This is a genomic window from Macrococcus sp. PK (genome assembly GCF_022501545.1).
In the GTDB taxonomy this organism is placed as follows: Bacteria; Bacillota; Bacilli; order Staphylococcales; family Staphylococcaceae; genus Macrococcoides; species Macrococcoides epidermidis.
Genome location: NZ_JAEPRF010000003.1, coordinates 57,672 through 108,931, shown reverse-complemented (window position 1 = coordinate 108,931; position 51,260 = coordinate 57,672). Strand labels below are relative to the sequence as shown.

Sequence of the window (51,260 nt, the reverse complement as noted above, 5' to 3'; positions counted from 1 at the left end):
TCACATATTACAAAAAGTGTTGTCTTACATTATTACTCTTTGTAATGATGTGAAGAGCCTTAATTTCTTGCATATGTACGATAATATTTGAATTTATTATATAATGATTCATCACAATTGTCTAGTATTTATAGTCACTTTAATACAATATGAGTAAAATAAGAATTTATTTTACGTGTATTGAGGCATATATTAGGAGAATTGAAATAGTCTTATTGTACCAGGTGGTGCTGTAAATATTCGATAAATTGAATGAAACCATGTTTCTCAACAGTCATATCGTATGCATTATCAGTGCGGTGAGAAGAATCATGATTTTCTAATAAAGCTTTTAAGTGAATCGTAATATCGATAGTCGTTTCATGAATATTCTTGATATCGATATATAATGATGGTTCTACAAAATGATATTTACCTGTGTTCAATGATTGAAGGTGACTGAGTATAATCAGATCTTCTTCATATAATATATGTTTAAATAGTAAGTTACGATGCCCATTAATAAAAGCAATTTCAAATTTCACTACTTTTGGATCATGTTCAATACTGTATACTTTATAGATCATTGATGTACTATTGTTGATATCCATTAAAGGAAGCGTGTTATTCATCATGATCACCTCGATACAATTATAGCAAAATATGTAATATAAATGAAAATGATAAATAGTAATCACGACGTTAAATGAAATTTCCTAAATACAAAGAAGATATATTTAAAATAACCTGATCATCACTACAGCACATACTAACAATCCTAAGCCTAACATTTGAACACGTGTAATTGGGACTTTTTTGGCACCAATTAAACCGAACATATCAATGATAATGCTGCATAAAATTTGCCCGAATAAACAAATGACGACTACTAATCCAGTACCTATTATAGGGACGAGATATGCCATAAGTAAGACAAAGAAAGCACCGATAATCCCACCGCACCAGATCCATATAGGCTTATCTTTGCCAAATGCCAAATTAAAATTGCTTAAATTCTTATTCACAAAAGTTACAACAATAAATAACATCAAAGTTCCTACTAAAAATGAAATAAACGCAGCGTGAACAGCTGAGTGGAGTAAGCTGCCTAAATGCCCATTAATTGCAGATTGACTGGCCATAAGCATCCCTCCAATAACGCCTAACAACTGAAAAGGTAATTTATTGCTGCTGCTACCTTGAATATGGATGGCCTGTCGTTTCTTTCTCAGGTAATCTGGTAATACGATTACACACAATACACCGAGTAATAAAATAACAATTCCGATGAATCGCAAAATGGTGAAACTTTTCTCGGGTGAATAAAATAATCCAAAATGATCAATAAGCATACTCATAATAATTTGCCCCATAATTGGAAGTACCACTGTTTGCACGCCACCTAGTTTCGGAAAAAGTAAAATGTTTGTCGTAAGACCGATAAGACCGAAAATACCACCTAGCCAGATCCATAACGGATTGTTGAAGAAAATTGATGGTGCGATTAAAACACTATGTTTAGTCGCGAGTGTCATGATGAATAAAAAAATTGTTCCCACTAAAAAAGAAATAAATGATGCTACAAATGGTGATAAAACATATGTGCGTAACCTAGAATTAACTGCAGTTTGCACAGGAATCATCAGCCCAATAACAAAGGCAAGCAATATATATAACATAACAACACTCCTAAAATATAATAAAATAATCATACACGATTTGAGAGTGAATTTCATAAAATAGATACAAATATTTTGACAATGTAGAATATAAGGTTGTTAAATATTATTTTTATTTTTATGTTAAAATTATTTTAAACGATAAAAACTGTAGGTGAGGAAATGGGAAATGAATTACTGAAAATATTAATTGATGAAAAAGCAAATCAAATCATTCAGCTGACACGGGATAAAGCGATGACAACGAAAGAGATTGCAAAAGCTTTAGATGTTAAGACATCAAATCTGTATTATCCTATTAAGAAACTGATGGAAGTTGAAGCGTTAAAAATAGTTGAAGAAAGACAAATCAAGAATATGACTGAATATTATTATTCAAGTGAACACTTAAATAAATCACCAATTAATTTTGATTTTCCAGCAATAAAAGAAAACTTCGATACTATACTAGCGTTTTACACATTAGAAGTTCAAAAAGTATTCGATGCACTCAAACGAGATGCTGATGAGTATGGTAAATTGACTGATGAAGAATTAAAGAAGATTGAGACACCTAACAGTGCTCAAATGTCTAATTTAGAAGTGCAATTACCATATGAACAATGGATGGAATTAATGAACGAAATGAGAGCTTTAAGTCAAAAGTATGAAGAAAAGTATAAAGATTTAGATCATAAAAATGTGTATCAAATTCAACTGTCATCATATAAAGATGAAACTGAGTAGAGTAGCATAAGCTGCTCTATTTTTTTGTTTAGTAAAATAGTCTGATAATTTTCATTGACTTATTTATTTTTATCAGTAAAATATATTTTAACGATAAAAAATAATAGGGGTGATGATATGTCGGACAAAAATTATCTTTTAACGGGAAGGCTCATTTCAGCGTTAGGTGATTCAATTTATTCAGTGGCAATTATGTGGTATATCTTTGATGTGACAAAAGATGCTTTTATTACGAGTGTCACTTCAGCAATTATCTTTACACCAGGTATTCTTTCTGCTTTTGCTGGCCCGGTAATTGATCACTTCAATCGCAAGAAGATGATGCTAATCGCACAAATCATGCAACTATTTATTATGATCTTTATTGCAGTGATGTTCTATTTGAATCTTATGCCTATAAGTGTATTATTATTTAGTCTGTTTATCTTAGGATTAATAGAAGTAGTAGAAGGTAATGCGGAAAGTGCATTGTCTCCTTTGGTGATGGAAGAAGATGAACTTATTGGATATAACAGTTTTGTAAGTACAGGTTCAACGATAATAGGTGTCATTGCAAAATTAATAACAGTTTGGCTAGTCATGAAAGCTGGTATAGAAAGTGTTTATTTTCTAAATGCAGCGACCTTCTTCCTAGCTGTGCTATTCTTCTCCAAGATAAAATACAGCCATATTGATAACGGCGTATTTAATACTGAAATTTACAGAACTTCTATAACTGATGGATGGAAATATTTCGTGGGTAATAAGTTGTTTTTATTTACCTTACCTGCTATGATCGCAAACTTTACAGGTAGTATGACCAATGCGATATTGCCGGCATTTACTTATAGTAGAGGTGGAGATTATGCATATGGCTATTATTTAACGGCGAGTGTTGTCTTCGCTTTGATAGGTTCTTTGATTACTCCTAAATTTAAAGATGTAGATATTAACAAGATATTAATGATTTCTCCATTGATATCTGGTGTATGTATGGTACTTACAGCTATCGTTCCAAATTATTATGCTTCAATTTTCTTTTATGGTTTAATGACGTTACCAATTATGGTGCTAAATATCAGTATGTTTACTTATATTCAGAAGATGGTTGATAACAAAGTGTTAGCACGTGTAGGCACTATAATGAATGCACTATGTATGGTAGCGATGCCTGTTGGATCATTGCTTGGAGGCGTTGTGGCAAAACAATTTGGTGTAGATGTGCCAATTTATATTTCAGGCATTGGATTTATGAGTTTGACAGTAGTGTTTCTGCTGTTACAGCGTAAAGGTGGAAAGATTGATATACAAAAAACCGTCTAAGTTATACTCAGACGGTCTTTGCTTTTGGTGACTCATACCATTCTTTTAGGAATGCGTATAATACTTGAGAGAATCGTTCTAACTCTGTTGCACTAATTCTTTCGTCCACACTATGTGCTTCAGATAATTGTCCTGGCCCATAAAGGATCGTCGGTATACCGAAGTCTGCTAACCATCCACCATCTGTAACAGTTGAGCTCATTTCGTGTTTTAGAGGTGTATTGAATACTGATTGATGAGATGTCGCTAGCAGTTCGAATCCTGGATGGTTTATAGGTACTGTAAAACTTGGGAAGATTTCACCTTTATCTTCAATCATTGAAGTGCCGCCCCACTCAAAAGAAAGCGGATTTTCTCTTAACCATATATCAGCATCGGCTACTTTATTTAAATAATCTTCTATTTCTTTCGTAATATCATGATAATTTTCTTCAGGTAAATAATGAACCGTAATCCAGAGTTTACATTCATCTGCAATAAAGGCTGGATGTCTGCCACCTTCAATGACAGCTGGATTAATCGTATTTGCACCTGCAGGCATTCCAGGACTTGATTTCATTACTGCCCAGTGCTGTTCAAGTTCTCTTAAAGCGGTGATCACTTTCATCATTTTTTCGATTGCACTGGCCCCAAACAAACCACCGCCTGCATGGATGGTATTCATTCTGGCGCCATCGTGGATGGTATTATTGCTTTTAACAGTAATCCATCCTGTAATAACGCCACCTTGACCTTGTGCTACACAGTCACTTGTGTCTAATACCAGTGCTAAATCAGCTTTAGGAGAATGTTCGCAGGCAGTTTTTGTCCCGGCTTCTCCAACTTCTTCACCGACGACTGAATGAACAATAATATCTCCTTTAGGCTGAATGTTTTCGTGTGATAGTCTTTCCAATACATAAAATAATGCACTCATGCCACCTTTCATATCACTGACACCTCGCCCATATAACCAGTCATCAACTTGAGTGAGCTGAAATGGCGGATATGTCCATTCATCTTCGCTTACTTCAGCAACATCTACATGTCCGTTTAATATTAATTTTGGAGCATTTGCATCCGTACCTTTTAGTGTCGCTACGATTACAGAATCATTTTTATACAGTGGAATTCTTTCGATTTGAAAGTTAAGATTTTTTAGTAGCTGTTCAATTTCATTTTGTAATGGGTCTGTATTCCTTGCCGGAGGACTTTCAGTATTATAACTGATTAATAAATCGAGTATGTCGTAAAGTCGGTTGTTCAAATCAATCACTCCTTCATCATGTTGATTTAAGTATAACAACGAATAGGATGAATTTGGAAATGAAAAGGGGATGTCCGAAGACATCCCTTATTTCCATCGTTCTAATTTCTTCAATTGCATCGGATAGAAAGCTTTCATCATAAATTTAGCAACTGGATTCCCTTTGCCATTTGAAATACCTTGCTTACCGCGTTCAAGCATTTCTTCCATCGTAATATTAGGATCAATATACTTACCGTCTTTGTAACAATAATTACAATACTTAGAGCTTAAGCTCCCATCAACTTCTGTACCACGAACATCTTCACCGTGCAGATTAAGTGGCATACCACAACTTTGACAAAATTTCTCCATATGAACGCTCCTTATACATGTTGATCAAATAATAATGTATTACCGTCTAAATCTTTTACCATAAAATATCCTGGGCCAGATTCGTTCTCAGCTGTTAACGGTGTGATGCAATCATAACCTGCTGCCTCTAATTTAGCTGCGATTTCACGTACATCTGTACCAGCAATTTCCTGACCTTTCTCATTCCATTTCGGATTAAACGTCATCATAAACTCTTCAAACATTCCTTGAAATAATCCGATACGTGCTGCACCATTACTTAACACAACCCAGTTTTGCGTAATGTCGCCACTGACTTGTTCAAAGCCTAATGTTTGATAAAATTTAAGTGATGCATGAATATCCTTTACCGGTAAACTTACTGAAAAATTGCCTAATTCCATCAATCTTCACTCCTTATCCAAAATAGTATGCTGCTAACGTCATGATCATAATACAAATCAGTTTGTAACTTTCATTAATTGCGATTAATTTAAAGGATTTCATTTCAAAGAAATAGTTTTTAAGAGCTGAAAAGATAGAAATAATTGCAATCGTAAATCCAGCACAGAAAATATTTAAATCTGTGTGCGACAATATGAAAAAGATGAGTAGTGATACAAGAATTTCTACTACAAAACCTGTAATCATTTGAGGTGTACCACTACCTGCTGCTTTGATTTGTTCATCTGAAATACCGACTTCTCGTTGCCATAACTTACCGAATAATACGGTATACCAAAGTGCGCCTACCATAAAGGCTAATGCTCCGGCAATAATTGCTGCTAATATACTCATTAATTGTTCTCCTTCATTGCTTCTACTTTTACGCGCTGCATAAAATCATCAACAACTTTTTGATTTTGTTTTTTTGGCATTAATTTAAGCATCGCTTTTCCAGCAAAGTTGACTCCTTTATTCGAACCGCTGTAAATGAAGCGCGTTTCGTGCTCTGAAATCTTTTCTAATACATAATCTGCTTCAATATCAAACATCTTAGCAAGTTGAAATCCAGATTTGTTGTGTTTGCGGGTCGGTGTATCTTCATGTTCTAAATCCGTCACGATGTACTTCATTACCTTGTTGCCTTCTTTGTACGATTGTTCATACGTAGAACCCACAACACCCGGTTTCTTTTCTAATACTTTCATTTCAACAATTTGAGGCATAATGCGTTGAATGTTTTCTAAATCAAATAATGACCATACTTTTTCGATATTTACAGGTATTATCATTTCTTCTTCCCAAGTAATCATATGTACCTCCATTTCATGTGTTCAATTTAATCTTATACGATATTGTTCTAATTAGCGAAAGAAAAGTAGCGCATTACATGGGTTAGAATGGTTAAGATAGTTAATTGTGATAAAATAATAAGAAATGAATTAAGAGGTGATAGCTTGGTTGTACTTGTTTCCGGTGGTGGATCAAAAGAAAGCAATGTTGTTGTGAATCAGTATTTTGCTGATTTAATTAATAATGGAGCGGTTCTATACATCCCAAATGCGGGTGATGAATCAATTAGGAGTTACCAAGACAGCTATGCCTATGTTAAAGATATGTTTAATAGTATAGGAATTCGTAAAGTTGATTTGTGTACAAATTTGAATAACATCTCCCTAGAAATGCTTAATCAATATGAAGCAATTTATATCAGTGGTGGTTCTATTTCAAAGTTAGTTGGTGAAATCAGATCTGCAGGCATAGTAGAATTAATTGCTTGGTATGAGAAAGAAAAAGTAATTTATGGACAAAGTGGCGGTGGTATATCACTTGGAAAAGACGTTTCGTATTTTGAAGAGGCGCGTGATACGAAACCTTTGGGTTTAATTGATTGTGCAATTACTTGTCACTATAAAGATGAATATTATGATCATGTTTTAAATGGAACTAGAATGAATACATATTGTATTCGAGATAATGAAGCCGTGTTATTTGATGGTGATAATGTTGAGTATATTAATGGAGAAGTTCTTTACATAGATAGAAATAATAATTAACATCACATTTTATATATTCTATGTATCCTGGTATACTTAAAGTGTATTTTGAGTTGTGCAAAATTTAAATAAAAGGGGATGGCAATATGATTAAAGCAGTGCCGTATTTCATTTTCCACAATACTTTAGAGGTGCTAGATTTTTACGAACAACATTTAGGCGCAAAGATTATTAGCAAAACTTTAGGTGATGACGAAATGTTCAAAGACATGCCAGACGAATTCAAAATGCCTGATGACGTTGCAAAGCAATTCGTAATGAATGCCGAGTTTGAGATTTTCGCCGAACGTTTTATGGTGAGTGATACTTGGGGTCAAAAAGAAGTGAGTAATGAAGGGACTTCAGTTTGCTTCACATTTGATGGCAACAATGAAGAAGAGATTAAAGCTGCAACTGAATTTTACAACAAAGCTATTGCAGCGGGTTGTAAAGAAGAAATGCCTTTAGGACAAACAGAATGGTCTAAACTTTATGGTCATTTTAAGGATCCATTTGGTGTGACTTGGATGATTAATGCATTATAGTTACAAGTTTTCCTTCTCCGAATGGGGGGGGATTTTTTTTATCGGCCAATATTGTAGTGAATTTGAATATATGAGCAAAAATTGGCCGATAAATTGAGTTTATCGGCCAAATTTTGTTGGAAAGCAACCGAATCTTAAAATATTGGCCGACAAAATACCGGCAATGAAATCATAAAAATGGGCGAAATTCGAAAATGATTGCCGGTAAATCGAAAATACCGGCAAATAACATGAGTAAACTCATCCTTTCCCTTTATGACAAATGTCATATTAATCTCATGACGTATGTGAATTATCTTCTTAACTACATTTCTGTTTAATAAAGGTAAGGAGGGTGATTCCCATGATTACAATTACAAACTTAAATAAAGATATTGGTAAGAAACATATTCTAAAAGATATAAACTTAACGATTAACAAAGGTGATGCAGTAGCGCTTGTAGGTCCTAATGGTGCTGGGAAATCAACATTGATTGATTGTATGTTAGGTAATAAAAAAATGACTTCAGGTAATATTGAGGGTCAGGCTTTGATATTGGATCATTATAAGTCGAGTGTTTTATATCAACATACTTATTTTACTCCGAACATGAAAGTGAAACAGATTATTGAGTTTTTCCAAAACTTATATCCAAACGCTTTAACGATTGGAGAAATCAAAACAATCACCCAATTTGACGATACGGTGCTAAACACTGAAGCGGATAAAGTTTCTGGCGGTCAAAAACGTATTTTAGATGTTGCGTTGACTTTGATGGGGCGTCCTGAATTTATCATTCTAGATGAACCTACTGTTGGTATGGATACTTCTACACGTAAACGTTTTTATGAATTAATTAAAGAACTGAAGGTAGAAGGTAAGACAATTTTTTTTACTTCACATTATATAGAGGAAGTTGAAAGTTTATCTGACCGTATTGTCGTACTGCATCAAGGAGAAATAGTACGTGATTCAACACCTCGTGCACTGCGTGAGGAATCAACGCAGAAACAAATTGTATTACCTAGGAAATATGAAGCGGAAACAATGGATTTAAAGGATATTTCATCTACAAAAGTCGACGGTGAATACATTATCATTCACACAGCAAAAGTTGATGCTGTGGTTCAAGTATTGTTGAATCATCATATTAGTTTCGAACATGTAGAAATTACGAATGAGTCATTGCTTGACCGAGTATTTAAAGTTGTGGAGGAGGAACGTCATGAAACAGTTTAAAGCGATGTTAAAGTACGAGATGATTGATATGAGCCAGCGTAAAAGTGTGTTTATCATGTCAGTCTTGCTACCTGTTGTATTCTTTTTAGTGTTTGCTGCTTTAATGAAGACGCCAAAGCCTGAGCAAATGACATTTTATATCCGTGATTATATGCTTTCAATGACGACGTTTAGTTTAACAAGTTTTGCGATATTCACTTTCCCAGTTGAAATGATTAACGATAAGAATAATGGGTGGAGCCGTTCATTATTTAGAACGCCATTGAACCCTATCATTTATTATTTATGTAAGGTCATAAAGATTGTCATCATGTTTATGATTTCAATTGTCATTGTATTTTTAGTTGGCCATTTTGTAAAAGACGTGAATATGAGCGCACTAGAATGGATCATCAGTTTCTTTGGATTACTGTTTGGCGGAACTATCTTCTTAACACTTGGTATTCTATTATCTCAATTTAAAGATGCGCAAAAAGTCAGTACACTCGGTAATATTTTATATCTTGGTTTAGCAATGTTGGGTGGTTTATGGTTTCCAGTCGTGACATTCCCAGAATGGTTACAACCAATCGCGAAACTAACACCAACGTATAACTTTAAAAATATCGCAGCAGGACAATTTGAAGAAAGTTATCCATGGGAATCGATTGGGATTTTACTTATCTATGCTGTCATCTTTATAATGATAAGTGTATGGATGAGAAGGAGATCGGAAGTGATTTAATTGAAATGGAAACACATCAATTTGATGCAATACGGCACATCATTGATATTTTTAATTTTTCCTATAACGAGTATGTTGCAAACAGCATCACTTGAATGGAAATTGATGAAGCTATTATTTATTGTTCTGTATTTAATATCAGTCATCTACATGATGAATAGTAATAAGAATAAAAAGATATTCATTGCGTTTTGTATTGTGATATTAAGTATCACGATATTTATTCATTTTTGTAATCCTGGTAATATTTTATTCTATCTATTTCCGATTTCATATGTTCCTTATGCCTTAGGAAAGAATATAAATTCTTTATACGGTAGAATAACGCTGATTACTTTGTTGTTAAATTACGCTGTATTATTTATTCAAAGTCCTTCATATGGCATCGACTTATCACCGCATGTATTATTCATTATCATGATGATGTTCTCTATGGATTACTTCGCAGAGCAATCACGCAAGCAATATGAGATGAACATTAAGAATGAAAAGCTTGCGTTGCTTTCTACACAAATTGAACGTAATCGTATTTCTCAGGATTTACATGACTCACTCGGGCAGGTATTTAGTACGCTTGCTGTCAAATCTGAACTTGCGGTGAAATTGATCGATAAATATCCTGATATGGCGAAAGAGGAGTTACAGGAAATTCATTCACTATCACAGGAATCATTATATAAAGTAAGGTCAATCATTGAAGATATTAAATCGACTACAATTGAGGATGAAGTAACACAAGTTGAGAAAATATTGAATGATGCAAATATTGAAATTGAGAGAAAGGTTCATTACGAGTCTGTTAATGAAATTCAGCAGCATGAAATTAGTATGCTGATTAAAGAACTGATTAATAATGTTATCAAACATAGTGAGGCAACGAAAGTTCAACTTCTTATTGATCAAGTTGATAACATATTAAATTTATCATTGAGTGATAATGGTAAAGGATTATCAAATGGTATGAGTTTAAAAAGTATCGAAGCGCGAGCGCAGGCAATGGATGGTATCGTGAAAACGAAAAGCTTAAATCCAGGACTTGGCGTATATGTCACAGTAGAGGTGAAGTCATGAAATTACTACATGCAGAAGACCAAAGTATGTTACGTGAAGCAATGAAGAAACTGTTGGTGATTAGTGGTACGTTTGATGAAATTGTAAGTGTGTCGAACGGCGCAGAAGCAATCAATGCTATTGATGACTCATTTGATATTGCATTGCTTGATATTGAAATGCCTGAAAAGAGCGGATTAGAAGTGCTTGCATATATTCGAGAACACAAGTTAGATGTAAAAGTTATTATAGTCACAACATTTAAACGTCCTGGTTATTTTGGACGTGCTGTAAATTTAGATGTGGACGCATATGTATTAAAAGAACGCTCAGTAGATGAACTTACAGAGACGATTCATTCTGTCATGCAGGGGAAAAAAGAGTATAGTCCAGAACTTCTGCCTTTAATGCTCACTAAAAATCCATTAACTGATAAGGAGCAGGAGATATTAAAGTTAATAGGAGAAGGATTGACGAGTAAAGAAATCAGTCAAAAGTTATTTTTGAGTGATGGCACCGTCCGTAATTATACGAGCATTATTTTAGAAAAACTCGGAGCAGATAACAGAGTACTTGCATGGAAGATGGCAAAAGAATTGGGATTTATAGACTGAAGACTGTAAAAAATGCAGTCTTCTTTATTTTTAATTTAAATATAGACGATCATCTATATTCAATGTATACTATAAGTGGAATATAGACAATCATCTATATAAAGAGGTGAAACGATGGATTATGAATATTTGGCTAAGTTGTTGAAAGTATTATCAGATAAGAATCGTCTGGAAATTGTGGATTTACTGAGCTGTGGTCCGTTATGTGCATGTGATATTTTAGAGCATTTTGAATTCTCGCAACCGACGTTATCGCATCATATGAAACAATTGAAACAAAGCGGTATCGTAACGAGTTGGAAAGAGGGTACGAACGTGATGTACGCTAACAACTTAGAAGTCATCGAACAAATCGTCAATTTACAAAATCAAATTTTTGTACCACATCAAAATTGTGTGTGCAAAACAAATGAGGAGTGTTAATTATGGTAGAAATTAAATTATTTGAACCAGCGATGTGTTGTTCTTCAGGTGTATGTGGCCCATCTCCTGATCAGGAACTGATTCGAGTGAATGGTGATATTGAAAAGATGAAACAAAATGGAATTAAAGTATTACGTTACAACTTAACGAGCGCGCCGAATGCTTTTGTGCGACATGAAGCAATCATGACATTAATCAAAGATAAAGGTGAAGCGATTATGCCGATTACGATGATTAACGACGAAGTTGTCAAAACAGGTAGTTATATGACAACAGATGAAGTATTAGATATTATCGTAGTTCATGATTTACAAAATAACTGTTGTGCCCCTGGGGGTAACTGCTGTTAGGAGTGAAGTATCATGCAAAAATTTAATCCAGATGCTATACCTTTAACAAAATATTTATTCTTTACGGGTAAGGGTGGTGTCGGTAAAACATCAATTTCGAGTGCGCTTGCTGTCCATTTAAGTGAACAAGGCAAGCGAGTGGCACTCGTTAGCACAGACCCTGCGAGTAATTTGCAGGATATATTCGAAATGGACTTAACGAGCGAATTAACTCAAGTGCCATCATTACAAAATTTATATGTAGCGAACTTCGAACCTATTGAAGCGGCTGAAAAATACAAACAATCTGTCATCAAACCATATATCGGAGTTCTTCCGGAGTTTGCGATAAAAAACATGGAAGAACAACTAAGTGGTTCATGTACTGTAGAAGTTGCAGCTTTCAATGAGTTTACTGGCTTTCTGGCAAATAGAGATTATGCAGAACAATTTGATCACATTATCTTTGATACAGCTCCGACAGGTCATACGTTAAGGATGCTCGAACTGCCTGATGCATGGTATTCATTTATTGAATCATCAACGCATGAAGCATCGTGTCTTGGTCAACTTTCTGGTTTATCGGACAACAAAAAAATATACTTAGAAGCAGTTAATAAATTGAAAGATGCCAGTTTAACAACGATGATGTTTGTTGCTCGTGGTGATCAGCACAGCATCCAGGAACTAATGCGTGCAATGGATGAACTACGCGATTTAAATATTACGAATGACATGGTTATTATTAATGGTGTCATCGAAAATCCAACGAGTAATCTTGCGCGTCAAAAAGCGAATAGAGAACAAACGGTTCTAAAACAATTTGAAGATTTTTTAACTCAAGTGCCGACCTATTATGTACCTATGAAACAGTTTAATATTTTCGGGATTGAGGCGATGAAACAAATGTTCACTGATGACACTTCAATCAACAATCATGAAAGTGTTGTTTTAGATAAAGGGCATTCAATAGATGAACTCGTTAACAAAATGATCAAGGATAATAAACGTTTCATCTTTACGATGGGTAAAGGTGGTGTAGGTAAGACAACAATTGCTAAAATAATCGCGAAACGCTTAGCTAGGCAGGATAAGTTTGTCTTATTGGCAACTACTGACCCGGCAAATATTTGGTATGATACTGAATCAAACGACCAAATTACAGTGAATTATATTGATGAAGTAGAGGCATTAAGTGACTATGAAGCAGAGGTGTTAGCTGCTGCAGAACATCTTTCTCAAGATCAAATTGATTATATTAAAGAAGACTTACGTAGTCCTTGTACTCAAGAAATAGCGTTTTTCAGAGCTTTTAGTGATTTTATCGCAGACAAATCACATGATATTGTTGTAATTGATACAGCGCCAACTGGACATACATTATTATTGCTAGATGCTTCACAAAGCTATCATAAAGAGATAGAACGAAATACAGATGTATTACCAAGTTCAGTATCATCATTATTGCCGAGTATAACGAACAACGATTTAACTGAAATGGTCATTGTGACACTCGCTGAACCTACGCCTATTAAAGAAGCAGAGCGTTTGAAAGTAGATTTAGAACGCGCCGGTATCAATCAGCGTATGTGGGTCGTAAATAATACAATCGCTACACAAGCAGATACGCACGATATGTTTAATAGTAAAATTCAGGAAGAACGTAAACAAATCAATAAACTAATAGCACATCAGCCGTTTGTAGCGATACAACCTTATGATGTCAATATAGATGAGGTAGCAGCATTATGATAACAGCCATTGCGATTGCAATATTCTTAATAACTTTAACATTGGTCATCTGGCAGCCGAAGAATCTTTCAATTGGATATTCTGCTGTAGGTGGCGCCATACTCGCACTTATTTTTGGTGTTGTGGATTTCAACGATGTCATTGATGTAACGAACATCGTTTGGAATGCGACATTTACATTTATCGCAGTGATATTAATCTCGCTCATACTAGATGAAATAGGTTTCTTTGAATGGGCAGCATTGCATATGACGCATCTAGCAAAAGGGAATACCTTTAAAATGTTTGTTTACGTATGCATATTAGGTGCCATCGTTGCAGCATTTTTCGCAAATGATGGTGCAGCTTTAATTCTTACACCGATCGTGCTGGCGATGGTGCGTAACTTAAACTTCAACGAAAAGATGGTCTTTCCTTTTATTATTGCGTCAGGATTTATCGCTGATACAACAAGTTTACCGTTAGTTGTAAGTAACCTTGTGAACATCGTATCAGCTGATTATTTTGATTTATCATTTATGGAATATGCGAAACATATGTTTCTACCGAACATATTCAGTTTAATTGCAAGTATCACAGTGCTCTGGTTATACTTTAAGCGTAATATACCAGCAACATATGATAAGGATACGTTACGTCAACCGAAGTCAGCGATTAAAGATATGAAATTATTTAAGATGTCGTGGATTGTACTGGCAATCTTATTAATTGGATATTTAGTGAGTGATTTTATTAACTTCCCGGTAAGTATTATTGCATCACTCATTGCATTTATATTTATTATATTCGCAAGACAAAGTCCAGCTGTGAACACAGGCAAAGTAATTAAAGGTGCACCGTGGGCAATCGTCTTCTTCTCAATCGGCATGTATGTTGTCGTATATGGACTAAAGAATGTAGGACTGACAAGTTTACTCGCAGGTGTAATCGATAATATTACACAAACGAATTTATTTGGTTCAATTATAGGTATGGGCTTCTTATCAGCAATACTCTCATCTATTATGAACAATATGCCTACCGTATTGATTGATTCAATTGCAATTAAACAAAGCCAGGCATCAGGGGTGCTTCAAGATGCTTTAGTATACGCTAACGTTATCGGATGTGATTTAGGACCTAAGATTACGCCTATCGGAAGCCTTGCAACGTTACTCTGGTTACACGTATTAAGTGGTAAAGGTGTAAAGATTTCTTGGGCAACGTATTTTAAAACAGGCATCGTCATTACAATTCCCGTATTGTTTGCGACGCTTGTAGGACTTTATATATCAATGAGAATATTTGGATAAAAGGAGAATAATTATGACTAAAACAATCTATTTCTTATGTACAGGAAATTCTTGCCGTTCACAGATGGCAGAAGGCTTCGGAAAAGAATATTTACCAGAATGGAATGTATATTCTGCGGGAATTGAATCACACGGAGTAAACCCAAAAGCGATTGAAGCAATGAAAGAAGTAGGTATTGATATTTCAAACAATACTTCTGATGTAATTGATAAAGACATCTTAAATAATGCAGACTTAGTTGTAACATTATGTGATCATGCAAAAGATGTATGTCCGGTTATACCACCACATGTACGTACTGAGCATTGGGGATTTGAAGATCCTGCTGGACAAGACTGGTCAGTATTTCAGCGAGTACGTGATGAAATTGGAACACGTATCAAACACTTTGCTGAAACAGGTGAATAAAATGGAACTACCAAAGATCAGCAAACCAGCATTGCGTGCACTTGGTAGTATCAATGTGAAGACATTAGAAGACGTTACGAAATATAGTGAAGCAGAGTTATTAGCTTTACATGGATTTGGCCCAAAAGCCATTCGTATCTTAAAAGGAGTAATGGAAGAGCAAGGATTGAAATTTAAAGAAGAATAAATATATAGAAAATGCACCGTTCATTATTTGAACGGTGCAATTTTTTTGCCAATAGATATTTTTGTAAGGAATATCACACATTTTAATTATTTGCTTTCCCTCACGTTGGATAATATTAAAAAAACATTTTGGTATAGACACGAAAATTGAAATATAATTTCAAAAATATTTTTATTAATTTATTATTTATATTGAGAAATAATACAAACCAAAATATAAAAATATATAAAGAATTAATCTATTATTTAAATATAGTGAATGGCTACTTAATAAATGTTCTCTTTTTGATATTTTATTTCGTCACAAAATAGTTACAAAATATTCTGATAAATTAATTGTAAACGTTTACAATTAGGTTTAAAATAAAGTTGTGAAATAAGAAAGAGGTGATAAGGTTGAAATATAATTATGATGTCGCCATCATTGGCGGAGGTCCAGGTGGTTATGTAACGGCGATTAGATTAGCTCAATTTAATAAGAAGGTCATTTTGTTTGAAGGAAAAAATTTAGGAGGAACTTGCTTAAATATGGGATGTATTCCTTCTAAAGCAATGCTGAGGATTTCAGAGGTTATGTCCACAATTAAAGAAGCGGAAAAGTTTGGGATTATAACTAATGAAGTGAAAGTGGATTACTCCAAAGTAAAAAGTTATAAAGAAGATGTAGTGAAACAATTAGTAAATGGTGTTGGATATTTGCTTAAGAAGAATGGTGTTAAAGTGATAAATGAATTCGTAACAGAAATCAAAGATCATGATATTAAATACGCTGAAAATAAAGTTTCGGCAGAAAATATTATTTTGGCAACAGGATCTCAGCCTTTTATCCCTCCAATCGAAGGATTAAATAGTATTCAATATGATACGACAGACACTATTTTTACGTGGAAAACTTTACCTAAGTCACTCGTTATCATTGGTGGAGGTGTAATTGGAGTAGAAATGGCACAAGCGTTCGCACCACTTGGAGCAAAGGTAACACTTGTTGAGGTTGCTGATGATATTTTGATGACGGAAGATCAATCAGCACGTAAATTAGTAGAAAAACATTTAAAACAAGAAGGTATTACCATAATTACTAAAGCAAAAATCTCCAAAATAGAAAAAGACGAAATTACAGTTGGTAATGAAACAATACCGTTTGAAAAAATACTTATAGCCACTGGACGCAAAACAAATTTAGAACTTGCAGAGCAATTGGGTTTAGAGCTTAGTGAAAATAAAAAATTTATTGAAGTAAATGACTATATGCAAACTTCACAAAAACACATTTATGCCATTGGTGACATTATTCCAGGTTATCAACTTGCACATGCTGCAAGTCACGAAGGATTAATTGCCGCTGATTATATAGCTAATAATAACCATCACAAGTTAGACCAGACTAAAGTGCCACGTTGTGTGTATACAACACCTGAAATCGCTTCATTTGGCTTAAGTGAAGAACAGGCAAAAAAAGATTATGATATAAAAGTTTCAACTTATAACCTCGCTGGCAACGGTAAAGCAATTTCATATGGAGATTCTACGGGATTTGTAAAAGTAATCAGTGAAAAGAAATACGGTGAAATTCTCGGTGCAGTTATTTGTGGTGCACATGCAACAGAACTAATAAGTACTATCTTAGCTGTAAAAAATGCCGAAGGTACAATGGACGAATTAGCACATCAAATTTTTGCACATCCAACAGTTTCAGAATCAATAGGAGAAAGTGCTGAAGATTTCTTTGGATTAAGTATTCATCAGCCATAAAAAAGGGAGGAATAAACAATGGAAAAGGAAAAAGCACTATGGATTTATCGAAAAATGAATGAAATTCGTGAGTTTGAGGATGAAGTGCATAGAATATTCTTGACTGGTACGATTCCAGGTTTTGTACATTTATATGCAGGAGAAGAAGCAATAGCAGTAGGAGCTTGTGCAGAACTAAATGATGCTGACTATATCACAAGTACACACCGCGGACATGGACATGCTATTGCTAAAGATTGTGATATTTTAGGTATGATGGCTGAGATTTATGGACGTAAAGATGGATTAAATAAAGGGAAAGGCGGTTCAATGCATATTGCTGAAGTTGAAAAAGGTATACTAGGTGCCAACGGTATCGTTGGTGCCGGATTCCCACTTGCAAATGGTGCGGGTTTATCTATAAAAACATTGAAACAAGATGCAGTGGCAGTATGTTTCTTCGGTGATGGTGCATCAAATGAAGGTACTTTCCACGAAGGATTGAACTTTGCCTCAATTCTAAATTTACCTGTAATCTTTATTTGTGAAAACAATGGATATGGTGAGGCGACACCACATAGCTATGCCTCAGCGTCAGATACTGTTGCAGAACGTGCCTCAGCATATAATATGCCAGGTCACCATGTTGATGGTAAAGATGTTGTTGCAGTCAACGAAGTGATGATTGAAGCAGTGAAACGCGCAAAAGCTGGAGAAGGGCCGACATTAATTGAATGTAAGACTTATCGTAACTATGGTCACTTTGAAGGAGATGCGCAAAGTTATAAATCAGATAAAGATGAACTACGTGATTTAGATCCTATTGTCATCTTTAAAGAGCGTGCATTAAAAGAAGGCTGGATGACAGAAGAAGAAGCGAAAAAAATTGAAGATGATGCTAAAGCATTAGTTGAAGAAGCGGTTAAATTCGCAGAGAATAGTCCACTACCAGATGAATCTTCATTACTTGAAGATGTCTATGCAGATTAAGGAGGAATAATCATGACAAGAGAACTCACATTTATGCAAGCAGTTACTGAAGGAATCGACCAGGCAATGGAGAAAGATGAAACAGTTATTTTAATGGGAGAAGACGTTGCTGGTGGTAATACAATTGAGCATTTAGATGGAGATGAAGCGTGGGGCGGCGTGTTCGGCTTAACGAAAGGTATTGTAGGTAAATATGGTCGTGAACGTGTTATTGATACACCAATCGCCGAACAAAACTATGTTGGTGCGGGTGTAGGTGCCGCGGCAACCGGACTTAGACCGATTGTTGAATTAATGTTCAACGATTTCATTGGATATGCACTAGACGCATTACTTAACCAAGGTTCAAAAATGCGTTACATGTTTGGTGGTAAAGCAAAAATTCCTATGACGATGCGTACCGTGCATGGCGCAGGTGCTTCAGCGGCCGCTCAGCACAGTCAATCATTATATGGTATGTTCGGAGCAATTCCAGGTATAAAAGTAGTTGTACCATCCAACCCATATGATGCAAAAGGATTATTACTTGCCGCAGTTGAAGATGATAACTTAGTTGTATTTTCTGAAGATAAAACATTATATGGTATGAAAGGTGAAGTACCAGAAGAGTATTATACTGTTGAAATAGGCAAAGCAAAAATTGTAAGAGAAGGTACAGACCTTTCAATCGTTGCGATTGGTAAAATGGTACATGTAGCACTTGAAGTAGCGGATGAATTAGAAGGCCAAGATGTTTCAGTTGAGGTTATTGATTTAGTAACAGTAGCACCGTGGGATCAGGAGACAATATTGAATTCTGTAGAGAAAACAAATCGATTAATTGTAATAGACGAAGCAAATCCACAAAGTTCTACAGGTCATTCAATTGCAGCTGTTGTTGGTGACAAAGCATTTGATTATTTAGATGGACCTGTTAAAGTTATTACGGCACCACATACACCTGTTCCTTTTGCTGAGAACCTTGAGAAACTATACATTCCAAATAAAGATAGAGTGCTTAAAGAAGCAGCAGAAATTATTGATGATTTAAAATAATGCGAGGTGAAGTTAAATGAGTAAAAGAGTTGATATGCCGAAGCTAGGAATGACCATGACAGAAGGTACAATAGATGAATGGTACAAATCTGTAGGTGATGCTGTTAAGAAAGGCGAAGCATTATGTATGATTGCTTCTGAGAAATTAACGATGGATGTTGAATCTCCGGATGATGGACAACTACTTGAAATCACTGTTGAAGCAGGAGGTGTTGCGAAAGTTGGTGAGCAAATAGGACTTGTTGGTGCAGAAGGTGAAGAGAGCGATAACAAGCCGTCAGGAGACGATGAAGCACTAAGTGAATCTGGTGAACCCACTGATGAACGTCAAGCAATTAAAGATGCTGCAGAGAAATCAGATAGCTTTGAGCGTACTCACGATAAGGAAATTAATGAAAATGCAATTGAAGAAGAGGGTCATCCAACTGAGCAACCTCAACAATCTGATAAGAGAATATTTATCACACCGCTTGCTAAGAAAATAGCACAAGAAAAAGGTATAGATTATTCACAAATTAAAGGTACGGGTGGTAACGGACGTATCACAAAGCGTGATGTTGAAAATGCACCAGCTAAAGCGCAGACTGAGCAAGCAGCTCCAGCTGAAGTTCATGCCGTTGCCGAGAAATCTATTACACCGAAAAACTTAAGCCCAATGCGTAGTGCGATAGCTGCGAACATGATGAACAGCTTACAAACGACAGCACAATTAACATTACATCAAAAAGCAAATGCAGATAAACTATTTAAATTTAATAAAAAACTTAAAGCTGAAGTTAGTAATAGCGAACTAGATATTAAAGTAACTGTTACGGCATTGATTACTAAAGCTGTTGCATTGGCATTAAAAGAAGATGAAAAAATGAACAGTACTTATGATGAAGGCATTTTAACGAAACATGATGATGTGAATATCGGAATAGCAACTTCGCTTGACGATGGATTGATGGTACCGGTAATTCATGATGCAGGTAGTAAATCTATCGGTGACATTGCAGTGCAAATCTTAGAACTATCTGACGCAGCAAGAAACGGTAGTTTAGAGAATGAGAAGATGAGTGGCGGTACGTTTACGATTACAAATATCGGGACATCTGGTATTGAATATTTCACACCAGTGCTAAATGCACCTGAAGTAGGTATTTTAGGTGTAGGATCAGTGCAAAATGAATTAAAATTAGTTGATGGTGAAGTGAAAGAAACGAAAATCATACCGCTCAGCTTAACAATCGACCATCAAATTATTGATGGTGCAGACGGTGCAAACTTCTTAGCTACTTTAATCAAATATATTGAAAATCCATTTTTATTAGTACTATAAATGATGAGAAGCTTGAGACAGGTGGTCTCAAGCTTTTTTTTATAAAAATATTAAATGTAAGCGTTGACAGAAAGTGATTTTGGGAGTAAGATTAGTTTAAATTAAGCACATAGTTCACGGACATATTTTTTTACACCAAAATGGAACCGGTTCCAAAGGAGGAAATGGAATGGATTACAATCAAGTTTCAAAAGATATTCTAGCTGCTATCGGTGGCAAAGAAAATATCGATGCAATGGCACACTGTTCAACGCGTTTACGTTTAGCTTTAAAAGATGAGAGTATCGTAGACCAGAAAGCATTAGACAATATGGATGCGGTAAAAGGTACTTTCTCAACAGGTGGTCAGTACCAAATTATTATCGGAGCAGGTACAGTCAATACTGTATTTAACGAAATGAGCAAGATGACCGGTATGGATGCTGCAACGAAATCAGAAGTAGCGTCTAAATCTACGAAGAAGATGAACCCATTACAACAATTTGTTAAGATGCTTTCAGATATTTTTGTGCCAATTATTCCAGCAATCGTAGCTGGTGGTTTATTGATGGGGATTAATAACTTATTTACAGGAAAAGGATTATTTATCGAAGGTAAAACATTAATTGAAGCATATCCTAATTTACAAGGATTAGCAGACCTAATTAACTTGCTTGCAAATGCGCCATTCGTATTCTTACCTATCTTAATTGGTTTTAGTGCTGTTAAACGTTTCGGTGGTAATCCATACTTGGGTGCAGCACTTGGTATGATTCTTGTCCACCCTGGGTTATTAAATGCGTATGAATATCCTAAATTTATTGCTGCAGGTAAAGATATACCTTTCTGGGATATCTTTGGATTGCATATTGAAAGTGTTGGTTATCAAGGTCAGGTTTTACCGATTTTAGTGGCGAGTTGGATATTAGCGACAATCGAAAAGAACTTACGTAAAGTAACACCATCTTGGTTAGATAACTTAACAACACCATTAATTTCTTTATTTGTTACTGGATTCTTAACATTTCTATTCGTTGGACCGTTAACACGTACAGCAGGTACTTATTTAACAGATGGTTTAACTTGGTTATATGAAACTGGTGGATTTGTTGGAGCGATGATTTTCGGATTCTTCTATGCACCAATCGTTATTACAGGTATGCACCATTCATTTATCGCAGTTGAAACGCAGTTAATTGCAGATGCTGCGAAAACTGGTGGATCATTTATCTTCCCAATCGCTGCAATGAGTAACATAGCACAAGGTGCAGCAACATTAGCGGTATTATTCATCACGAAAAATGAAAAATTAAAAGGTATCGCATCTGCTGCTGGTATCTCAGCGTTATTAGGCATTACAGAACCTGCGATGTTTGGTGTAAACTTAAAATTAAAATATCCATTTATCGGTGCGATTATTGGTTCAGCAGCTGGTTCAGCATATATTGGTTTAATGCAAGTTAAAGCGACGGCTTTAGGTGCAGCAGGATTACCAGGATTTATTTCTATTAAAACGGGACAATGGACCAGTTATTTTATTGCAATGGCTATCGCTTTTGCAGTGTCAATGATAGTGACATTTGTCTTATCAAAAAGACAAAAATATAAAGAAGTTGAAGAAGCATAATTTATATCATTAATTCAATATAAAATATTAATAAGGCCAGGACGCGTTGTCCTGGCCTTATTTGTGCTGTTTACTCATAATCATAAATAAATCCATGTGCTAATAAATCACGTTCTGCATTATCGAGTATCTTTTCGGATTTAGCTGAGATTACATGTTCATGTATACCGTATGTGAGTTCTGCAAGCATTCTGCCGTTATCTTCGGTCATATCATTTGAGAATTCATAACAATCTTCTACAGAATTGAGCATCAGGTTCGCTGTAATTTTACCGTACACTGGATGATTGACGGATACATTATCAATCATTGCGCCATTTTCAACGATAATCGTTAATTCTTCTAACATTCTGCTATTGTCATGTTTTACGGTAATCGTACGTTTATATTTCTCACCTGTTTGAGGTGTCGCTTCAAAGATATATCCTTTCTTTGTCGCTTTAATGCCGATTTCTTCTTCACGCAATTTTGCAATATCCGAAACAATGATTTGCCTTGAAACATTAAATTGTTTCGCTAATGCAGCGCCTGGTATAGCAGCTGTACTTTCTTTAATCAGTTGTGCAATTTGTCGTCTTCTTTCCTCTGTTTGCATAGACTTTCACCTTTATGTTATTTGATTGATGACTTCTAAAAAAGTATTGATTTCTTCTTCTGTTGTTAATGTACTAAGTGATACCCGAATATATTGATGTACCGAGTAACTTTGCTTTGTAATCAATGTTTCTAAGCCTCTTGAATGCATTGTACCATGCCCACATGCAGTTCCGGTAGAGATTAAGATATTGTGTTGTGACAGTTGCTGCATGATATATTGTCCGTCTGTTTTATTGATAAGGATCGGAATAATATTTTTAAGCTGTGGTTCGAATTTCATCGGTACGTATAATGCTGGATCGAGCGTAGTAATAATTTTGTGATTGAATTGTTGTATCGTGTCTGATTGTTTATAGTCTATCAATGCTTGTGTCATCGCAACAAGTGACGGTACATCCACCGTGCCGTTTCTCATATGATGTTCGTGATGATAGAACGGATTGGTTATGCGCAATGCTTCTTCTCTAATTAGAAGGGCACCAATCCCTTTTGGACCGAAAAATTTATGTCCGCTAATTGAAAGTGACGTTACATATTGCGTTGGAATCCTTAACTTACCAGCTGATTGCACTGCATCAATGTGAAATGGAATATTAAATTGATTTGTTAATTTTCCTATTTGCTCAATTGGAAAGATATAACCTGTTTCAGAACTAACATGAACACAGCTTACACATGCTATTGTTTCATGATATTGCTGTATAAATTGTTCTGTCAGAGTTAGATCAATCATGCCAGTTTCATCTTCTGGGAAGTAGTGTATGTCGTAACGAGCATGTTCGTGTAACGCTGCATAGACAGATGGATGTTCAAATTTAGACGTAAGTATGATTGTCTTATTTGATTCATGATAGAGATAATTGTTTAAAGCCATTTCGTTTGCATGAGAGCCACTGGTCGACGTTACAAGTGTAAAGTTATCTGTAAAGTATCCGTTCAGTGCATTCTCGCAGTTGTGTACGATATCTTTAACCATATCGCCACCACTATGCAAACTCTCAGAATTATAATAAAATTTTTGATTTGTATCAAAGTAACGTTGCATTGCACTCGCTGACATAGGTGATGTTGCAGCATAATCTAAATTTATCATCGAATTACCTCTTGTAATTTTATTGTTTATGTGACAATATAATTGTAAAACTAATGTAAATATATTGTAAAGGTGTTTTTTATGTATGATGTAATTATTGTCGGTGGTGGTATTAGCGCACTCAGCCTGTTAAGATATCTTCCGAAACACTATAAAGTTGCTGTCGTGATGGAGAACAATGCTTCTTCGAGTGTTATGGCACAAGGTGGCATTGCGTCATCTTTATTTGAAAGTTCGATTGAAAGTCATGTGCAGGACACATATACCGCTGGATGCAATTACGGAGATATTGATGTTATTCGTAAGATGATTGAAACGGGAAATCATGTTGTTCGGGATTTAATAAATAGAGGTATCGAGTTCGATCAAAAATCAGGATTGTTTGATTTAGGTATGGAGGGCGCGCATGCTGTACCTCGCATCTTTCATATGAATCATGATCAGACAGGACAATCTCTTTGTGCTTTTATGCGTTTGCAACTTCAACCACAAGTTGAAATGATTTATGGGCGTTTAACGGCATTACATAAAGATGTATATGGAAAGGTTTGCGGTATTTCAGTAGATGATAAAATATTACCGGGGCAATTTGTTGTACTTGCCACCGGTGGATATAGTGGTATGTTTCAACCTGCCTCGAACCCGAGTGTATCTGGTGTGTATGCACAAATGCTCGCACTACTTTCAGGGTGTACATTACGTGACCTTGAAATGATACAGTTTCATCCGACGATGCTTACGATTGATAATAAAGCAATCTGTCTCGTCTCTGAAGCAGTAAGAGGTGCTGGTGGCGTATTGGTGAATGAACATGGTGAAGCAATTATGGCAAAGTATTTGCAGCGTGATCTGTCACCACGGCATATTACGAGTTACGAAATATTCAGTCGCATACAAAATGGAGAACGCATTTATTTAGACATTTCAAACATACGCAATTTTGCACAGCAGTTTCCATTCATTCATGCACAGTGTGAGCAATTTGGTTTATCGGAACGCATTCCTGTTGCACCGGGTGCACATTACACGATGGGTGGTATAGCAGCAGATGTAAATGGTGCGACAGCAGTAGATAACTTATTTGTAATTGGTGAAGCAGCATGTACTGGTTTCCATGGTGCGAATCGACTTGCAAGTAACTCACTGCTGGAAGGGCTTGCGATGGGGAAATTGCTGGGAGACACATTGATAAATAAAACGTTAACCCCACCAGGCAGAATTTTTTCTACTGTAAATATTCAATATAATAGTGATTTTGATCATGAATCATTTATGAAGTATGTAGGTATCGTAAGGGATACTGACAGCTTAAACAAATACTTAAGCACGCTTAATTCAAATGATACTTTAACAGTATTTGCACGCCTTATTGCAGAATGTGCGATAAATCGAACTTCAACACTTGGTGCACATGTGATAAAGGATAAAGATATATCAGACAGCGATAAAACAAATATCGTAAAACATTTAAATGGAGGAACAACTGTTGAATTTAATTCGCTTAGAACAAAAGTTACGTGATTTTATGGATGAAGATTTATCATATGGAGATCTATCATCAGCTATCTTTGATAACAATACAACTGGCACGATGCAACTGATTGCTAAAGAAGATGGCTATTTTTGTGGTGAAGATGTTATCTTACGAGGGTTTAATATTTTAGATAAGTGTGATGTCGTTTGTTTCAAACATGATGGGGATACGTTACATAAGGGTGAGGTTATTGCTAAAATCTCTGGAAAAGTAAAGCATCTATTACAGGCAGAGCGTACTGTATTAAATATGATTCAACGTATGAGCGGGATTACGACAGAAACGAAAAGGTATATGGAGAAAATAGCACATACGTCAGCTCAAGTGACAGATACACGTAAAACAACACCGGGACTTGGCATGTTTGAAAAATATGCAGTACGTATTGCAGGTGCCAGCAATCACCGTAGAAATCTTAATGACGGAATCATGTTAAAGGATAATCACATTGCATTTATGGGGTCGATTGAAGCAGCAATGCAAAGTGCAAATGCATTGCGTGGTCATATGGATAAGATTGAAATTGAGATAGAAGATGAAGAAATGCTTAAAGCAGCAATTAAAGCTCAGGCCGATATCATTATGTTTGATAATTGTACGCCGGAATTTATTAAAGCGCATATTCATCTTGTGCCAGATCATATTATTACAGAAGCATCTGGTGGCATTAATATCGACACGATCAAAGCGTATGCCGAAGCAGGTGTCGATTATATTTCAGTTGGTAAGTTATTTCATGGTGCCAATGCACTCGATATTTCAGGAAAGGTGGATATCAATGATTGATTTATTAAAGTCAGGACAAATCCCTGAACAGTATTTACAAATGTCGAAAGAGGCGCTTGAAGCAAGGGTGAAAGAAGTAAAAAGTTTGCTTGGAGATGATTTATTTATTCCTTGTCATCATTATCAAAAAGATGAAGTCGTACAATTTGCTGATGCAGTAGGTGATTCGTTAGAACTTGCAAATATTTGTAAGACGAATACAGCGAAGTTTATCGCATTTTGTGGTGTACACTTTATGGCAGAAACTGCTGATATGCTGACAAATGATGATCAGATTGTATTGTTACCAGATTTAAGAGCAGGTTGTTCGATGGCAGATATGGCGAATATCCATCAGGTGGAACGTTGTGACGCATATTTAAGAGCTGAATTTAATATCGACTGTCTACCACTGACTTATGTCAATTCTACAGCAGCAATTAAAGCGTTTGTCGGTAGGAAAGATGGAGCATGTTTAACAAGCGGTAACGCACATAAAGTAGTGAGTTGGGCACTTCTGCAGGATGAAATCATACTCTTCTTACCAGACCAGCATTTAGGACGCAACACAGCATATGATTTAGGTGTTCCGTTAGAACAGATGGCAATCTATGATCCGATTCAAAATAAACTTGAATATGATGGTGAAATGAGTGACTTACGTATCATCTTATGGAAAGGGCATTGCTCAGTGCATGAGAAATTTACGGTGCAAAATATTGCCCAAGTAAGAAAGCAGCATCCGGATATGCGCATTATCGTTCATCCTGAATGTACTTTTGAAGTGGTTCAGCAAAGTGATGATGCAGGATCTACACGAAAAATCCTGGAAGAAATTACGAACGCAGCACCTGGCTCTAAGTGGGCAATCGGTACAGAAATGAACTTAGTTAATCGCATTATAAAGCAAAATCCAGATAAAGAAATCATCTCACTTAATCCATTTATGTGTGCATGTCTGACGATGAATCGTATCGACTTACCACATCTTGTATGGTGTCTCGATAAGATAATAGAACATAACTTCGAAAACCAGATTACAGTAGATCATGAAACGACGACCTATGCTTTAAAAGCATTAGATAAAATGTTATCTCTGCAGTAATCGTTATAAATGTAATAAATCTATAAATGCATTATAATAAACATAATGTTGAATGGAGGAATTACAATGAATAAATGGGTAAAAAGAGGTTTAGTAGTCGGCGCATTAACAGTTGGTGCCGTACAAGGCGTTAAATATTTAGAGAAAAACGAGATGGTTAAAAAACGTCTGAATGATTTAAAGAACGTTAAAGAATATAACGACTTACGTAAAGCGATTATGGAAGTTGTTCATGCATTTAACAACAACAACGCACCACGTCTAGAACAACAATTCCAGAACAATGATTTTGTTACTGATCAGACTGAACCGACAAATAATGTGCAGGAAGAAACGATTGGTGAAGCGGTAAAACGCGTGTTAGATACACCAGTTGTAACGAATTTAATCGGCGATAAAGCAGATATCGATATGATGAAAGATTTAATCGATGAAACAGCTGAAGTTGAAAAGCTAATCAGAAGCTGGTTTAACTAAAAAGATTGAGACAAAATTTTGTCTCAATCTTTTTATATTTCCAGTCTATAAATATATTGTTCACCTAAAGCGCCCTCAATGCGACGACCTGTATCTTCGAAGTCAACACGTTCATATAGTTTTTGTGCTGGGATATTGGCATGGTTTACACCAAGAACAATAGATTTGACATGTGTAAAATGTTTCCTAATGTAAAACGGTAATTGCAGCATTGCATGTTTACCATGCCCTTTTCCGCTATATGAATGATCCATAATCAGACTAGTAAGCAGTAAAGATTGTTTTTCATCTGTATACTGAAATCTTCTATCAGTACGATGCAATAAGAAGAAACCAATCGGCTGATTTCGATTAATAATCACGACACCATGTACATTATCGTTTATTTCTTCGATACTATATTCTGGTAATTGTGTATACTTTAAAGCTTCAGCTGGTTGATAGAATTGCCTTAATCTCTCTTTGTACTGCTCATCATATGGAACCAATTGAACCATCTTTGCACCTCGAATGACAATAAATTTTTATTATTACTTTTTTTACTATATTATTAATATAACAGAATTTTTTATGAGGTGAAAAGATGTTTATCAAAAGTATTGCATCAAATTTTAAGCCACATGAAGCAACACCTTACTATATGAAAATCCCTGCGATAAAAAAATTAGAACGTATTGATTTAACCAATCCAGTAACTATCATCGTCGGAGAAAATGGAACAGGGAAATCAACTTTAATAGAAGCGATTGCAGTGAATTATGGGTTAAATCCAGAAGGCGGAGGCAAGAACTTTAACTTTGCAACGAAACATTCACATGCAGGACTATATGAAGAAATAAGACTTGGAAAGATGGGTGTACCGAGCGATACATTCTTTTTACGTGCAGAAGGATTTTATAATGTGGCAACTGAAATTGAGCGGCTTAATGCCATTGACGGTAGACTGCTCAACAGTTATGGTGGTAAAAGTTTGCATGATCAATCCCACGGTGAATCATTTCTAGCGTTACTTAAATATCGATTTCGAGCGAAAGGTTTATATATTTTAGACGAGCCTGAAAGTGCTTTATCACCGATGCGTCAAATGTCGATGATTGTTAGGATCAATGATTTAGTAAAGCGTGGTGCGCAGTTTATTATCGCAACGCATTCTCCAATTATTATGGCGTATCCAGGTGCTGATATTATTCAGTTAAATGATGATGGATATGAACGAATTGATTACAGAGAAACAGAACATTATATCGTTACAAAGGCATTTATCGATAAACCAGAAAAGATGATTGAGACTTTATTAGAATAGTCTCAATCATCTTTTTATAATGTGATGATTTCTTCTTTTAAACTGAGGTCATGACTTGTTAATATTTTCTTACATAGAGAATCTTTACTTACGTTATTAATCCAGAGTAACGCCTTCTTTAAATCATAGTGATTCATCACATGAGCTGGAATAATAATATCTTCATAAGATGCATTGACCAGTGCAGCATCACTCGTGATTAAAATATATTCTCCGGCACTATTCATTACTTTCACCATAAATAAACCAACGCTGTGACCTGGAGCATGGATGAGCTGTACTGTCTTATCTCCGAATAGATCATATGATTGGCCACTTGGGCCAATGCCCGTTTGGTCAAACTCAAAGCATGTTAAATCTATATCATTCCATAACTTTTGAAGATAACGCATTACACGTTTATTGGATTCTAATATTTCTTCACGACTTGCAAATATATATTTGGCATCTTTAACCTGACGAACACCGCTTACGTGATCGCTATGTAAATGTGTAAGTAACACATAATCTAAGTCGCCTGGTAGTATTCCTCTTTTACTGAGTTGCTCGTCTATCGATTGTCCTTCAGGTAATGTAGCGCGATGAATGAGTCGCTGTAATCCCAACTCTTTATGTTCTTCTGTGCGCACGCGTTTATGCCAGCCTGTATCAACAAGTATTAATCCTTTCGGGTGTTCAATCAGGAAACATGCGATAGGATATTGTTTGCGGTTTTTCTTACATGAAATAAATCCAAGCTTTGTAAGTGGATTTAGGGATTTAGTCTGTGTCGTAACGGTGCGATCGACAGTAATAAACCCTGTCTGAATAACATGTATACTAATTTTTGACACGTAAATCCCTCCGTTCCAGTTAATGTTACAACTAGCGTATCATATTATTTATAAAATAGTATTCCTTTATTGTTACAAGTTGTTAAAGATGTATAAAAAAAGATACTCTAAAAAGAGCATCTTATTTTATCGGACCATCGACATCTTTAAAATTATCGATGCCGAATGGAAATACATTATTTTTTATATTTGTTTTAAGTTCCTGCAGTGAAACGAGTGCGAAATTGGTTAACTGCAATGGATAGTTATATCGCTTCGTACTATCTAAGAACATGTCATTATTTCTTAAAAACCATTGTCCTGTATTCGATTTGACATAATCCATATCCAGGTCGATATATGTAATGTTGCCTTCATCATCCATTTGGCAAGGTGTTGAGATATTACAAAAAATCTTAACAGGTTTATATTGTTCATCGATTGAAATTGATACCGTATATCCATGATATTTAGAAAGAAAATGAAGCGTATCGTAATCAAGTAAATATGCTTCGTCTTTAATGAAATGTTTTAATAGAGAATTTTTTTCACATACTACAAAAAAGTAATGTGGTGTTTCAGAAAGTAATTTCCCTTCTACTTCTACGTGAGGTCTATCTGGATATTTATGTGATTTTATCTTTACTGTATTCACTATCTGGACCTCCTAATTTAATGTGTAGGTTTATTATAATATGAAATCGTTTTCCATGCATTGATTTCAACAGTTCTCTTTAATAATGTCATAAATTCGAGAAATTTTAAACCGTAACTCTATATATTCTCTTAAACCTTACATAATCTTTAAAGTGTTGTAACATAACTGTACTGAATATTCGTTATGATAAGTTTAACAAATCAATGGGGTGGGTTATGGGACGTTTATTAGAAATATTTTTAGTAGCACTAAAACTTGGCGTGACGAGTTTTGGAGGACCGGTTGCGCATCTTGGTTATTTCCGAGTTGAATATGTCGAGAAAAGAAAATGGCTAAGTGATAAAGTATATCAGGATCTTGTCAGTCTATGTCAGTTCCTGCCTGGGCCAGCATCGAGTCAGGTCGGTATCGGTATTGGTTTAATGCGTGGAGGGATACTCGGCGCAATATTAGCCTTTTTAGGCTTTACATTACCGTCAGTCTTTGTCCTGATTGCGTCAGTGTACTTTATGAAGGCACTCGATATGGATCTGGATTTTATAAAAGGGTTACTCATCGTTGCAATTGCCGTCGTTTTGCATGCATTAGTTGGTATGGGTAAGACCACTTTAAATAATTTAACAGCAATCATGATCTTTTTACTCAGTTTAGTCACTGCACTTGTATTTCCAACAGCATTTACGCAAATCTTAATTATTATCACTTCAGGATTAATTGGTATGTTATTGTATAAAGTTGAAACGAAAAAAGATGCGCCCATCTCTATTCAAGTTTCGAAATCAATGAGTATTGCAGCATTAATACTACTTGTTATTTTAATGATTGGACTACCGATTATTGCCCAGGTGATTAATAATGAATGGCTACATATGTTTGATAGATTATTTCGCGGAGGATTACTGGTATTTGGTGGAGGTCATGTCGTATTACCACTGTTACAAAGTGCCTTCGTACCGGATATGATGGATATCGATACATTCCTTGCTGGATATGGCTTAACACAGGCGATGCCTGGTCCATTGTTTACCTTTGGTTCATTTGTTGGCGCAAGTTTATTTGGTGTAATAGGTGGACTCGTCGCAATGGTAGCAATCTTCTTACCCGCCTTTTTATTAGTGATCGGAACTTTGCCATTCTGGGCTGTTATTCGTGAGCATCGATTGATGAAACAGGCATTAAAAGGAATTAATGCGGGTGTTATCGGTATTTTAGGAGCTGCATGGATAAATCCTATTATCATGCATACTGTAACACATTGGATGGATGTTGTATTTAGTTTAATACTTTTTGTTTTATTATATTTTGTAAAATTGCCGCCGTGGGTTATCGTAGTGCTCGGTATTATTATTGGATTTGTATTTTATAGATAAGTGCACAATTTATATTGTGTGCTTTTTTTGTGGTAGTAGAGTGGTTGCTTAAATGATACAATAAGTAAGTAATTTACAAAGAAAAAAGGTGATAGCATGAGATTTACCTGGGCAGATAGTCATCCATTGATGGCCGAATATTATGAGAATGAATGGGGTATTGCATCGCATGATGATGCGTATCTCTTTGAAATGCTTGTTCTTGAAGGTATGCAGGCAGGTCTTTCATGGCTGACAATATTGAAACGCAGGGAAGGCATACGTGCTGCACTCGATCAATTTGATTATCATAAAATCGCAAATTATAATGCAGATGATTTTAATCGGCTGATGAAGTCAGATGCGATGATTAAAAATAAATTAAAGATTGGTAGTATCATTAATAATGCGCAGAAATTTATTGAGATTCAGCAGGAGTTTGGTAGTTTTGATCGATACATATGGTCATTTACAGACTTTAAACCAGTGGTTACATATTTTGAAGAAGAAAGTTTAGTGCCTGCAGATAACGCTTTATCTCAACAAATTAGTAAAGATTTGAAGCAACGTGGTTTTAAATTTGTCGGACCGGTAATAATTTATGGATTTTTAGGTGCAATAGGTATCATTCAAGATCGATTACGTTAAAGAGGTGTTATATGGATAGTAATGAACTTTTTAGTGAAAAAGTAGAACAGTATCGGAATTCCAGACCTAAATATGCTTGTGCGTTAATGGATTATATGAAAGAAACTTTTTCAATTGATGAGACGACAACGATTGCTGATATCGGCGCGGGGACTGGTATATTCACTGAACTATTACTGGATTTAGGCGCAAAAGTTATTGCGATTGAACCGAATAGTGCGATGGCAGCACAACTCCGTCTGGCACTAAAGTGTAAAGAACTTGAAATACATGAACGACCAGCAGAAAGTACAGAAATTGAATCTCATACCGTTGATATGATTACTGCAGCACAAAGTTTTCACTGGTTTGATCAAAATGCGTTTAAATCAGAATGCAGAAGAATATTAAAAGGGAATGGCCCGGTTTGTCTTGTCTGGAATACGCGTATAGAAGAAGCACCGATTAATGTAAAGACCGCAGAAATTTATTCAGCGTTCTGTCCAAACTTTAAAGGATTTATCGGTTATGGTGGTGGGGTACAGTATTCTGAAGAAAGTATCTCAGATTTTTTTGAAGGTCAATATGATAAGCAGTCATATCAATTTCCATTAACATATGACAAACAAGGATTTATCGATCGTGCGTTATCCGCATCGTATGCTTTAGTGGAAGGCGATAGACAATATGATACGTTTGTAGAAAAGTTAGCGAACCTGTTCGATGCGTTCGCTGAAGATGGCAAAGTAATCGTGCCAAATGAATCAGTACTTTATTACGGAACAATATAAATTTACATCTAATATTTATAATAAAAAATAAACACACTTTATCAGTTCAATAGATAAAGTGTGTTCTTTTTTAGTTATTTTGTTCTGACTAAAATTAATCTCTCTTTATGGACACAGCTAATCCTAAACAAATAATCGCAAATAAGATTGATAAATAAGGCGCAACAGACAAAGAGAATGTTTCTACAATAATACCACCAATTAACGCACCAAATCCGATACCCGCATTTAATGCTGACATATTCCATGCCATGATAGTACTTGAATCACCTTCTACTTGCTTTATGATACCGATTTGAATGGCTGGGTTTGTTCCCCATTCAAAGATATTCCAGACAAGCATCACGAATAGTAATACGAAGTAAAATGGTAAAGCGATATTAAAGAAAAATAATGATAGCGTAAATACAGATAAGGCGATAATCAACCATTGCTTACTACCAATTTTATCTGCCATCATCCCACCTAAACTTGTTCCCGCAATACTACCTAAACCACAAACAAATAATAGAATAGAGACGTGTTGCAGCGTATACCCATGACTGATCATTAACGGGCTAATATAAGTAAACACGATATAGTTTGAAGCTAATATAAAGAATGTGATACCAATATATTTTGCAGCTTCTTTAGGATACAGTAGTTTTGAATGTTTGTTTTCATCTTCTGCTTGTACATTAATTTTATTTGGTAACTGAAGCATTAAGAGGATGGTTGCAATAATACTTACTATAACAATCATCCAGAATGTCGCACGCCAACCGAACATTTCTCCGATTTTTGTGCCGAGAGGTACGCCAAATACATTAGCGCCACTAAATCCGATGTATACAAGACCTAACATTTTCCCGCGTTCTTCAGGTCTGCTTAATACTACGGTTAAAGCTAATAATTTCACGACAATGATACTCGATGCCGCAGAAGCGATAATCCGTCCGATGACGATGACAGTAAATGTATCCCCAACCGCATTAATCGTATTTCCGATAATAAAGATAATCATGCTGATGAGCAATATCCATTTCGGATTATATCTTTCGGTAAGTTTCACGAGGATTGGACCACAAATAGCAACCGTAAAAGCGTAGATAGTGACTAATTGACCGGTCAGTGATTGATTAATATTTAAATCATCACTGATAAGCGTTAAGATACCTGCAACTACGAGTTCCACCATTCCAACAACAAAGATGCTAAGTATAAAAGTAAATAATTTAAGGCGTGTCATAATAGATCCTTTCAATATAGCGTGCATTAGAAATTATATCAGTAAAAATAAAAAAGTACATCCTTATGTTATCAGATGAATAATTATGATAAACACTATACAATAAAAGAGAGGTGAGCATCATGGGAGCAATACTTTCATTTATTGGTGATATATTTGCAGCAATAGCAACAAGTCTATTACAACAAACAAAACAAAGCGAGGAGCATGACAATGAATTATAATGAACAAATCGATTTAGTATTTGAACAGTTTGAGAATGGGGATATTGAAGAGGCGACAAAATTATTACAGGAAATTGGAAATCATATCAATCCAGGTGATGAAGATTACGCGGACTATCAATTAAATGCGGCATATATTTATGCAGCAGATAATCACTTTGATAAAGCACGCGAATCATTAAATAACTTATTAAATTCTGAAGATGCAGAAGAACAACAAATGGCATATCATCAATTAGGATTAGTAGAAAGAATGGATGCAGAGTTTGATCAGTCGATTGCATACTTTAAGAAAGAAGCTGAATTAATCGATGCTAACTTTAGTGATGATACGATTAAACAATCTGTAAATTTATACGAGTTAGGATATGTACAATTATTAAATAATCAATATGATGAAGGGAAAGCGTCACTTGAAGCATCTTTAAAATTAGCTGAACAGTCAGAAGATGATTTAAGTATTGCGATTTCTAACCGTGCATTAGGTGAATTATATGCTGCACAGGAAGAGATGGATAAAGCTAAATCTTACTTCACAGAAGCGAAACGCTATTTCCGTAAAGATGGCGATGATATGGGTGTTGCTGAAATTGAAGCTTTAGAAGCGGCAATTTTCTAAAAATTCATTGTCAAAAGCGTTATAAAAGGTCATAATGATAATGAAAAGGTTTTCATAATGGTTGACGAGGAGTGATTGGCATGATTCAGGAACTAACAAAAGAACAACTTCAAGATGCTGTGGATCGAATTGCTGAGATTTATTTAACAAATTTCGAAGATGCGAGAAGCCATAAAGAAATGGTTGCAAATATTTTAAAATACAGTGAAACACCAGGATTTAAAGCATTGATTAGTCATCAGTTTGGTAATATCAATGGTTATTTGTATGGCTATCCGAGTGAAAGTAAACAATTTTATCGTGAATTAATCGATCGATATTTAACAGCTGATGAGAAAGAGAAATTAAATGGTGCATTTGAGATTCTTTCAATCGCTGTTGATAAGAGTAGCAAGCATAGCGGTATAGGAACGAAGTTACTTGCAGCACTTCCTGCAGGTAAATATTATTTAACAAGTGATGTACATGATATCGTTGCGAATACATTCTACTATAAGAATGATTGGCAACTGTTAAAAGGTAATATGCATTTACATCCAAGTATCCCTGATAAAAATTTATATTACAAAGAAGTAAAATAAAACTGTATACCCAATCGAAATTATCGATTGGGTATTATTATGGTCTTTATTATTCGAATATTCAAAAAAATGAATGTTTTGAAATGGTATTTACACAGTAATTTTAGTGTGTTAATGTATAAATATTAATTTTTGTGAATAAAAAATGGAGGAACGTAATGGAACAATATGATAAGAAGACCTGGAAGATAGGTCAGCTGAAATTTATTATTTTAAGTATTATCGGTATATTTTTATTTTTAACACCACTACAAGTTGATGGTAAGACGAGTTTGCCTGTGGCTGTACTTGCCAAGTGGTTTTTAAATGTACTGGGTAATACAACACCAACATTGATTTATAGTGTAATTATGATTTCGATATTATTTACATTTTATTTTAGTTTTATTAGTAAACCTAAATCATCTTATATTAATACTTTATTTAATGTGAATTGGATATGGTGCATTGTTAGGTTAATAGGTGCAGTATTTGCAACGATTGTTTATTTTAAAATGAATGTTCCTTTTGTTGATACAGAAGCCACAGGACAATTAATTTATTCTGGGTTATTGCCAACTTTAATTGCAGTCTTTTTCTTTGCAGGTCTGTTTTTACCATTTTTAATGGATTATGGTTTACTTGAATTTTTAGGACCGATGTTCTCAAAAGTAATGCGTCCGTTATTTACATTACCGGGACGTTCTGCAGTAGATAATTTAGCTTCATTTATCGGAGATGGTACAGTAGGTGTAATGATTACGTCGAAACAATATGAAGGGAATTTCTTTACACGTCGAGAGGCGACTGTTATTGCAACATCATTCTCAGTTGTATCGATTACGTTTGCGATAGTAGTGTGTGATCAAGTAGGGTTAATGAATCATTTCTTCGCCTTTTACGGGACAGTTATCGTATCATGCTTAATTGCAGCGATGATTATGCCACGTATCTGGCCATTATCAAAAGTGCCAGATCAATATGCAGATGGCAGTACAGAAATTATTGATGAGACGACACCTGAAGGACATACGATTGTAAGTTATGGTTATCACAATGCGACAGTTAAAGCGATTAAAGCACCAGGATGGAAGCTGTTCTGGTTATCAGGGGTGAAGACTGTTGGGGATATGTGGTTTGCCGTATTACCTGTTGTAATGGCAATCGGAACATTAGCAACGATTGTCGCAGAACATACGAAGTTCTTTACATATATAGGGCTGCCGTTTGTACCTTTACTTAATTTATTGCAAATACCAGACGCAGTTGCTGCATCTGAAACGATATTAATTGGATTTGCAGATATGTTCCTGCCTTCAATTTTAATCTCAGATGTAAAGTCAGATTTAACACGTTTTATCATTGGTGCACTCAGTATTTCTCAATTAATCTACTTATCTGAAGTAGGTGGGGTAATTTTAGGTTCTAAAATACCGGTCAGCTTACCGAAGCTATTTGTTATCTTTTTGATGAGAACGATTATATGTCTTCCAATTATTACGCTTATGGCACATTTAATCTTCTAAGGTATAAAATCAAGCCCGAACTGTTTAAGCAGTTCGGGCTTCTTTTTATAAACATTCATATATTTCTACCGACTCAAGTGTATGTTTAGTATCAACTGCAAACCAAATGGCATTCCAATCCTCTTGACTACGTTCAAACGCTGTGCGTGCTTCGTAATCAGCTATTGAATTGTAGAAAATATCTAGTACGATTGTCGTAGTTGTATCATTTGTTTGTCTATACATTTTAATATCAGTACTCGATGGCGTTGAATTAAATTTAGGATCCGCAGATACTTGAAACTTATGCATCAGTTCAGGTAGATATTCATTTTTAGTTGTGTAGGTGAATACAACTTTAATCATTTACTAACCTCTGTTTCAAGCTTTGCAATTACTATTTCTGAACCTAACATCGGTGAGTCCTGTTTCTCAGATTCTGACTTATTACCGCGTTGTACGTGTGCTTTTTTAAATGCATCACTTGTTTTCCATGCTTCGAAATCTTCTAAAGTTTCCCACCATGTGTTTACATGTAGTTCGTCATATTCATCTAAATTCTGAATTGACCAAGTTTCGATTTTAGTAAATCCTTTTAGCTCTGTAATGTCGCCACCTTTAGTAAACATTGGTGCCATTTTTTCAGCAAAACCTTTTTTCATTTTAATTCTATTTGTTACGATATACATTATTTTACATCCTTATTTTTTAATTGGGTTTGTCGCCCAGATTTGAGTGTGTTTAACAAATGTACGTCGATTTAATTTTAATTGGCTCACAATAACTTCAGCAATATCTTCAGGGTGTGTCATTGATTCAGGTTCAAGTGACGGTTCACCGATTAAGTCTGTTAGCACTGCTGAAGGGTGAATAAGAAATGTACGGATATTATGCGGACGCATTTCTCGCATAAAGCTATCAGACATACCAGAAAGTGCAAATTTTGTAGCTGAGTAAGCACTTGAATTGGCATTAGCATTCACTGCTGACATAGAGCTCATATTAACGATATCGCCTTGACCTTGTTTAATCATGACTGGTGCTACTTCCTGCATAAAGCGGAATGGACCGTATACATTTGTCTGGATGAGCTCATCTAATAATGCTTCTGATGTTTCTAAGAAAGGTGCATTTTTCATTACACCTGCGTTATTTACTAATATATCAATTCGCTCAAATGTTTCAAGAACATGTGCGACACATGATTTTATATCTTCTGCATTTTTATTATCACAAACAATTGCTGTCGTATCGATGTCGTATTGATCGAGTGTTGTGATAGCTGATTCTAACTTATCAAAGTTACGTCCGGTAATTGCGATATTTACGCCTTCCTGTGCTAAAGCTTTCGCAATTTCAAGACCGATACCACTAGAACCACCTGTAATTAAAGCAACTTTTCCTTTTAATTGTTCCATTGTATTGCCTCCTTTATCTTCACGTTTATAGTAACAAAACTTGGTGGAAAGAGGATAGTAATATGAATGATGATGCTTATTAAAGAAGGCGAGTGGTGGAATAGGTGCTAGTGTATGTCATCTTTTCCGGATACTCGTACTATCCGGAAAAGACAGGCGGAAAATAGGTGAGAGATGTGTCATCTTTTCCGGATAATCGTACTATCCGGCAAAGACAGACGGAAAATAGGTGAGAGATGTGTCATCTTTTCCGGATACGCTTACTATCCGGCAAAGACGGGCGAAAAATAGGTGAGAGATGTGTCATCTTTTCCGGATACGCGTATTATCCGGCAAAGACGGGCAAAAAATATAATACAAATAAACATAAAAAGAGGCCGTATATAAACCCGGCCTCCATCGTATTACAATTACTTATTTAATTCATTGATGATTTTTTTGTCGTTGTGTGTGTAGATGATGTATTTTTTATCTTTAGTGTCTAAAAGGATACGATTAGTTTTACCAAAAGTTGAACCGATACGTACTACTTTCTCATCGTTATTCTCATCTGCACCAGCGTAGATGTTTGTATCTTCTTTTACGCCTAAGATGTCTTCGTTCGGAATTGTGATGTCAGCAACACGCCATTTGATATTTACTTCTTTATCGTTCTTAGTAATTCTCATTGCCATTTTTAATACACATCCTTATTTATTTGATACCATAAATATACTCCTTTTTATGACGACTTACAATTAAACCGATGTTTTTTCCCGAAAAAAAATGAAAATTACGTGATATGATTGAATTAACAAACAATCGTTAAAAATAGAGCGATTAAGGAGGACAAAATTGAATAAAAAAATTCAAATGTTGATATTACTACTCGGTGTTGTTGTCGTTGCTTCGACATTACGAGCACCGCTTACAGCAATTGGCCCGATGATTTCAGAAATAGGTGAAGCATTAGATCTTCCGAAAGCCTTACTTGGAATGCTAACAACGATTCCGCTGATGATGTTTGGCATGGTATCACCGTTTGTGGCGCGTTTCTCTCGTTCAGTAGGGATGAGCGCTGCATTGATGATTGGCATGTTTATTCTACTCTGTGGTCTTATCATTCGTATTATTCCTAACATCCCTATGTTGTTAACGGGTACGGTATTGATTGGTATTGGCATAGCGATAGGAAATGTAATACTTCCGAGCTTTGTAAAATGGCGTTTCCCTCAACAGATGGGATTGATGACGGGCGTGTTTGCTGCAACGATGAATATGACAGCAGGTATCGGTGGTGGTTTAAGTGTGCCATTGAGTATGGTTAATGATGGAGGGTATCAATATTCATTAGGATTCTGGATATTATTTAGTATTGCAGGTATTTTACTATGGATGCCACAACTGAAATATAATCCAAGATTAACTGTAACAGAAAGTAAGCGTCCTATATATAAATCTAAACTTGCGATTGCAATTGCTTTAATGATGGGATTTCAGTCGATGAACTTTTATTCAACTGTTACATGGTTTCCTGATATTTTAATGTCATATGGCGTTAGTCAGGAAGCAGCGGGTTATTATTTAATGCTCAATCAGTTTGCTCAGTTGCCGATGACTTTTCTAATGCCTGTTATTGCAATGAAAATGAAAAATCAACGTCCACTTGTGTATTTATTTACAGCATTATTTCTAATTGGCTTCAGTGCATTGCTAGTTAACAAGACGATATTTATCGTAATTGCCATGATAGCGACTGGTCTGGCAGGTGGTGCGGCATTTAGTTTATGCATGTTGTTCTTCTCACTACGTGCCAGGACTACTGAAGATGCGATTGAATTGTCTGGTTTCAGTCAATCCGTCGGGTATTTTGTAGCTGCTATCGGTCCGATGTTGCTCGGATATTTACATGATGTATTTAATAGTCACACACCGAGTTATATTATGTTCTTTGTGATTACGATTGTGATGTTTATTTTTGCTTTTATCTCAAGTCAGAATAAATATATCTTTGAATAGAAAAACTGCTCAGTGATGTTAACTGAGCAGTTTTTTACGTTTCATTGTCTTAAATTGCATATACTTACTATAACTATAAAGGATAAGACCCGTCCATATACAGAAGAATGTTATAAGGTCGGTCATACTAAATGACTCCCCGAACAAAAAGACACCTTGTAGCAATATTAAAGTTGGTGAAATATATTGTAAGAAGCCGATTAAAGATAATGGGATACGCTTTGCGCCTGCTGTAAACATGATGAGTGGTACTGCAGTAGCGACCCCGGCAAAAAGTATTAGAAAACTCGTGTGATTCATACCGAAGTGCTGTTCACCTTGTCTTGCTAATAGGAAGAGACCAAGCATTGCTACTGGTAATGATATGATTGTTTCAAGTGCGATACTATAGATAGCATCGATATTGACAAACTTCTTCATCAGCCCATATAATGCAAAACTCATAGCAAGAATAATTGATATGAGTGGGAAAGTACCGCTGCTGATTGTCATATAAAATACACCAATTGCTGCAAAGATAATCGCAAACGTCTCTAGTATATTAAAACGTTCTTTCATAAAAATAAATCCAAGTGCGATACTCATCAATGGATTGATGTAATATCCAAGACTAGCCTGCAATACATGATGGTTGTTAATCGCCCAGATAAATATACCCCAGTTCACCATAATTACGATACTAGCGATAATCAGTGCAATCAATTCTTTTTTACGATTGAATAACGCTTTCGTATCTGTTTTAAAGGTGCTCCATTTCTTTAATGCGACAATCAAGATCACCATAAATACAGCTGACCAGATAACGCGATGAAATAATATCTCATAAGGGTTGAAGGTATTGACTGAACGCCAATATGTAGGAAGTAATCCCCATAATAAATATGCACCACCTGCATATAGTACCCCTTTTGTATTTTCCTGCATATATACACCTCCGCCTTTTCTATCATCATCATAGCAAAACTCTATTATGTCGTGCTGAAATGATGCTTAAGTACAGGATAAATAGTGTTTCTACACATTTTTAGTGCATGTGGTATAATACTTACATTGTATGTCGTTAATTTCATACATCTAAGGAGAGAAACAATGAAAAAGTGGATAAGTATTTTGCTCATGTCAGTAGTACTTTGTGCGTGTGGTAAGGCAGAAGATGCACCTAAAAAAGTCGATCATAAGCCTGATATAGAAGTGAAAGTAAAACCACCAGTTGATAAGAAAAAGACTGATGATACTAAAAAAACAGCAAAAAAAGAAAAGAATAGTACGAAAGAAAAGAAAGAAAAAAACAGTACAGCAACTACAACTACAACTAAAACTGTTCAAACATCAAGAGGTTATGATACAGAACGGTATAATCTTGCAAGAACTTGCCTTGTAACTCCGGGCAAAGAAAAAACAGCTGATTGTCAGGATATTAGTCACACTTCTGAATATTCGAAAGCGTGGAACAATCTGACGAGTGAGGGCTATATTTGTAGAAGTGGTCAATGTAATTTGGCAGTTCAAACCGAAACTGAAGAGAAAACGATTGAAAAACAAGAGAAGGTCACAAATGAACAGAAGAGCACTGTCCCGATTACAACTGAAGTCATCCCTGCTAAACCGGATAAGACGACAGAACCGAAAACGACAGAACCGAAAACGACAGAACCGCCTCAAACTTCTGAATCTGATGAAGTAAGAACGACAGAACCGAAAACGACAGAACAAAAAAATACGCTGACAAAAGAGGATACAGCGCAACAATCGAGGTCAGCAGTGCAGGACAATTCAGATGATAACAATCAATGATATTAAAGCAGCATACATTCCTCTAAAAAATAATGATCATCAACATTCGATGGAAAGTTATATGAAAAATAACTTTCCATTTCTCGGTATTAAGAAGAGTGTAACTGCGCCTGTAATGAGAGTATTATTTAAACAGGGATTACCAGCTACTAAAGAAGGTGTGAAAACACTGGTGGACGATTGTTTTCTTGAGAGAGAACGAGAATATCACTATATTGGTATGGTGATTCTTAATAAAAAAGAAAAGTTGTTTAATGTGACTGATCTTGATTATATTGAAGGACTTTTAACGACACATAGCTGGTGGGACTCGGTAGATACAATCGCACCGAATATCGTTGGGTCAATAGTACTAAGAGAACGTAACATAGGAGAACAGAAGATGCGAGAATGGAATCGTTCTGATAACTTCTGGCTACAACGCGCTAGTCTTTTACATCAACTAAAATATAAGGATAAAATGAACGAAATATTGCTCACAGAATTTATTCTAAATACGAAAGATGATAAAGCATTTTTTATTCGTAAAGCGATTGGTTGGGTACTAAGAGAATATTCAAAGACGAATGCTGTATTCGTAAAAGATTTTATCTCTTCCAATAAACTCTCACCATTGTCAGAACGTGAAGCTTTAAAATGGCTGACAAGAACACAAAAAATCGACTCAAACTAAAATGAGTCGATTTTTTGTGTTCAAATGTAGTTATAAACATTTGACTAGAATGAGTTGGGCGAAATAAAGGGGGTTATTTCATTTATTTAATACTCATTGACTTATAATGCTAGTATAATAATATGTGAAATATATTTCAATGGATATGTGATGTGTTTCACAGAAGTGTCAAATATGAAGGAGATGTGTCTAATGACTGGAAAAACACATATAGCACTCGGTGTGCTGATCGGCACATCTTATGGTATGCATGCTGCTTATGATATCAGTTCTTTCGCTGGTATTATCGGTACTACAGCACTGTTTAGTATCGTACCTGATATTTGCCATGCTGGTAGCAAGCTCGGGAAAAAGATATGGCCAATCAGTTCGTTAATTGCACTTATTTTTGGGCATCGTACACTGACGCATTCAATCTTTTTTATGTTACTTACAGGTATATTACTCATTGTACTGAATGTTAATACGATATATGTGATCAGTGCAGTAATCGGTGTAATCAGCCATTTGTTATTAGATATGTTAACACCGCGTGGCGTAACTTTATTCTTCCCGATAAATAAGAAGATTGTTTTCCCTTTTACATTTAAGACTGGAGGGATTTTAGATTTGTCACTTGCAACGACTTTTAGTGTGTTAACGATGTATCTATTTTATACAGAAATGTTTCATAGAACATTAGTATGGCTAAACTAATCATGATAAAATATGAATAAACATAATTTTAAAATAATAAAGTCTAAGGAGAATTTCACGGATGAACAATAAATTAAAACAATACGGTCATACAACTTTAGCAACACAATTAGAGCACTTATCTGATGAAAAAAAGGTTGAGTTACAAAATATGCTGGAACAGCAGGACTTTGATAGCATCCAAAAGTTATATGATGAAGTTTATGTTAATCGAGAGGTAAAGTTACCACAAGGTGAAATTAAAGACGTTGAGACAATCATTAAAGATGAAATGTCAGAAGAAATGCGTATTACATATAAAGAAAAAGGGTTAGAAGCAATTAAACAACTTAAAATAGCACCTGTATTGATGGCAGGTGGTCAAGGTACACGTTTAGAACATCCAGGACCTAAAGGTACATTTGAATTTGATGGGAAAAGTTTGTTTGAATTTCAGGCTGAACAAATTATTACTTACAATGAAGCATATAGTATCAATATACCATGGACAATTATGACAAGTGACATTAATCACGAGGAAACATTAGCTTACTTTGAAGCACATCATTATTTTGGTATGCCAAAAGAAAATATTACTTTCTTTAAGCAACCGAATATCGTGGCATTGAGTGAGTCAGGTGAATTATTGTTAAATAAAGAACAATCACTTCTTACAACGCCGAATGGCAATGGTGGTATTTTTGAAGCATTACATTCAACTGGTGTGAACAACGCTTTAAAGGACAAAGGCGTAGAATATCTTTACATTAATAATATTGATAATGTTCTCGTAAAAGTGTTAGATCCAATTCTTTGTGGATTAGCTGTAGACAGTCAGTCAGATGTTACTACAAAGACAATTGCAGCTAAGGATAATGAAAGTGTAGGACGTGTTATTGAAGTTGAAGGTGTTAAACAAGTTATGGAGTACACTGAATTACCTGAAGGTGAAGAGAATACATATCGCAACGCAAATATTGGTATTCACATCTTTAAATTAGATTATTTAATAGCACATGCTGAAAGCGAACTACCCTATCACTTAGCAATCAAGAACTTAGAACAATTAGACGGTGAATTAAATCCTGTAAAACAATCAACATTAAAGTTTGAAAAGTTTTATTTTGACATCTTCCGTTATGGTCAATCATTTAAGACATTACAAGTGGACCGTGCAAGTGAATTTAGTCCGTTAAAGAATAAAGAAGGAAAAGATAGTGTTGAAACAGCACGTCAGGACTTAATCAATAATAAATTATTGTAGAGGTGAACCATTTGAAATCTAAAACACATATTTATGTCATTATCATGATGTTAGCGCTTGTGGCTATAAATCTCTATTTATCATACTATTACATCATTGGTCCCGGACGAGGAGAAGTCAGCTGGATGGGGTTTGTATCTTTATTTGCTGCTTTAATGCTTATCGGATTAACGTATAAGTATTATCAATCTCAGAAAAAGATTAATATGGATGATTTTAATGCGCATATTAAATCAGATGATGACCGTCTCATTAAATAGCTTTAAGTTTAGAGAAGAGAAATTAAATCTTCTGGATGTGTAGATAAAAGTAATAAACGATGTGTAATGTGTTGTGCATTATAAATTGAAATTTTGGCATAGGGCGTGTGAATGTAATGAAGAATAAATGGTTTTTGCCGGTTGTCTTATCGTTAATTGTACTTGCGTTGGTATTAGCAAGTGTCATATTTTTATACTTAAATGAACAGGATAAGAAGAATACGATTGAAATTGATGAACGTATAAAGACACACGTATTAAATGTCGATGGTAAAGTTAAACAGAACTTATCGAACTATTTTCAGGAAGGTGAACAGAAAGAGCCGGTTCTCATGCATGTGGAACTAGGAGATACCGTCCAAAAAGGTGATCCATTGTTCACATATAATGATGAAGCCCTGTTCTCTAAAGAAAAAGAAGTTGGTCTTTCATTAGATAACAAGATGATTGAGAAAGATCAGATTGAAGGACAAATTCTAGCGATGGAAATGATGGAAAGCGACACTTCTTCTGAAAATAAACTTGATGAAATTGAAGCTCAGTTAAACTGGCTGGATTCTGAACTATCTAAAGCAGAGAACAATATTGATATATTAAAGGAAAAGCAGACACAAATTTCAGGTAAGATAGATGAATTAACAGTTAAAGCAAGTACGGACGGAAAAGTTGTTAAACTGGATAAAGCTCAAATTGAGAAATTCTCAGAAAAAGCACAGAAAAAACCGATTCTGGTTGTGACAGACGAGAAGTACTTTGTAGAAGGAACAGCAAGCAGAAAGCAGATTGACTTCCTTGAAGAAGGATTAAAATTTGATGCTAAACACGTGCAAAACAAAGATAAATCATACAATGGAACTGTGGATACATATGAGCAGTTGGCAGTAAATCCTGAAGCTGATACACAACGCTTTTTATATCAAGGTAGTTTAGATCATCATAAAAATCTATACGTCGGAGATAAGATGAATGTTAAGATTCATCTATCCTATAAAGATCATATTTGGTTACCAGAGCGATACGTGAAGAAAAAGTTAACAACACATAAAAATAAAAAGAAACTTGCACACCCGGTAAAAGAATATTACGTCAATAAAATCTATGGTGATCAGGTAAATGAAGAGAAAGTTAAAGTGAAACGTTTTGTAAATGGTCAGTACCTTGTCGTTGATGGTCTTTCTTCAATCGATGCTATAAAAGCGATTAAATAAATTTTATAACATTTTTATGATTGCGACATAGCAATTTAGGGTAAGTAATATTAACTATTATGTTAGCAATCAACCGAGTAGGGGGAACGTATATGAAATGGCAAGGTCGACAAGGTAGTTCGAACGTTGAGGATGCAAGAGGATCTGGTGGCGGATTCTCAGGCGGCGGAAGTCCGATGGTTATCGGCGGAGGCGGAATGGGATGTTTAGGTGTTATAGCCGTGATTATTTTTATGTTAATGGGGGGGAACCCTGGAGATTTAGGTGGTGTTCTTGGTGGAGATCCTTCACAACAAGAACAAACACAAGATAATGGCGCAACATCAGGTGGCTCTGGTTCTCAAGATAATCCTTTTGAAACAGGTAATGTGAAGAAAGAGGCTGAACAAGTTGATACTAAGACTGAACAGTCATTAGATGAACGTGGTCAGTTTGCGTCAGTTGTTCTTAAAGATACTGAAGATGTATGGCATGAATTATTTAAGAAATATGATCGTACATATACTGAACCTAAACTAGTGCTATATACGGATGGTGTGCGTTCAGGCTGTGGTAATGCAAGCGCACAGATGGGACCTTTCTACTGTCCGACAGATCAAAAAGTTTATATTGATTTATCTTTCATGGATGAATTAGATAAAAAGTTTAATGCACCTGGAGACTTTGCGATGGCTTATGTTATTGCACACGAAGTAGGTCACCACGTCCAAAATGAATTAGGTATCCTACCGAAATTCCACCAATTAAGAAATCAATTATCTGAAACTGAATACAATAAATATTCAGTTGCAGTTGAGTTACAGGCAGACTATTTAGCTGGTGTGTATGCGAAACATGCACAGGAAATGGGGTACACTGATGAAGGTGACCTAGAAGAAGCGATTAAAGCAGCGCATGCTGTAGGTGATGATACGATTCAGGAAAAAGCAATTGGTAGAGCAAATCCAGATACATTTACACATGGATCAAGTGCTGATCGTATGAAATGGTTTAAAAAAGGTTGTGAAGCCGGCGATTTAAGTGAAGGCGATACATTTAAAGCTTTAGGATTAGAATTTTAAATCATCAGATAATAAAGGTATACTAATATTAATTAGTATATCTTTTTTTATTTGGAGGGGTAATCTTGGAACTATATTTTAACGGTCCGATCTATACGATGAAGCGTGAGGATGAAACAGTTCAGGCAGTACTTGTTGAAGGCAATCACATAAAAGCAATTTATCAGGAAGTACCGGATTTAAAAGATGTTAAATACATAGATTTAAATGGAAACGCAATGTTTCCAGGTTTTGTAGACACACATATTCATCTTGTTGGAACAGGAATTGCACTGAGAGGTGTAAATTTTAAAGATGATGATGATATAGAGATTATCATCGAAAAAATTCGTAATGCAACTGAAAATATGGATGATAGCAGCTTTTTAATATGTGAAGGCTATAATGAAAATCAATTAGATGGATATAAAATAACGAAAGATGATATTGATGCAATCACTGACAAGAAGGTGATTATTAAACGTGTTTGCCGACATGCAGCAATTGTTAACTCAAGTGTGTTTGAGTATTTTAATATCAATGACAATGTAGCTGATATGCCAGGTGGGCATTATGAGAAGGTAGATGGCGTGTTAAACGGTTGGGTGCATGACAATGCAATGGAAGCGATGTTAGAAGTTGCATCAATAGAAGATGAAGCATCGCTAACTGGTCACGTTGAATATGCAGTACAGCAATTTACGCAGGCAGGTTTAACAGGTGTTCATACAGAGGATCTTGCTTACTATAATGATTTCAAAGATGTGTTGAATGCATATAAAAATGTTATTAATAAGGATAATCCTTTTAGAATAAATATTTTACGCCATACGGAGGTCATTGAAGATGTCGTCCAATATGCGTTTGAATATAATGATTATTTTAGACCAGATGCGATGAAATTTTATGCAGATGGAGCATTAGGTGGTAGAACTGCTTTGTTTAGCGAACCGTATAGTGATGAAGATACATATGGACTCGCGATTTATACGCCAGATGAACTTGCCGAGCAAGTGAAAAAAGCACGCAATTTAGATGTAAATATTGCTGTACATATGATCGGGGATAAAGCAGTTGAAATGGTGCTTGATGCGATAGAAGCTTATCCACCGCGCAGTGGCAGAGATAGATTGATACATGTGAGTTTCTTAAGAGAAGATTTAATCGAAAGAATGGCGCGACTTAATATAATATGTGACATACAGCCGATGTTTGTTGCTTCTGACTTTCCATGGGCAATCGAAAGAGTCGGTGCATCGCGTATCCGTTACAGCTATCCATGGAAATCATTACTTGATAAAGGCATTATTTGCGGAGGAGGTTCTGACAGCCCGATAGAAGATTTCAGACCACTATCAGGTATTGCTGCTGCAGTAAATCGTAAAGCAGCAGATGATAAAAGTGATGGCTATAATATGACAGAAGCACTCAGTGTCTTTGAAGCGATATCACTTTATACGACTGAAGCAGCTAAAGTTGCAGATAATGTACCAGCATATGGAACGATTGAGGAAGGTAAGATTGCTGATTTTACGATTCTTAAAGAGGACCCTTTTAAAGTGGAGCGATATCAGTTACAGGGTATCGAAGTAGCTGCAACCGTAATTGATGGAAAAATAGTATACCAAGCTGAAAACTTAAAATAACTAATAAAGAGCCACACATTTTATTGTGTGACTCTTTTTATATGCATCTATAATTTCTTTCGCCAGTTATAATCAGAAAGAATCATATCGCCTAATGTATATTCTGGTGACCAGTTAAGCGTAGCACGTGCTTTCGTAGCATTCGCTAGCACAAAATCCGGGTCTCCACCACGACGTTCTGATATCTTTTTGTTAAGTGTCAGGCCGGTTACTTTTTGCGCTGCATCTACAACTTGTTTTACTGAATAACCTTGTTCTGTACCCAGGTTAAATACAGTTGATGTACCATCGTTAAATAAATAATCCATTCCAAGTTGATGTGCTTTTGCAAGATCGAAGACATGGATAAAGTCTCGAATACATGTACCATCTTCTGTGTTGTAATCATCGCCAAAGATTTCGAACACTTCTCTTTTCCCGAGCAATGTGCTGTTAATAGAAGGGATTAAGTGAGTTGGATTTTTTGTGCGCAGTCCATTAGACCCATCCAGCATTGCACCAGCCACATTAAAATATCTAAAGATAACGTAATTGATACCATATCTTTCGCTTACCCAGTGAATCATTTGTTCACCGATATGTTTTGATTCAGCGTAAGGATTAGTTGGAGCAATAGGTGTAGATTCCACTGCTTTAATATTAAATGAATTATTGCCATAGATTGAAGCCGTTGATGAGAACATAAATTTGTTTACACCTTTGTCTGCAATAACACGTAATACACTATTTAATCCACATACGTTATGTTCAAAATAATTTAATGGATCTTTTACAGACTCACTAACGACAATCTTCCCGGCACAATGTAGGACTGCATCAATCTGTTCAAGATCAAATATTTTTGAGAACTGTTTCTCATCGCTTACATCACATTGATAAAACTTTGCACGGCTATCAACTGCATCTTTGTGCCCTGTTGATAGGTCATCAGCCACAATTACGTTATAATTAGAATTAAGCAACTTTGTAACTGTATGTGATCCGATATAACCAGCACCACCAGTAACCAATATAGTGTTCATGTGTAAATCTCCTTTAACGATTAAGTTATTCCTTTATTATACAATAAAATTCAATAGAACAAATATTAAAAGTATAAATTTTACTGAAACGTAAAATAAAAACCTTGTTTATTTTATTTTACACAAAAACAAAATACTTTGTTAATCTATATTTAGATTATTTAGCACAAAAAAAAGGGAATGGAAAAATAATGAGGGGGGCAGTTGATGAAACAATTTAAATTTCCTAAAGGTTCTATATTCACGATTTTATTTGTTTTATCAGTTGTATTAATCTCCGGTGCCTCATTTATTTTGATGATTACGTTTGGAATGTATGGTTTAAGTCGTATTCTTATATATTTCAGGCTGGCTGAATTTACGTATAATGAGAATGTGATGGATAATAGTTTCTATTATGGATCATATATTGCGATAGGTTATTTCCTGCTTGTCGTCATAGAATATATATTAGATGACGTAAAAAGCATGCAACCAGATAATAAATATTTTCAAGGATGGTACTTCCATTTATTGACGATTGGTATATCAACAATCGTGTTTTA

The 51,260-nt window shown here is 35.3% G+C and carries 59 protein-coding genes (1 of these 59 only partly in view); 40 read left to right on the top strand and 19 right to left on the bottom strand.

The annotated features are described in order from the left end of the window. Nucleotides 1-212: 212 nt before the first annotated feature. Together JJJ02_RS03285 and JJJ02_RS03280 are read right to left on the bottom strand one after the other, a co-directional pair. Nucleotides 213-611: a hypothetical protein gene (locus tag JJJ02_RS03285; RefSeq protein WP_239241960.1), complete on the bottom strand. Its 399-nt coding sequence runs from the start codon at nucleotides 609-611 to the stop codon at nucleotides 213-215. 105 nt (nucleotides 612-716) lie between these two features. After that, nucleotides 717-1,658 carry a DMT family transporter gene (locus JJJ02_RS03280; protein ID WP_240837329.1) on the bottom strand — a complete coding sequence of 314 codons (942 nt, stop codon included), beginning with the start codon at nucleotides 1,656-1,658 and terminating at the stop codon, nucleotides 717-719. A gap of 162 nt (nucleotides 1,659-1,820) precedes the next feature. Between JJJ02_RS03280 and JJJ02_RS03275 the strand changes: the two genes are divergently transcribed. Both JJJ02_RS03275 and JJJ02_RS03270 read left to right on the top strand, forming a co-directional pair. Then, the gene (locus JJJ02_RS03275) at nucleotides 1,821-2,384 is read left to right on the top strand and encodes a winged helix-turn-helix domain-containing protein (RefSeq protein WP_099578795.1); all 564 of its coding nucleotides are present in this window, start codon (nucleotides 1,821-1,823) and stop codon (nucleotides 2,382-2,384) included. A gap of 117 nt (nucleotides 2,385-2,501) precedes the next feature. Beyond that, entirely contained in the window at nucleotides 2,502-3,686 is a 1,185-nt protein-coding gene (locus JJJ02_RS03270) for an MFS transporter (protein ID WP_240837327.1), read from the top strand. 7 nt (nucleotides 3,687-3,693) lie between these two features. Here JJJ02_RS03270 and JJJ02_RS03265 read toward each other — a convergent pair whose 3' ends face one another. The 5 genes from JJJ02_RS03265 to JJJ02_RS03245 form a co-directional block, all read right to left on the bottom strand. Further along, a complete protein-coding gene (locus JJJ02_RS03265) occupies nucleotides 3,694-4,932 on the bottom strand; it encodes an acetylornithine deacetylase (RefSeq protein WP_240837325.1) in 1,239 nt (412 codons plus the stop codon). A gap of 87 nt (nucleotides 4,933-5,019) precedes the next feature. Next, nucleotides 5,020-5,286: a zinc ribbon domain-containing protein gene (locus JJJ02_RS03260; RefSeq protein WP_111717324.1), complete on the bottom strand. Its 267-nt coding sequence runs from the start codon at nucleotides 5,284-5,286 to the stop codon at nucleotides 5,020-5,022. 11 nt (nucleotides 5,287-5,297) lie between these two features. Next, on the bottom strand, nucleotides 5,298-5,669 hold the full coding sequence (locus tag JJJ02_RS03255) for a VOC family protein (protein ID WP_240837323.1): 372 nt from the start codon (nucleotides 5,667-5,669) through the stop codon (nucleotides 5,298-5,300). A 13-nt stretch (nucleotides 5,670-5,682) separates the two neighbouring features. Then, the gene (locus JJJ02_RS03250; RefSeq protein WP_111717327.1) at nucleotides 5,683-6,063 is read right to left on the bottom strand and encodes a DUF1761 domain-containing protein; all 381 of its coding nucleotides are present in this window, start codon (nucleotides 6,061-6,063) and stop codon (nucleotides 5,683-5,685) included. Then, nucleotides 6,063-6,521: an SRPBCC family protein gene (locus JJJ02_RS03245; RefSeq protein WP_239241956.1), complete on the bottom strand. Its 459-nt coding sequence runs from the start codon at nucleotides 6,519-6,521 to the stop codon at nucleotides 6,063-6,065. Before JJJ02_RS03245 ends, JJJ02_RS03250 begins: the two co-directional genes overlap by 1 nt. Nucleotides 6,522-6,608: 87 nt before the next feature. Here JJJ02_RS03245 and JJJ02_RS03240 point away from each other — a divergent pair, with 87 nt between their 5' ends. The 17 genes from JJJ02_RS03240 to JJJ02_RS03160 all read left to right on the top strand — a co-directional run bounded on the left by JJJ02_RS03240 (nucleotide 6,609) and on the right by JJJ02_RS03160 (nucleotide 22,470). Continuing rightward, a complete protein-coding gene (locus JJJ02_RS03240; protein ID WP_239241955.1) occupies nucleotides 6,609-7,265 on the top strand; it encodes a Type 1 glutamine amidotransferase-like domain-containing protein in 657 nt (218 codons plus the stop codon). 86 nt (nucleotides 7,266-7,351) lie between these two features. Next, on the top strand, nucleotides 7,352-7,789 hold the full coding sequence (locus JJJ02_RS03235; protein WP_239241954.1) for a VOC family protein: 438 nt from the start codon (nucleotides 7,352-7,354) through the stop codon (nucleotides 7,787-7,789). Between the two features lie 343 nt (nucleotides 7,790-8,132). Continuing rightward, nucleotides 8,133-9,008, top strand: a complete 876-nt coding sequence (locus tag JJJ02_RS03230) for an ABC transporter ATP-binding protein (protein ID WP_239241953.1) — start codon at nucleotides 8,133-8,135, stop codon at nucleotides 9,006-9,008. Next, nucleotides 8,995-9,732, top strand: coding sequence for an ABC transporter permease (locus JJJ02_RS03225; RefSeq protein WP_239241952.1), 738 nt, complete (start codon nucleotides 8,995-8,997; stop codon nucleotides 9,730-9,732). Before JJJ02_RS03230 ends, JJJ02_RS03225 begins: the two co-directional genes overlap by 14 nt. Then, a complete protein-coding gene (locus JJJ02_RS03220; RefSeq protein WP_239241951.1) occupies nucleotides 9,733-10,803 on the top strand; it encodes a sensor histidine kinase in 1,071 nt (356 codons plus the stop codon). After that, nucleotides 10,800-11,396 (top strand): response regulator transcription factor, encoded by a 597-nt coding sequence (locus JJJ02_RS03215; protein ID WP_111717339.1) that lies wholly within the window; start codon nucleotides 10,800-10,802, stop codon nucleotides 11,394-11,396. The genes JJJ02_RS03220 and JJJ02_RS03215 overlap by 4 nt, the downstream gene beginning before the upstream one ends. 114 nt (nucleotides 11,397-11,510) lie before the next feature. Next, a complete protein-coding gene (locus tag JJJ02_RS03210) occupies nucleotides 11,511-11,819 on the top strand; it encodes an ArsR/SmtB family transcription factor (protein ID WP_096077374.1) in 309 nt (102 codons plus the stop codon). Nucleotides 11,820-11,821: 2 nt separating this feature from the next. Then, nucleotides 11,822-12,169, top strand: a complete 348-nt coding sequence (gene arsD / locus JJJ02_RS03205; RefSeq protein WP_239241950.1) for an arsenite efflux transporter metallochaperone ArsD — start codon at nucleotides 11,822-11,824, stop codon at nucleotides 12,167-12,169. Nucleotides 12,170-12,181: 12 nt separating this feature from the next. Next, nucleotides 12,182-13,900, top strand: coding sequence for an arsenical pump-driving ATPase (arsA, locus tag JJJ02_RS03200; RefSeq protein WP_239241949.1), 1,719 nt, complete (start codon nucleotides 12,182-12,184; stop codon nucleotides 13,898-13,900). Beyond that, nucleotides 13,900-15,192: an arsenic transporter gene (locus tag JJJ02_RS03195; RefSeq protein WP_308192406.1), complete on the top strand. Its 1,293-nt coding sequence runs from the start codon at nucleotides 13,900-13,902 to the stop codon at nucleotides 15,190-15,192. Before arsA ends, JJJ02_RS03195 begins: the two co-directional genes overlap by 1 nt. Nucleotides 15,193-15,205: 13 nt before the next feature. Further along, nucleotides 15,206-15,601 (top strand): arsenate reductase (thioredoxin), encoded by a 396-nt coding sequence (gene arsC / locus JJJ02_RS03190; protein WP_255724773.1) that lies wholly within the window; start codon nucleotides 15,206-15,208, stop codon nucleotides 15,599-15,601. A 1-nt stretch (nucleotide 15,602) separates the two neighbouring features. Then, the gene (locus tag JJJ02_RS03185; protein WP_240837321.1) at nucleotides 15,603-15,788 is read left to right on the top strand and encodes a helix-hairpin-helix domain-containing protein; all 186 of its coding nucleotides are present in this window, start codon (nucleotides 15,603-15,605) and stop codon (nucleotides 15,786-15,788) included. Between the two features lie 395 nt (nucleotides 15,789-16,183). Next, nucleotides 16,184-17,539 carry a dihydrolipoyl dehydrogenase gene (gene lpdA / locus JJJ02_RS03180; RefSeq protein WP_240837319.1) on the top strand — a complete coding sequence of 452 codons (1,356 nt, stop codon included), beginning with the start codon at nucleotides 16,184-16,186 and terminating at the stop codon, nucleotides 17,537-17,539. Between the two features lie 18 nt (nucleotides 17,540-17,557). Then, on the top strand, nucleotides 17,558-18,508 hold the full coding sequence (locus tag JJJ02_RS03175; protein ID WP_240837317.1) for a thiamine pyrophosphate-dependent dehydrogenase E1 component subunit alpha: 951 nt from the start codon (nucleotides 17,558-17,560) through the stop codon (nucleotides 18,506-18,508). Between the two features lie 12 nt (nucleotides 18,509-18,520). Then, the gene (locus tag JJJ02_RS03170; RefSeq protein WP_111717350.1) at nucleotides 18,521-19,543 is read left to right on the top strand and encodes an alpha-ketoacid dehydrogenase subunit beta; all 1,023 of its coding nucleotides are present in this window, start codon (nucleotides 18,521-18,523) and stop codon (nucleotides 19,541-19,543) included. Between the two features lie 16 nt (nucleotides 19,544-19,559). Next, the gene (locus JJJ02_RS03165; RefSeq protein ID WP_240837314.1) at nucleotides 19,560-20,864 is read left to right on the top strand and encodes a dihydrolipoamide acetyltransferase family protein; all 1,305 of its coding nucleotides are present in this window, start codon (nucleotides 19,560-19,562) and stop codon (nucleotides 20,862-20,864) included. Between the two features lie 169 nt (nucleotides 20,865-21,033). Next, entirely contained in the window at nucleotides 21,034-22,470 is a 1,437-nt protein-coding gene (locus JJJ02_RS03160; RefSeq protein WP_239241945.1) for a sucrose-specific PTS transporter subunit IIBC, read from the top strand. Nucleotides 22,471-22,540: 70 nt separating this feature from the next. Here the strand turns inward: JJJ02_RS03160 and JJJ02_RS03155 are convergent, their stop codons facing one another. Both JJJ02_RS03155 and JJJ02_RS03150 read right to left on the bottom strand, forming a co-directional pair. Continuing rightward, complete coding sequence (locus JJJ02_RS03155; protein ID WP_099578762.1) at nucleotides 22,541-23,065, bottom strand: transcription repressor NadR; 525 nt, start codon at nucleotides 23,063-23,065, stop codon at nucleotides 22,541-22,543. A 12-nt stretch (nucleotides 23,066-23,077) separates the two neighbouring features. After that, a complete protein-coding gene (locus JJJ02_RS03150) occupies nucleotides 23,078-24,160 on the bottom strand; it encodes a cysteine desulfurase family protein (protein ID WP_239241944.1) in 1,083 nt (360 codons plus the stop codon). Nucleotides 24,161-24,241: 81 nt separating this feature from the next. On the opposite strand from JJJ02_RS03150, the gene JJJ02_RS03145 reads away from it, so the two are divergent. From JJJ02_RS03145 to JJJ02_RS03130, 4 genes are all read left to right on the top strand, one after another. Continuing rightward, nucleotides 24,242-25,681, top strand: a complete 1,440-nt coding sequence (locus tag JJJ02_RS03145; RefSeq protein WP_239241943.1) for an L-aspartate oxidase — start codon at nucleotides 24,242-24,244, stop codon at nucleotides 25,679-25,681. Continuing rightward, a complete protein-coding gene (gene nadC, locus JJJ02_RS03140) occupies nucleotides 25,647-26,480 on the top strand; it encodes a carboxylating nicotinate-nucleotide diphosphorylase (RefSeq protein ID WP_239241942.1) in 834 nt (277 codons plus the stop codon). Before JJJ02_RS03145 ends, nadC begins: the two co-directional genes overlap by 35 nt. After that, the gene (gene nadA, locus JJJ02_RS03135; protein ID WP_396614715.1) at nucleotides 26,473-27,564 is read left to right on the top strand and encodes a quinolinate synthase NadA; all 1,092 of its coding nucleotides are present in this window, start codon (nucleotides 26,473-26,475) and stop codon (nucleotides 27,562-27,564) included. The genes nadC and nadA overlap by 8 nt, the downstream gene beginning before the upstream one ends. A 66-nt stretch (nucleotides 27,565-27,630) precedes the next feature. Next, a complete protein-coding gene (locus JJJ02_RS03130; protein ID WP_111717361.1) occupies nucleotides 27,631-28,041 on the top strand; it encodes a hypothetical protein in 411 nt (136 codons plus the stop codon). Nucleotides 28,042-28,073: 32 nt separating this feature from the next. Here JJJ02_RS03130 and JJJ02_RS03125 read toward each other — a convergent pair whose 3' ends face one another. Further along, a complete protein-coding gene (locus JJJ02_RS03125; RefSeq protein ID WP_111717362.1) occupies nucleotides 28,074-28,538 on the bottom strand; it encodes a GNAT family N-acetyltransferase in 465 nt (154 codons plus the stop codon). A gap of 86 nt (nucleotides 28,539-28,624) precedes the next feature. On the opposite strand from JJJ02_RS03125, the gene JJJ02_RS03120 reads away from it, so the two are divergent. Further along, complete coding sequence (locus JJJ02_RS03120; protein WP_099578748.1) at nucleotides 28,625-29,344, top strand: AAA family ATPase; 720 nt, start codon at nucleotides 28,625-28,627, stop codon at nucleotides 29,342-29,344. Between the two features lie 14 nt (nucleotides 29,345-29,358). Here the strand turns inward: JJJ02_RS03120 and JJJ02_RS03115 are convergent, their stop codons facing one another. Then, the gene (locus JJJ02_RS03115; protein WP_170122560.1) at nucleotides 29,359-30,177 is read right to left on the bottom strand and encodes an N-acyl homoserine lactonase family protein; all 819 of its coding nucleotides are present in this window, start codon (nucleotides 30,175-30,177) and stop codon (nucleotides 29,359-29,361) included. 121 nt (nucleotides 30,178-30,298) lie between these two features. Then, complete coding sequence (locus tag JJJ02_RS03110) at nucleotides 30,299-30,811, bottom strand: DUF402 domain-containing protein (RefSeq protein WP_170122561.1); 513 nt, start codon at nucleotides 30,809-30,811, stop codon at nucleotides 30,299-30,301. Nucleotides 30,812-31,029: 218 nt separating this feature from the next. Here JJJ02_RS03110 and chrA point away from each other — a divergent pair, with 218 nt between their 5' ends. From chrA to JJJ02_RS03095, 3 genes are all read left to right on the top strand, one after another. Next, complete coding sequence (chrA, locus tag JJJ02_RS03105) at nucleotides 31,030-32,184, top strand: chromate efflux transporter (RefSeq protein ID WP_240837312.1); 1,155 nt, start codon at nucleotides 31,030-31,032, stop codon at nucleotides 32,182-32,184. Nucleotides 32,185-32,280: 96 nt separating this feature from the next. Continuing rightward, nucleotides 32,281-32,811, top strand: a complete 531-nt coding sequence (locus JJJ02_RS03100) for a DNA-3-methyladenine glycosylase I (protein WP_111717368.1) — start codon at nucleotides 32,281-32,283, stop codon at nucleotides 32,809-32,811. 11 nt (nucleotides 32,812-32,822) lie between these two features. After that, nucleotides 32,823-33,581, top strand: a complete 759-nt coding sequence (locus tag JJJ02_RS03095; RefSeq protein ID WP_240837310.1) for a class I SAM-dependent methyltransferase — start codon at nucleotides 32,823-32,825, stop codon at nucleotides 33,579-33,581. Between the two features lie 94 nt (nucleotides 33,582-33,675). Here the strand turns inward: JJJ02_RS03095 and JJJ02_RS03090 are convergent, their stop codons facing one another. Then, complete coding sequence (locus JJJ02_RS03090; RefSeq protein ID WP_240837307.1) at nucleotides 33,676-34,809, bottom strand: MFS transporter; 1,134 nt, start codon at nucleotides 34,807-34,809, stop codon at nucleotides 33,676-33,678. A gap of 213 nt (nucleotides 34,810-35,022) precedes the next feature. Here JJJ02_RS03090 and JJJ02_RS03085 point away from each other — a divergent pair, with 213 nt between their 5' ends. From JJJ02_RS03085 to JJJ02_RS03075, 3 genes are all read left to right on the top strand, one after another. Continuing rightward, nucleotides 35,023-35,652, top strand: coding sequence for a tetratricopeptide repeat protein (locus tag JJJ02_RS03085; RefSeq protein ID WP_099578734.1), 630 nt, complete (start codon nucleotides 35,023-35,025; stop codon nucleotides 35,650-35,652). An 80-nt stretch (nucleotides 35,653-35,732) separates the two neighbouring features. After that, nucleotides 35,733-36,233: a GNAT family protein gene (locus JJJ02_RS03080; RefSeq protein ID WP_111717376.1), complete on the top strand. Its 501-nt coding sequence runs from the start codon at nucleotides 35,733-35,735 to the stop codon at nucleotides 36,231-36,233. A 158-nt stretch (nucleotides 36,234-36,391) separates the two neighbouring features. Continuing rightward, nucleotides 36,392-37,738 (top strand): YjiH family protein, encoded by a 1,347-nt coding sequence (locus JJJ02_RS03075; RefSeq protein WP_111717378.1) that lies wholly within the window; start codon nucleotides 36,392-36,394, stop codon nucleotides 37,736-37,738. A gap of 45 nt (nucleotides 37,739-37,783) precedes the next feature. On the opposite strand, the gene JJJ02_RS03070 is transcribed toward JJJ02_RS03075, so the two are convergent. The 4 genes from JJJ02_RS03070 to JJJ02_RS03055 form a co-directional block, all read right to left on the bottom strand. Further along, complete coding sequence (locus JJJ02_RS03070) at nucleotides 37,784-38,083, bottom strand: hypothetical protein (RefSeq protein ID WP_239241935.1); 300 nt, start codon at nucleotides 38,081-38,083, stop codon at nucleotides 37,784-37,786. Continuing rightward, complete coding sequence (locus JJJ02_RS03065) at nucleotides 38,080-38,406, bottom strand: heme oxygenase (RefSeq protein ID WP_240837305.1); 327 nt, start codon at nucleotides 38,404-38,406, stop codon at nucleotides 38,080-38,082. The genes JJJ02_RS03070 and JJJ02_RS03065 overlap by 4 nt, the downstream gene beginning before the upstream one ends. A gap of 12 nt (nucleotides 38,407-38,418) precedes the next feature. After that, a complete protein-coding gene (locus JJJ02_RS03060) occupies nucleotides 38,419-39,135 on the bottom strand; it encodes an SDR family NAD(P)-dependent oxidoreductase (protein ID WP_240837303.1) in 717 nt (238 codons plus the stop codon). A gap of 410 nt (nucleotides 39,136-39,545) precedes the next feature. After that, complete coding sequence (locus JJJ02_RS03055; protein ID WP_239241933.1) at nucleotides 39,546-39,809, bottom strand: SunI/YnzG family protein; 264 nt, start codon at nucleotides 39,807-39,809, stop codon at nucleotides 39,546-39,548. Between the two features lie 160 nt (nucleotides 39,810-39,969). Here JJJ02_RS03055 and JJJ02_RS03050 point away from each other — a divergent pair, with 160 nt between their 5' ends. After that, on the top strand, nucleotides 39,970-41,133 hold the full coding sequence (locus tag JJJ02_RS03050) for a CynX/NimT family MFS transporter (RefSeq protein ID WP_240837301.1): 1,164 nt from the start codon (nucleotides 39,970-39,972) through the stop codon (nucleotides 41,131-41,133). 18 nt (nucleotides 41,134-41,151) lie between these two features. Here the strand turns inward: JJJ02_RS03050 and rarD are convergent, their stop codons facing one another. Then, entirely contained in the window at nucleotides 41,152-42,057 is a 906-nt protein-coding gene (gene rarD / locus JJJ02_RS03045) for an EamA family transporter RarD (protein ID WP_240837299.1), read from the bottom strand. A 165-nt stretch (nucleotides 42,058-42,222) separates the two neighbouring features. Between rarD and JJJ02_RS03040 the strand changes: the two genes are divergently transcribed. The 8 genes from JJJ02_RS03040 to JJJ02_RS03005 all read left to right on the top strand — a co-directional run bounded on the left by JJJ02_RS03040 (nucleotide 42,223) and on the right by JJJ02_RS03005 (nucleotide 49,693). Beyond that, nucleotides 42,223-42,927 carry a hypothetical protein gene (locus tag JJJ02_RS03040; RefSeq protein WP_240837297.1) on the top strand — a complete coding sequence of 235 codons (705 nt, stop codon included), beginning with the start codon at nucleotides 42,223-42,225 and terminating at the stop codon, nucleotides 42,925-42,927. Beyond that, nucleotides 42,911-43,600 carry a DNA alkylation repair protein gene (locus JJJ02_RS03035; RefSeq protein ID WP_240837295.1) on the top strand — a complete coding sequence of 230 codons (690 nt, stop codon included), beginning with the start codon at nucleotides 42,911-42,913 and terminating at the stop codon, nucleotides 43,598-43,600. Before JJJ02_RS03040 ends, JJJ02_RS03035 begins: the two co-directional genes overlap by 17 nt. Nucleotides 43,601-43,792: 192 nt before the next feature. Further along, the gene (locus JJJ02_RS03030; RefSeq protein ID WP_239241928.1) at nucleotides 43,793-44,296 is read left to right on the top strand and encodes a metal-dependent hydrolase; all 504 of its coding nucleotides are present in this window, start codon (nucleotides 43,793-43,795) and stop codon (nucleotides 44,294-44,296) included. Nucleotides 44,297-44,357: 61 nt separating this feature from the next. Then, nucleotides 44,358-45,539: a UTP--glucose-1-phosphate uridylyltransferase gene (locus tag JJJ02_RS03025; protein ID WP_240837293.1), complete on the top strand. Its 1,182-nt coding sequence runs from the start codon at nucleotides 44,358-44,360 to the stop codon at nucleotides 45,537-45,539. An 11-nt stretch (nucleotides 45,540-45,550) separates the two neighbouring features. After that, nucleotides 45,551-45,799 carry a hypothetical protein gene (locus JJJ02_RS03020; RefSeq protein ID WP_146608875.1) on the top strand — a complete coding sequence of 83 codons (249 nt, stop codon included), beginning with the start codon at nucleotides 45,551-45,553 and terminating at the stop codon, nucleotides 45,797-45,799. Between the two features lie 116 nt (nucleotides 45,800-45,915). Then, nucleotides 45,916-47,007: an efflux RND transporter periplasmic adaptor subunit gene (locus JJJ02_RS03015; protein ID WP_239241925.1), complete on the top strand. Its 1,092-nt coding sequence runs from the start codon at nucleotides 45,916-45,918 to the stop codon at nucleotides 47,005-47,007. 92 nt (nucleotides 47,008-47,099) lie between these two features. Then, on the top strand, nucleotides 47,100-48,068 hold the full coding sequence (ypfJ, locus tag JJJ02_RS03010; RefSeq protein WP_240837291.1) for a KPN_02809 family neutral zinc metallopeptidase: 969 nt from the start codon (nucleotides 47,100-47,102) through the stop codon (nucleotides 48,066-48,068). Between the two features lie 65 nt (nucleotides 48,069-48,133). Continuing rightward, entirely contained in the window at nucleotides 48,134-49,693 is a 1,560-nt protein-coding gene (locus JJJ02_RS03005) for an amidohydrolase (protein WP_240837289.1), read from the top strand. A gap of 47 nt (nucleotides 49,694-49,740) precedes the next feature. Here the strand turns inward: JJJ02_RS03005 and galE are convergent, their stop codons facing one another. Continuing rightward, nucleotides 49,741-50,715, bottom strand: a complete 975-nt coding sequence (galE, locus tag JJJ02_RS03000) for a UDP-glucose 4-epimerase GalE (protein WP_111717501.1) — start codon at nucleotides 50,713-50,715, stop codon at nucleotides 49,741-49,743. A gap of 207 nt (nucleotides 50,716-50,922) precedes the next feature. Here galE and JJJ02_RS02995 point away from each other — a divergent pair, with 207 nt between their 5' ends. Continuing rightward, nucleotides 50,923-51,260, top strand: partial view of a SepA family multidrug efflux transporter gene (locus JJJ02_RS02995; RefSeq protein WP_240837287.1) — the 5' portion only. 133 nt of this gene lie beyond the right edge of the window; only the first 338 of its 471 coding nucleotides appear in the window; the start codon lies at nucleotides 50,923-50,925; the stop codon falls past the right edge of the window.

What these genes read in the sequence shown, in the direction of transcription:
- JJJ02_RS03055 (WP_239241933.1), bottom strand. Translation starts at nt 39,809, where the DNA reads ATGGCAATGAGAATTACTAAGAACGATAAAGAAGTAAATATCAAATGG.
- JJJ02_RS03030 (WP_239241928.1), top strand. Translation starts at nt 43,793, where the DNA reads ATGACTGGAAAAACACATATAGCACTCGGTGTGCTGATCGGCACATCT.
- JJJ02_RS03095 (WP_240837310.1), top strand. Translation starts at nt 32,823, where the DNA reads ATGGATAGTAATGAACTTTTTAGTGAAAAAGTAGAACAGTATCGGAAT.
- JJJ02_RS03150 (WP_239241944.1), bottom strand. Translation starts at nt 24,160, where the DNA reads ATGATAAATTTAGATTATGCTGCAACATCACCTATGTCAGCGAGTGCA.
- JJJ02_RS03090 (WP_240837307.1), bottom strand. Translation starts at nt 34,809, where the DNA reads ATGACACGCCTTAAATTATTTACTTTTATACTTAGCATCTTTGTTGTT.
- JJJ02_RS03025 (WP_240837293.1), top strand. Translation starts at nt 44,358, where the DNA reads ATGAACAATAAATTAAAACAATACGGTCATACAACTTTAGCAACACAA.
- JJJ02_RS03075 (WP_111717378.1), top strand. Translation starts at nt 36,392, where the DNA reads ATGGAACAATATGATAAGAAGACCTGGAAGATAGGTCAGCTGAAATTT.
- JJJ02_RS03210 (WP_096077374.1), top strand. Translation starts at nt 11,511, where the DNA reads ATGGATTATGAATATTTGGCTAAGTTGTTGAAAGTATTATCAGATAAG.
- JJJ02_RS03215 (WP_111717339.1), top strand. Translation starts at nt 10,800, where the DNA reads ATGAAATTACTACATGCAGAAGACCAAAGTATGTTACGTGAAGCAATG.
- JJJ02_RS03155 (WP_099578762.1), bottom strand. Translation starts at nt 23,065, where the DNA reads ATGCAAACAGAGGAAAGAAGACGACAAATTGCACAACTGATTAAAGAA.
- JJJ02_RS03160 (WP_239241945.1), top strand. Translation starts at nt 21,034, where the DNA reads ATGGATTACAATCAAGTTTCAAAAGATATTCTAGCTGCTATCGGTGGC.
- JJJ02_RS03120 (WP_099578748.1), top strand. Translation starts at nt 28,625, where the DNA reads ATGTTTATCAAAAGTATTGCATCAAATTTTAAGCCACATGAAGCAACA.
- JJJ02_RS03245 (WP_239241956.1), bottom strand. Translation starts at nt 6,521, where the DNA reads ATGATTACTTGGGAAGAAGAAATGATAATACCTGTAAATATCGAAAAA.
- JJJ02_RS03185 (WP_240837321.1), top strand. Translation starts at nt 15,603, where the DNA reads ATGGAACTACCAAAGATCAGCAAACCAGCATTGCGTGCACTTGGTAGT.
- JJJ02_RS03270 (WP_240837327.1), top strand. Translation starts at nt 2,502, where the DNA reads ATGTCGGACAAAAATTATCTTTTAACGGGAAGGCTCATTTCAGCGTTA.
- JJJ02_RS03235 (WP_239241954.1), top strand. Translation starts at nt 7,352, where the DNA reads ATGATTAAAGCAGTGCCGTATTTCATTTTCCACAATACTTTAGAGGTG.
- JJJ02_RS03085 (WP_099578734.1), top strand. Translation starts at nt 35,023, where the DNA reads ATGAATTATAATGAACAAATCGATTTAGTATTTGAACAGTTTGAGAAT.
- JJJ02_RS03080 (WP_111717376.1), top strand. Translation starts at nt 35,733, where the DNA reads ATGATTCAGGAACTAACAAAAGAACAACTTCAAGATGCTGTGGATCGA.
- JJJ02_RS03100 (WP_111717368.1), top strand. Translation starts at nt 32,281, where the DNA reads ATGAGATTTACCTGGGCAGATAGTCATCCATTGATGGCCGAATATTAT.
- chrA (WP_240837312.1), top strand. Translation starts at nt 31,030, where the DNA reads ATGGGACGTTTATTAGAAATATTTTTAGTAGCACTAAAACTTGGCGTG.
- JJJ02_RS03165 (WP_240837314.1), top strand. Translation starts at nt 19,560, where the DNA reads ATGAGTAAAAGAGTTGATATGCCGAAGCTAGGAATGACCATGACAGAA.
- JJJ02_RS03125 (WP_111717362.1), bottom strand. Translation starts at nt 28,538, where the DNA reads ATGGTTCAATTGGTTCCATATGATGAGCAGTACAAAGAGAGATTAAGG.
- JJJ02_RS03285 (WP_239241960.1), bottom strand. Translation starts at nt 611, where the DNA reads ATGAATAACACGCTTCCTTTAATGGATATCAACAATAGTACATCAATG.
- JJJ02_RS03015 (WP_239241925.1), top strand. Translation starts at nt 45,916, where the DNA reads ATGAAGAATAAATGGTTTTTGCCGGTTGTCTTATCGTTAATTGTACTT.
- JJJ02_RS03230 (WP_239241953.1), top strand. Translation starts at nt 8,133, where the DNA reads ATGATTACAATTACAAACTTAAATAAAGATATTGGTAAGAAACATATT.
- JJJ02_RS03130 (WP_111717361.1), top strand. Translation starts at nt 27,631, where the DNA reads ATGAATAAATGGGTAAAAAGAGGTTTAGTAGTCGGCGCATTAACAGTT.
- arsA (WP_239241949.1), top strand. Translation starts at nt 12,182, where the DNA reads ATGCAAAAATTTAATCCAGATGCTATACCTTTAACAAAATATTTATTC.
- JJJ02_RS03250 (WP_111717327.1), bottom strand. Translation starts at nt 6,063, where the DNA reads ATGAGTATATTAGCAGCAATTATTGCCGGAGCATTAGCCTTTATGGTA.
- arsD (WP_239241950.1), top strand. Translation starts at nt 11,822, where the DNA reads ATGGTAGAAATTAAATTATTTGAACCAGCGATGTGTTGTTCTTCAGGT.
- JJJ02_RS03280 (WP_240837329.1), bottom strand. Translation starts at nt 1,658, where the DNA reads ATGTTATATATATTGCTTGCCTTTGTTATTGGGCTGATGATTCCTGTG.
- nadA (WP_396614715.1), top strand. Translation starts at nt 26,473, where the DNA reads ATGATTGATTTATTAAAGTCAGGACAAATCCCTGAACAGTATTTACAA.
- JJJ02_RS03225 (WP_239241952.1), top strand. Translation starts at nt 8,995, where the DNA reads ATGAAACAGTTTAAAGCGATGTTAAAGTACGAGATGATTGATATGAGC.
- rarD (WP_240837299.1), bottom strand. Translation starts at nt 42,057, where the DNA reads ATGCAGGAAAATACAAAAGGGGTACTATATGCAGGTGGTGCATATTTA.
- JJJ02_RS03060 (WP_240837303.1), bottom strand. Translation starts at nt 39,135, where the DNA reads ATGGAACAATTAAAAGGAAAAGTTGCTTTAATTACAGGTGGTTCTAGT.
- arsC (WP_255724773.1), top strand. Translation starts at nt 15,206, where the DNA reads ATGACTAAAACAATCTATTTCTTATGTACAGGAAATTCTTGCCGTTCA.
- JJJ02_RS03175 (WP_240837317.1), top strand. Translation starts at nt 17,558, where the DNA reads ATGGAAAAGGAAAAAGCACTATGGATTTATCGAAAAATGAATGAAATT.
- JJJ02_RS03070 (WP_239241935.1), bottom strand. Translation starts at nt 38,083, where the DNA reads ATGATTAAAGTTGTATTCACCTACACAACTAAAAATGAATATCTACCT.
- JJJ02_RS03275 (WP_099578795.1), top strand. Translation starts at nt 1,821, where the DNA reads ATGGGAAATGAATTACTGAAAATATTAATTGATGAAAAAGCAAATCAA.
- JJJ02_RS03260 (WP_111717324.1), bottom strand. Translation starts at nt 5,286, where the DNA reads ATGGAGAAATTTTGTCAAAGTTGTGGTATGCCACTTAATCTGCACGGT.
- JJJ02_RS03240 (WP_239241955.1), top strand. Translation starts at nt 6,609, where the DNA reads ATGGTTAAGATAGTTAATTGTGATAAAATAATAAGAAATGAATTAAGA.
- JJJ02_RS03170 (WP_111717350.1), top strand. Translation starts at nt 18,521, where the DNA reads ATGACAAGAGAACTCACATTTATGCAAGCAGTTACTGAAGGAATCGAC.
- galE (WP_111717501.1), bottom strand. Translation starts at nt 50,715, where the DNA reads ATGAACACTATATTGGTTACTGGTGGTGCTGGTTATATCGGATCACAT.
- JJJ02_RS03145 (WP_239241943.1), top strand. Translation starts at nt 24,242, where the DNA reads ATGTATGATGTAATTATTGTCGGTGGTGGTATTAGCGCACTCAGCCTG.
- JJJ02_RS03040 (WP_240837297.1), top strand. Translation starts at nt 42,223, where the DNA reads ATGAAAAAGTGGATAAGTATTTTGCTCATGTCAGTAGTACTTTGTGCG.
- JJJ02_RS03255 (WP_240837323.1), bottom strand. Translation starts at nt 5,669, where the DNA reads ATGGAATTAGGCAATTTTTCAGTAAGTTTACCGGTAAAGGATATTCAT.
- JJJ02_RS03065 (WP_240837305.1), bottom strand. Translation starts at nt 38,406, where the DNA reads ATGTATATCGTAACAAATAGAATTAAAATGAAAAAAGGTTTTGCTGAA.
- JJJ02_RS03035 (WP_240837295.1), top strand. Translation starts at nt 42,911, where the DNA reads ATGATAACAATCAATGATATTAAAGCAGCATACATTCCTCTAAAAAAT.
- ypfJ (WP_240837291.1), top strand. Translation starts at nt 47,100, where the DNA reads ATGAAATGGCAAGGTCGACAAGGTAGTTCGAACGTTGAGGATGCAAGA.